This is a genomic window from Lysinibacillus xylanilyticus (assembly GCF_001708185.1).
Taxonomy (GTDB): domain Bacteria; phylum Bacillota; class Bacilli; order Bacillales_A; family Planococcaceae; genus Lysinibacillus; species Lysinibacillus xylanilyticus_A.
The window spans coordinates 57672-109442 of the sequence record NZ_MDDN01000014.1; the positions used below are offsets into that span (position 1 = coordinate 57672).

Here is a 51771-nt window from a genome sequence, read left to right on the forward strand (position 1 = left end):
GATAATGTGCCTCTATTGTTTTTTCATCTGTATCAGCAAAGAATTCCAACTGATCTAATAAATCATACCAAAGCAATTTTTGTGGTAAAAGATCAATGAATGCTTTTTGGCCTTGCCAAGTACATAAAACAATACAATACTTATTTCTAACAACAGACAATAATGCAGCATCATTATTTACAATAAATAAATTATTCTCATATTCCTTTATAGAAAATTCACCATTGAATGGTGCACAGAAGAAACATAGATATCCTTTTTTAGCAAATTCTCTTAAAAATTGCTGAGGTCGTTGCATCGGTTCCCAATGTACTGCCGTTGGATAAATAACTATTCCTTTAAATTTTCTATTTTTTAATATTCCTTTAATTTGTTTCGCGTACTCATCATTCGACTGATTTAAATAGTCTCTATAGTAAGCATACTGCTGCTCATACATAGAACCAAACCCGGAAACTACTTCTGCAGCGGGGGTTGTGGGCGATGTTATTAGATGTTTATTCTTTTGTTCAATCATCGTTATTAATTGATCTAATGGATGCTCGATTTTGTTTGTTGAAACATAATTTTCTCTAGATAGTTTCTTGTAAAACCATTTTATAAATTCTTTTTTCTCTTTAGTACTACCTTTTACTAAATGAAAATTTGTACGCTTTAGTAAATTTACTAATTTAAAATATTTTGATCCGTGTAACTCATATATTTTCTGTGATAAATTATTAAATAGTTGTTCATTTAACTGTATCTGTTCATTTAGTTGAAATATTTGATGATCTTTTAAACTTAAATTTTCATAAATCCCTTTAATTTCTTCTTCACTAGGATAATTTAATAATTTCTTTACTTCCTCTATAGAACTACTTTCTATCTTATCTAATAATTTATTATGTGTATCCATTAATAAATTTAATTTATTTTCTAATTCTTGCTTGTTTGAAGAAGAGTCATGTAGACTTTGTCTAGTCATTGCTAATTCAATAGACTGCGTTTGCTTTTCTTCTCTAACTCTACTTAACTCAGCAAGTAAAGACATTACTACTTTATCTTCTTTATTTACATTAAATAAATCTAAGAAGTATACAATATTTTGTGGTAATAAAATATTTTGGTCTAACAAATTGGTGCATATGTTTATGAAGTAATTAGACCATTTATTTTCTGATACTTCATTATTAATATTTTCATTACCTAAATAAGCATATTCTCTTTTTAATAATTGTGTACTTCTGTTTTCTAATGCCCACTGCTGTAAAAAATACTTGCCTGCACTTTTATCTAAAGCAACAATCTCTTGAAGAATGTTTTCATATGTAGCTGTATTAATGTTTCTTCCAGAGAAATTTGAATTAGCAAGATGCTCTACATTCCCTTGTGAAACAAAGCCTTTGATGCCATCATATCCTAGTAATAGAATAGGTCTATTTTGTGCCATTGATTCTAATACAACTCGCCCCATACCACAAACAAAGTAAGATTTTTCAATATAATCATTTACTTTCTCGCTATACCCAGCCATGCTTATATTAGTATCATTTTTGATAAACTCTTGTATATCTTCGTAAGATTCTCCATCCCCAACAATAATTAAAGATTTATTTTTGCCATTCTCAGTATTTATATATTCTCTATAAAACTTTATAAATTCATAAATCCCTTGAACTTTATCTTTATCCAATCTAGAAATCAAAGATATATTATTACTTTCATTATGGTGAGCATTTAATGTGTCACTTATTTCAATTACATTAGGTAAGATAGTTATCTTTAAGTTTTTATTAGCATGTTTCATTAATTGCTTAGTTTCTTCTGAAACAGAATAAATCTTGTTTGCAGATGGCAGTACTATATCAAACATGAAATTTCTATATATTTCTCCGTACCCCAAACTAAAATTTAATGGTCCATGTGCTGTATACGAATAAGGTATATTTAAATCATTTGCAATAGCAGCAGTTACAATAGCTGTTACATAAGGATGTATTTGAATATAGTTAATCTCATTTTTAATTATAAATTCTTTCAAGATATTATAATGATTTAATAAATCATTACCAATCGTACTAGAGAAGTTTTCTATTAGGAGACTTTTAGTTATATATTCATCAATTAAATTTGTACTTGAACTACTTGAAGTTGCTAAAAATATTTCACTACCTATTTCCTTTAAAACTTTACAATGTGATAATATATGAGTTTCAAGCCCCCCCAATGAAAAATTCTCTGTCACAATTAATATATTTTTCTTGGTCATTTTGCTTACACACTTCCTATAATTTGTTTAATGTTAAACTTAATTACAGCTATACTTCTTTTATTGTTATGCTACTATTTAAATTCGCAATCCCAGTTCCGCTAATTGGAAGTTCTTCCACTTTAAACAACAAGAAATCAGATAATTTATCGAAGTAGATCATATCATTTTTCCCATCCTCTTTAGCTATTGCTACAGATATATGGTATGTTCCAGATGTTAAACGTACCTTTTGATCAAATGAAATTGTATATTGTTTGTTTTTCTTAAAATCTATTTTTAATTTATGATATGACGTACTAGTGCCATAAACTTCTATACCTTGTGTAGTTTTAATTCTCAGACCAATTAATACATCTTGCACATTTATTGAAGAATGAACAGTTAAAACAATTTTACTTGGTTTACCTGTATTAAACACATATGCCTCTTCATCTACTTCATTTAACATCTTTACATTTTCAATAAATACATCTCTTTCAATTTTAGCAATATGCTCCTCTGTTGTATCCCCACCTTCACTAACTATATTTTTTTCAGCTTTTTCAACAGCATTTAAAGCTTGATAGTGTGCATTTTCTTGAGAATACAGAAGCATGTGGTATTTATCGATAATTTCCTTAGGCTCTCCCTCAGCTATCAAATTAGAGTTATCTAATAGATATGCATAATCACATAATTGTTCAACGACCCTCATAGAATGAGAAACAAAGAGAATAGTACAACCTTTTTCCTTTAAATTTTCTAAATAGTTATAGCATTTTCTTTGGAATTTCTCATCGCCAACTGACAATGCCTCATCAATTATCATGATATCTGGATCAACAAAGGCAGCTACTGAAAATGCTAGCCTTACAAACATACCACTTGAATATGTTTTAACAGGGCGATCTATAAATTCTCCAATTTCTGAAAACTCAAGTATAGAATCAAATTTTTCATCGATTTCTTTTCTACTTAATCCTAAAATAGCACCATTTAAATATACATTCTCGCGCCCTGTAAATTCTGGGTTAAATCCTGCCCCAAGCTCTAAAAGGGCAGAAATTCGCCCATTTATATTTACGTTTCCTAATGTAGGGTTTAGAGTACCAGTGATTATTTGTAACAGTGTACTTTTTCCAGATCCATTTCTTCCTACTATACCTACTGTCGTACCTTTTGGAATTTCTAAACTAATATTGTTTAGTGCCTTAAAATTACTTACTTTCTTTTCATAAAACTTCGGTGCTAAGTTAATTAAAATTTTATGAATAGGCTTTTGGTATATTTTATATTCTTTAGTGACATTTTCAACCTTTATCACGATATCTTTATTATTAAATGACATCTGCAAACCCTCGCTTTAGCTTACGGAATAACCAAATACTTAATAGCATAAAAATGTATCCAGATAATGTGAATACTAAAAATGAACCCCAATTAGGAAATTTACCAGCAAATACAGCATCCCTATAACCTTCTATCACATAAGTTAATGGATTTAAATTCATTATTGGATGCATAAACTCTGGAACAAGCGAAATAGGGTAAAAAATAGGTGTCACATAAAACAGAATATTTAATAGTACTCCTACTGTATAAGCCAAATCACGAATATATACACCAATAGATGCAACAATGTAAGCAAAACCTAAAGAGAATAAGCTTATTGGAAGTAAATAAATTAACGATATAAATAACCACATAAAGTTCCAGTCTGGAATAAAAATCGCAATCCCTACTGCTAATACCACTATATTAAAAAATGCATTGATTAACGAAGATAATAATGTAGTTAGTGGAAGAATATCTAATGGAAAAATCACTTTTTTTACATAATTCACATTAGAGAGAATAATTGTAGTTGATTTACTAACTGTTTCATTGAAAATATTATAAATTATTAGCCCTGAGAAAATAATCATCGCAAATTCAAATTTGTTATCACTTTGCTCAATTCCCCATCTAGCATTAAAGACTACAGAGAATATAAAAGTATATACCGCTAACATTATTAACGGCGTAATGAAAGACCAAATTCCTCCAAGGAATGATCCCTTATATTTAAGTTCTAAATCTCTCTTTGTTAACTGCTTAATTAAGTTTCGGTGTTCTCTAATTAAGTTCAACAATATATACTCTCCCTTTCATTACAATCAAAAATAATAGCTTTCGAATGTTTGTATGGGAGATTTCCTAATTACTAACCATTCTAGCTGTATTTTTAGATTCCACATTATTTAAAATTGTTTGAAGAAGCTGTTTAAGTTCTTCTTCACTATATGTCAAGTTATTCTGTAATTTATATCTAATATCACTGATATATTGTTCATTAGTAAAAGCATTAATTTTTGGATGTACTTTACTATACTTTTCTTCAAATTCATAAAATAATTCTTCGTGTAGTTTTTCTCCAACACGAATACCTGTATAAGTTATTTCAATTTCATCCTCGGAAAAACCAGATAAATTAATTAGTTGCTTCGCTAAATCAACAATTTTAACAGGTTGCCCCATATCTAGTACGAAGGTTTCTCCACCTTTTGAAAAACTTGCAGCTTGAATTACTAATTGGGCAGCTTCAGGAATTGTCATAAAGTAGCGTGACATATCAGGATGTGTTACTGTAACGGGACCACCTTTTTTGATTTGCTCTTTAAACAATGGAACAACACTTCCACTACTACCAAGTACATTTCCAAAACGTACAGATGAATATTTCGTAGAGCTATTATTGTTTTTTTCATTCACAATTAACTCAGCAATTCTCTTCGACATCCCCATAATATTTGACGGACTAACAGCTTTATCAGTTGAAATTAATACAAAACTGCTTACACTTACTTTATCTGCCGCATCTATTACATTTTTTGTACCTAGAATATTTGTTGATACAGCTGAATAAATATTTTCTTCCATTAAAGGTACATGCTTGTATGCTGCAGCATGGAAAATAATATTTGGTTGATGTTTTTCCATCATTAACTGCACTCGTTCACGATTTTCCACACTTAGAATCTCTACTTTAAATTGAGTACATCCTTTTATTTTTTCCAACTCACGTAAAATCTGATAAATGTTATACTCGCTATGATCTAACAAAACGAGTATACTAGGTTCGAATTTTATTATTTGCCTGCAAAGTTCAGAACCTATTGATCCACCAGCACCTGTAACTAGTATTTTTTTTCCTTTTATTTTTTTTGAAATAGAGTCATTATCTAAAACAACTGAATCTCTTCCAAGTAAGTCTTCAATAGATACATTTCTAAACTTACTATAACTTAATTTCCCAGTTGCGAACTCTCTATATTTCGGTATAATCTGGACATTTTTACATACTCTTTTAGACTTTTGAATAATTTTCTGTAGTTGCTCTCCTTTAAGGCTGGGTATTGCAATGATAATATGTTTAATATTATAATGCTCTACAACAGCTTCTAAATCATTTAAATTTCCAACTATAGGTATACCGTTTATTTCTAAATTTTTCAGTTTTGGATTATCATCTAAAAAAACGACTGGATTTAGAACACTGTCCGTTTTCTGTAATTCTGCTGAAATACTTCTGCCTGAAACCCCAGCTCCTAATATAAGTGTTGCTTTTCTTTTTATTGAACTCTCACGAATTACATCATCTCTTCTTAATTGTATATATCTCCAAAACAATCTAATTCCACATAAGAATACAAGATGTAAAATTAACGTTAAAAAAAGTCCTCTTTCATATAAATCATTAAAGAACATAAGTTGTGATGCTGCGGTTATTAATATCGATAAAATAACTACTTTACACAGACTTATTAATTCATCAATATTTGCATACTTCCAAATTCTTTGATATAGGTGAAAATAAAAGCATAATATATGATGACTTATTAATAATATGATAGAACTCAACACTAACATCAAATCGACAGTTCGATTAAACGGATTCAAGAAAAAATGTGCTAAAAAAATAGAAATTAAAACAATTATTGAATCGATGGTTAATAAAGAAATCAACCTAAATTTATAGTTCAATTTTTATCTTCACCTCGCCAAATGATGGCATTTGTTCAAATTAATTAACAGCCCTATTCTAGTGGGCTGTTAATTATTTCGCGTCTATTGTTGGGCTATGTTATTTTTATTTAATGTGGTAGCTAATAATATACCCGCCATAACCCACAAAGTTGCAGATGTTCCTGGCAAACTATCATTAAATAACGCTTGAACTAAATACGCTCCCCATGCTATTCCTAGTATCCAAATCATTGAATTATTAGATTTAATAGCAATTTTTAGTGGGCTACATAATGAAATAATTAATATGATGATTCCACATAAAAAACCTATTATTCCTGTTCCATATAGCCAACCAACATACATACTATGGGGTTTATCAATAATTGTATTTTCATCAAATATACTTGCACGTGCATCAATATTATAATGCGGGAAATTATACATAAAAGTATCCAACCCATACCCAAAGAATGGACGATCTTTCACTAATTCAAAGCCTTTCCCCCAAATATAAACACGCCCTGTCCCAGCACCAACAGCTCTCTCAGGCAGCACTGGCAATTCAAATTTTTCGGTAGCATAAGCCTTTGTCATCCAGTCAAATTTCACATCTGTATTTATACTTGTGGCAGATACAGGCTCTTCCTTTAAATAAGGATTAGATTTTATTACAAAGCCTACAGATTCAGTCCAAACACGTGCATCTTTACTTGCAAGCACATGAAACACTGGTGCACTTGCTACTAAAAACACTGCAATCATCGCAAAGCTTTGTGCTTTCTTTTCCGATTTAATTGCTACAAATAATACAACAATCATCATTATACAAACTGTTATAAAACCGCTTGTTGAAATAGACATTAACATTACAGCTATGGACATCACAGCTACAACTAAATGTCCGATAGCTCGGCCAATATTTTTTTCTAAAACTGTTGCTGTCAGAAACATTACGGTCATGATTGCAAACATTCCACTCATATAGTTCCATTGATTTAATGTCCCTACTAAAACGGAACCATCACTAAGCTCAGCACCCTCAGGTAAAAATAACATCACCAGCTTTTTAACTGCTACCTTTTGAAGTAAATCATTATCATAAAAGTTCATAGTAACTATAAATAGGTTAATAATCACAAATGGGTATAGAGAATATAAAATATAATTTAGTGCTTTTTTCGGATAGTCAATATTCATCGCAATAAAGAACAATGCTAAATAACACAACCAACTAATTGCACCATCTGAACGGTTATACAGACCATGCAATGCAATAGAAATGTTTGGTGAAAAGATTGTCGAAATAACAATCGCTACTGCAAATGCTCCTATTGCATAATTTATTTTTGTTTTGCGGATTTCGCCATTCATAAATAAAATCTTTGCTAACAACATTAGACCTGCTAATATAGTTATAATTATTACTATTAGAGATTTATAGTAAGTGAAAAGATCTCCCTTTTCTCCACTCTGAAGGATATCTACATTTGTAACGAGCGGTGATTGTACCTCAATAACTTTTGCCATAACAATTAATGGCACGAAGCCTATAACAATAAGAAGTAATCTAAAAATCCATTTATCTACGGATTTTTGAGATTTAACATCTTCTTCCACATCACGATAAGCTACTTTTTCGTAGAACTTACTCATCTATTATGTACCTTCCTTTATTGCAAATTTTCAATTTGAGCTAGTAATGTAGCAACATGGTCTTGATAATTTGGTATTTCTTCTGGTGCCCAGCCCGATTCTTGACAGCGAAGAAGAACAATTTTTGCTTCCTCATATTTTTCTGCAGCTACAAATATCTCTCCTAACTGAATCATAAAAGTCGCATCTTCTACCTTATAAGGATTAATATCTAATGTTTTCTGCATATAAATTGCTGCCTGTTTTACATCACCTCTGTTAACAGCTATAATTCCAGCTAAATAATTTGCTATTTCGGAGTTCGGCTCTGTCTTTAACACTTTAGAAACTGCATTCCATGCATCTTCATAATTACCCTCTGCTTGTAATTGAATTGCCTGGCTATAAAGAATATCATTCGATGAGAAATCCTCATCCTGTTTGCTTGCTAAAACATTCGCCACGATCAGACCAATAACAACACAGGCTACTATCCCTGACAATATATATTTTCGTACCGGTTCAGTAATTGTCATCAAACTCTACCTTTCTCGAATTATGTCTTTTTTTCACATATGGTTATTATACTATAAATTAGTATCTTCATGTTATATTTCCAAGGAAAACATGACCATTATTAACTATCAATATAAAACAAATCTATTTATCTAAAAAATTATTATTAATTATTTCTTCTATTTGCTATAACTATAGATACATATGAAACAGATTCAGTAGAGATTAGTTATTCCCATTAAAAAGAAAAGGCTTTGTGGAAAAATCCACAAAGCCTTTTACTTTTATATGCAAACATTTGAAAATAGAATATTACTTAACTACTTGAACGCCTGCTAAATTTACAGCTTTATCAGTTACAGAAGATTTAAGTACTTTCCATACACCATCTTCTTTAACTTCAAATTGAGTAATTGCATTGCCTACATTTAAAGTAGAAATTTCAACAACAACTTTGTTACCATTTACACTTGTTACTGTTGCTTCTGTACCATTAATGAAAACTTTTTCATCTACGCTTACATTAACAGATGATGTAAATGTAAATGTAACTTGTTGTTTAGATGATACAACTCCAGGCTTACCATTGTTAACGTAAACAGACGCAAGTGAATCTACTTGATAAGAGAATGCTTCGCCTTTTTCGTTCATTAATTTAATGCCTGCTGCATCAGCTGTTGCTGTAACACCATGAGTGCCTTTGTCAGCGTTGATTTTATTAACTAAATCAGTAACATTTTTATAATTAGTTGCATCTGTAACAGGTGCATTTGCATTATAAGTATAAGCTTTAGCACCGATAGTTAATTTTGGAGTTACATTAGTGTTTACAATAATTGTATCACTAGATGATGCAACTGCTGATGTTCCACCTGCTTCGCTTGTAATTACAGCTGAAGTTAATTTTGCATCAGCATTTACTTTAATTGCATCAGTACCTTTAACTTCGCGCACAATTCGTAAAGTGATTTTTCCATCTTTATCTTCAGTGCGTGTTACAACAACACCATCGTAAGATTCTAACTCTTTAATGAATTTGTCAGCGCCATAAATTTCAGCACCACTTAATGCATAGAATTTAGCATCTTTAATTGAAATTGGAGCTTTATCTTTGAACTCAATTTCATTTTTGTTGATTGCAACTACTTCACCAGTGTGTTCTTTAGTTACATCAGATTTTGAAGTGAATTCTGCATTTGCTTCTTTAGAAGTGAATGCGTAATCTTTACCGTCAGTATTAATAGCAACACCAGTTGCAGTAACTTTTACTGAAGTAGTTTTTTGATCAGCTGAAGTAACAATTAAATCAGTAGAACCTGGAAGTTCTTTAGTTACTGTCCAGCTACGATTTGGTGAAATAGTCTTGCCATCTACTACTACATCATTAGCACCAGTGTTAAAGATTGTGTAAGTTACTTTCTTAACACTTGTACCAGACATTTTCTTGTTACTTTGGTTTACTAATTCTGCACGGAACACTGCAGATTCGTTACCTTCAAATTTAGTTACAACTTTCTTACTATCATTTAGTTTGAAAGATTTAACTGCAGCACCATCAAGGTATGCATTTTGGAAGTAAGACATTTGACCAGCTACTTTTGGTTCACCTTCATCAAGGTTACCTTGTTTAGCATTTGAAGTATTGATATCAATCCAAGCTACTGGAGTTGCATAATCATTTTCTTTGTCAGAACCGATGATAAATGTTGCTTCACCTTTATCATTTGTTTTAACAGAGATTTGCTTCGCATTATTTTTACCGTCAGCAGCATTGTTTGCATAGTAAGATTGGTTGTCATCTTTGTCAACTTGGATGAATTTAGCTTCCGTATTAGTACTAATTACACGGTCTAAATCTTCGTTGAACGCTACGTTCACGATTTCGTTTTTAGCTAATTTACCTTCTTTATCTTTAACAACTACTTTATATTGACGACCATTGTCAGCATAACGAGCTGCTACTTCACCGCCATCACGAGTCATTTCGATCGTGTATTGAGATTGAACTGCACCGAATGTTACTTTAGAAGCTGTTGTTTGTAAAGCTGATGCTTTATAAAGTTCAGCTTTTTCACCAGTTGCAGTATTTGGAGCAAATACTACTGGAGTAACAGCTGTGTTTGCACCTGAAACAGTGAATGTAGCTTCACCTTTAGAGTCAGTAGTGATTTTAGCAGCAGCTAAAGCTGTATTGTTGCTTAATTGAAGAGCATTGATACCATTAACTGTTGCGTTTGATACTTTATCAGAAGTAACGTTCATGTTTTCAACAAAACCAATGTTGAATGTTTTGTTTGCTTCTGGTAAACCAGTTTTAGGGTTTTTGTAAGTAACTTTGTAAGTTTTGTCAGCGCCGTTGTTGATTGTAGCGCCAGTAGTTACTTCTTGAACTGATAGGATTGTGTCTACTCCCCAGAATACATAACCAAGTGAGAATTTAGAACGATCACCAGTTGCATAAGCAGTTACTTCATCAGTACCGTCTTTGTAACGAGTATAAGAGTAAGATGCTACACCGTTTTCATCAGTGATTGCTTCACCAGTTAATGTTGGTGTAACGCCATCTGTGTTGTTACCTGGTACGTAGAAAGTTACAGGGATACCAGCTTTAGATTGACCTTCAGCTACAGTAACTTTTGCTTTTACAGTTACTTGTTGACCAAGTTTACCTTGAGTAGCAGGAGTAGTTAGTTCAACTTTAGTTGGAATTACAGCTGATACACCTTTAAATTTACCAACTTCTTCAGCATTAAGAGATACAGTGTACTCTTTATCAGCTGTTTGTGGTGCAGTAGTTAAAACAACAACTTTTTTGTTAGTTTGTTTTACAGCTGCGTTTTTAACTTCTAGATCTTTGATTTCGAAGTTAAGAGCTTGTACGTTTTCAACTTCTTCGTCAAATGTTACTTCAACAGTTGTGTTGTTGATAGCTTTTACAGAAGCACTTGCTGGAGTTGAAACTTCCATGTTGATCGTACGGTATAAGAATGAAGCGAATTGACCGCGAGTGATAGAGTCAGCTGGTTTGAATGCTTTACCTGGTAGGTTAGCTGCATTTGTTAACTCAGCATATTCTAAAGCTGTGATTGCTTCACGTTGCTCAGCAGAGAAAGCTTTGTCTAAGTCAGAGATTTCGCTCGTGAATTTAGCTGCTTTGTATTCTTTTACTAAATCTAATTCATAGATTTCGTTGATAGCACGTACTAAAACAACTGCCATTTGTTGACGTTGCATAGTTTGTGTGAAGTTTAAGTTGCCGTTTGAACCAGCGAATACGCCTGCATCTTTAGCAAGTGCAGCATATTTTACTAATTCTTTTTCCGCTGTTAATGGAAGATCGTTGAAGCGTTGTTTTGTATCCCAGTCAGCTGGAACTTCAAAGCCTTCAGTTTCTAACCAACGGCCTAATAATTTAACTACTTGACCACGGTTAATAGTTTGGTTTGGTTTGAATGTGCCGTCAGCGTATCCATTGATGATACCTGCATCAGCAAGAGCGTTGATCGCTTCTTCATGAGAATTATTTGCTACGTCTGTGAATCCTGCAGCAGAAGCCACTGGTACGATCGCAGATGCTACTAATGTAGCTGTAGCAGCTGTTGCTACGAATTTTTTGTATTTCTTTGGTTGGTTAGCCATAGAAAAATTTCCTCCTCTAAGTTAAAAAAATTATGTTTCTACTACATAGAAATGCAGTAAATAAACAACTACACATAAAAGTATAGTTGTATCCCTAAAAGTTGTCAATCATATTTTGGGAAACTTTCTAATTCATTTCCGGAAAAATAAGGACATGCAACTCTCTTTTACCATTGTTATCTATTTAAGCTTATTTTTCAAGTGATATTACACAAATTTCTAACAAAATTCTGATATTCTATCAATAAATGTTCAAATTTCTTAAAATCATATAAATTCACGTGAATTTAAACAACGAAAAAAGCTCAAGCATATAAATGCTTGAGCTTTTTTCGCTTGGGCTACCAACCGTTGTTTCCTTGCAGGGAATTCTATTTATTTCATAGAGGAAATTCCTATACACATACAGTCTAACACTTTCAATTTAAAACGACAATACCAATTTTTAAAAATTATTGGCGTTTTTGTCTTGCTACTTCCAGTAAAAATAATGGAAGGGCAATTTGACGCTTGATACGCTTCGGTTCCTTCATTAATCGATAAAACCATTCAAGGCCAAATTTTTGGAAAATTTCAGGTGCACGTTTCACTGTACCTGCAAGCACATCGAATGATCCACCCACGCCTTGATAAATGGTTGGATGTAATTGCTCACGATTGGCATTGATCCAGTTTTCTTGCTTTGGACTGCCCATCGCTACAAAAAGTAAATCGGGCTGTGCTTCGTTAATGCGGTCAAGTACCTTCTGTTCATCCTTTTCATAGCCGTCCTGTGTGCCGACTATTTTAATAGAAGGAAATAATGATTCTAGCTTCGCTTTTGCTGCATCCGCTACACCTGGTTTCCCTCCGTAAAGGAAAATAGGCTTGCCACGTTTGGCCGCTTCCTCGCAAAGCTTCATCATCATATCGACGCCTGTAACACGTTCACGAATTTGCCCTTTTTGAATTTTTGAAGCAAGAATTACGCCAATGCCATCTGGAATTTGAAATTCCGCTTCGTTCAGAAGCTTCTTTAGAGCAGGGTCTTCTTTCGCCTTGATAATCTTTTCTGGATTGATGGCAACAACGAGCGCCTTTTGTTTTTTTTCAATGCGCTCAAATGCCATATCCATTAATTCATCGTAGCCTTCCGTATTGACATTGATGCCAAGTACTGTTTCTTTCATCGGTTTTTCGCATCTCCTAGTAGGTGGAACTGGAAGCCTGCTTCTTCCCAATTATCGCGTTTTAAGCAATTTTTCGTGTCGAAGACGATTTTTGATTTTGCTGTAATGTCTGCAGCGTTCATTGCTTTGAATTCATTGTGATCTGTTAACACTAAAATGATATCAGCATCTTTTGTTGCTTCTTCTATGCTTTGTGTTTGTGTAGCATGTTTATTTTCTTTAATGTGTGGATCATATGAAATCACGTCTAATCCAAGATTTTGTAACTCGTCAATAACGATTGTTGATGGACTTTCGCGCATATCATCAACGTTTCCTTTGAAAGCTAGTCCAAGAACAGCTACTTTGCCACCAGCAATTTTGTTTTGATTTAAGATGGCTTGTGTTTTTTGTGCTGTAAAGCTTGGCATACTATCATTCGTATTACGAGATAGGTGAATAATTTGTGCCGTTTCGCCACCTAGCTCAACTAGGAACCAAGGGTCAACTGCGATACAGTGGCCACCTACACCTGGGCCTGGGAAGTGAACATTTACACGTGGGTGATAGTTCGCAAATTTAATCGCTTCCCAAATGTTCACATCCAGCTTCTCTGCTAATTTCGCAAGCTCATTCGCAAACGCAATATTGACATCACGGTAAGTGTTTTCCATTACTTTTACTAACTCAGCTGTTGTTGCATCCGTAAGGTGAATTGTACCATTCACAAATGTTTGATAAAGCTCTTTTGTCATTTGTGCAGATGTGTCATCAATACCACCAACGATACGGTCGTTGTTCACTAACTCTTCAAAAATACGACCAGGAATAACACGCTCTGGTGAATGTGATACGAATAAATCTACACCAAATTCAAGATTTGCCTTGATCAGTTCAGGTAGCATAATGTGCTCCACTGTTTTCGGTGGTACTGTCGATTCAAGAATGACAAGGTTACCTTTTTTCAAGAATGGTACGATCGAAGCTGTAGCTTGACGTACATATTCTAAATTCGCTGTATTATCAGGATTGATTGGTGATGGTACAGCAACGATGAACACGTCCGCTTCCACTGGTGTCGTTGACGCCGTTAGGAATCCTTCATCTACTGCTTTGTTCAAGCGCTCCTGTAATCCGTTTTCTTCAATATGAAGTTTTTTCTCTTGAATACTTTTTACTGCTGCTGGGTTTACGTCCACCCCATGTACTTTCACGCCGTGGTTGGCAAACATTACAGCCGTTGGTAAACCGATATAGCCAAGTCCAACGACACAAATTGATTTCATCATTCTCTATTCTTCCTTCCGTTTTCAAAAACGAGTAGTTAAATTATATATTCTGTAAATGCTTAATGCATTTTTGTTCTGCATTATAGTATACAACTTTCAAGGGAAAGTGTGAACCAATTTGTTATTTTGAAGTTGTTTTCTGTGTCTGAATTGAAAAAGTTTTGTTGGTTGGTGGCGGAAATTTGCTTCGTTGGCGGCGCATTTCGCTTGGTTAGCGGCGCAATTTACACTTTTAGCGGCGGAACTTTCACTTTTGGCGGCGCAACTCGCTTAGTTAGCGGCGCATTTCTCACTTTTAGCGGCGGAACTCACTTCTTTTGCGCCGCATTCCAATATAAGGTGGACAGATCGTACTTCCTAATTCGATCCGGTCCAGTACTAGGTAAATTTAATTTTTGTAAAAGTCGTTTTGCTACATACTGACTCTCTATATTTAAAAACTCACGACACGCTCTATTCGATATGGTGCCCCCTACTAGCATGTAATAATCCAATAGCGCTCGTATATGTGCGTCGTTACATTGATATTGGCAACTTTGACAACACCAAGTCATGCGCAATTTCTTCATCCCAAACTGACCACAGTTTTCACAATGAACACCCCGTCGCAAAGCAGATGCATCAATTTGATAATATTGGCAAAGTGGAAATGGCGTTCTATCCCTTAAATGTGACAAAATAATGTGTTTGATTTCGTTCATTGTTGATGTCTCTTTGCTTTTCTCTATATGTTTATGCAGAAATAGCGGTAGCTCTTTTGCCATTAGAATCGGCAATCCACTGTCCTCTCGATGAATATTGACATTATTGAAGGGGAACACTACAGCTCCGAATAAAGGTATAGAAATATTTTGCGTATCTAAGAAGTGTTTCATTCCTTGAATATACTGTTCAAGTTGGATTTCGGGATGTGTAAAGACGTGAACCTCTCCAGATTCCGAGGTACGAATGAGCTGACGTGGGTCATTTTTTAAATGTACAGTTCCTCGAATATTTTTTACTTCTAATAGGATGATCGCGTTGGGGACAATGATGAGAATATCAATTTGCATGGGAAGAACAGAGGGAAGAATGACATTGTGGAAAATGTGGCAATCGTTTAGTAGTGCTGTTTGCCGCAGTTCCTTCATAACGTATTGCTCTCCAAAATCGCCAGCTTCTTTAATTTTTTGTTCCTGCTGAAGATTTTGATATTGGGGATGTGTGGGCTGTAACCGAGTCACAAGTGCTTGAAGTCCTATTGTCAACGGAGATGGTGCGAAGGGTTTTATGATCAATTAATTCTCTCCTTTTCTATTTTATATATTGTTAGATTTATCAGATAATTCAACACCCTTTCAGCGATTATAGCATGGCTGTCATCGGTTTTGGTATGTTAATCAGCGGTTTTTACTTTTTTATCAGTGATTGCTTCACTTTTATCAGCGATGTTCACTTCTTATCAGCGATTGCTTCACTTTTATCAGCGGTATTCTCTTTTTATCAGCGATTCTTTCACTTTTATCAGCGATGTTCACTTCTTTATCAGCGGTGTTGACTTTTTATCAGCGATTGGTTCACTTTTATCAGCGGTGTTCTCTTTTTATCAGCGATTCTTTCACTTTTATCAGCGATGTTAACTTTTTATCAGCGATTCTTTCACTTTTATCAGCGATATCAACTTGCTATCATCGATTATCCAAATTAAAAAGGAATCACCTTTAGTATCGGGGATTCCTTTTTGTTCCGCTTTCGAGTAGTTTTAGAATTGATTGTGCTTGCTGTAGGTGTATTGCTAGTACGTATTGACTTGCCTGCATTAGGATTTGTGCCTTTACCATGTTCATCATTTCTTTTGCGATATCTGCATCACGAATACGGGACTCGGCAGCTTGTAAGTTTTCTGCCGTGTTTACGTTTGCATTATACGCATGCTCTAGGCGATTTTGATAGGCACCTAGTCTTGAACGCTCGTTTGATACACGCTTTAAAGCCTCGTCCATAGTGGAAATGGCTTTATCGGCATTGTCACGTGTTGCAATGGATGTCGTATCATTCAAGCCAAGTGCTCCGGCTCCCATATCGTTAATAAATAGCTCGATGCTTTGACCTGAGTTGGCGCCCGCCTGAATTTTAATTCCGTTTGTAGTGTAATCCCCATTCAGTAATGTCTTGGTATTAAATTCAGTATCCTTCGAGATGCGCTGAATTTCCTTTTTTAATTCTTGAAATTCTAAGTCGAGTTTTTCTCGATCACTATCTGTCAATGTATCGTTGGCAGCTTCTACTGCTAACTCGCGCATGCGTTGGATCATTGCATGTGTTTCATTAAGTGCACCTTCAGCTGTTTGAACAAGTGAAATACCGTCCTGGATATTTTTCGCTGACATATTCAGCCCGCGAATTTGTGCACGCATTTTTTCGGAAATCGCGAGCCCAGCTGGATCATCTGCTGCACTATTGATTCGGTAACCTGAAGAAATCCGAAGCATTGACTTGCTCATTGCACCATAATGTCTATTCATATTATTTAAGATAGATAAACCCGTTGCTGACCATTTTCCAAGCATCATTTCACCACCTTTATTTTTATTTATATCGGTATGTACTCAACTCATTTTAGTTAATTTTGGTAATACATTCTAATTTAATAGGTTCTATATATTAATCGTATCTAATTCATTTTCAAGATTTCGACTTTAGACCTAGGTGAATTATCAACAATTTATAAAAGCACCCGCTTCTCACATGTGAAAAGTAGGTGCTTAATTGCCATACTGTGTATTCAAATTTCGAAGCCTCCGAGTTGATGGTTCTTTTGTTGTAGCAGTTCAAAAAAGAGTGCTTTATCGTTATCTAATAATGCCTGGTCGATTAAATAGTCAAAGTTTTTCTGCTCCAATTCTGTAACGAGCTGATCTACTTCGCCAACAGTCACTGAAGAAACAAGTGGTAGCTGTGGCTTTGGTGTAGCGTTTTCAAGAATCGGCGCTAGATGCTCATGAACATTTGTAATTAATAATAATTGATATAGTGGTAGTCGGATAAAACGATTCCCCTTTTGGAAAACGAATACCTCCGATAAATTTTCAATTTGCTGTGTATTCAAGTTGATAATCATCTCTTTACCTTCAATCGGAATGAAATGGAAAATCTCATTCTCTTTTAAAATAGAGAAATATTGATAAGCAAACACTAGACGTAATTTATCTCCAGTGATTTTTGTGTAAAACGGCTTCATATACTGAACTTGCATCATTCCTCATCCCTCCCGATTTGTCTGATTATTCAGATTTTAACATAAATCAATAATCTTGTTAACTATCTTCTCCTTGATTTTTCACTTTCAAATCATTCAGCTTATCATGTCCGTATTTTAGTCGTATAATGGAAGGACAGTCTTTTTTCCTTCATACTTAAATGTCCACTGAAAGGAGTGAGGTTATGGCATTGTCTATTGCCCAATTAGCTAAGGAACATCAAGAATTTGTCTTTAGGAAATTAAAGGAAGCTGAACAGGCATTACATCCTTCCTCTACTGAAGACGAGGAGCTAGTGCGTCGTGCTGTTTTTTCTGTGCGGAATAAATCAGTTGTCTTTGAACGTTTTAATGGAGCAAGTTCTATATTATATGCAAGCGTACAGGATGTCAGACCCGCTTCTGTAGAAATTGATTTTGCTAAAGAGGAGTTGCGCTGTAATTGTCCTCAGCTGAAATGGTGTAGACATCAGGTTGGCGCATTACTTGCCCTCTACCAGTATTTTGATTCTGTGCAAGATTGGTCAAGTGCGTGGCGTGCACAAAAATCAGTGCAATTAAAATCATTAGCAGATGAGCGGAGTCCAGAAAGCTGGCAATTGATGGTCAATGAAATAATGAAACGTTTATTGCCACCCGGGCGTATTTTAGAAGGCTATGGTCTTTCTGCTATACGGACTGATGCTTTGGAGAGACTTCAACGGCATATGCCCTTCGAGCGTGAGTGGCAGCCACTTTATAAGCTATTCATGGAACTATCCATCTTTAATACAATATGGCGTCATGTAAATGAAACACAAGGGCATTCAGTGGATTCTCCTTATATGAAATATTTTATTGATCAAAGTGTTCAATCATTCGAGAGTATCCTGACAGAGTTAACTGGTCGATCACGACTTTTTGCCACTGACCCATTTTATGATGCGCTTCAGGAACTAGTCAGAGAGTTTTTATTGGGACGACAAGGGTTGTTTGCTAATCGACTACAAATTTATATGCTGCTTTGGGCTGTGCTTTTTTATGAGAAGCCGCGACGAGAACAGGAATTAGCACTTATAAATGATCTGGAAAATCCTTCATCAGAGATTTCCTTAGAGTCATTAAAACTGCTATTTTATGTACTGCTACAAAAAGAGGAATTATTGCAGGAAAGCATTGCACAGATTGATGTACAGCGAATGCAGGACTTATTTGAGCTTGCTATTTTTGCAAAACGTGCTGGCGAGTCACATGCACAGTCAATCATTTTACGTGCGATGCTACCATTTGCCGAAGTCTTTTTACAGCAAACGGTGCCAGTTGTAAAACGAGCTCAATACGTACACCAATTTCAACTTTTGTACGAAGATATACCACTTACGGAGGAAGATGAAACTACATTATATAGTGCATTTGGTATTTACGGGCTTCAACCATTTTCGTTCTTCCTTATTAAAAAGGGACGTTATCGTGAATGGGTAGCCCTTCACCAGTTAAATCTCTCCTCCCTTTCTTATTTAGAAATGTGTGGATTAAAGGATGTGCTACAAGTTGCTCCTGCAACAGTATTGCCCTTATATCATCTATATGCCATGTCTGAAATTACGCAAAAATCACGTATGAACTATAAGCAGGCTGTACGAATTTGGAAGAGTATGCGCAGTGCAGCAAAACGTGCTGGCAAAACCGCTTATTTTGAAACATATATGCAAACAATTCGTGCAGAGTTTAAACGCCTGCGTGCATTACAGGAAGAAATTGAGAAAGGAAACTTAGTATGATGACTATTAATGCTCCTTCCCCGTTTTCAAAAAAATTACAGCTTCGTATTGAATCAATCCAGGAAGGATATTTTACGATACAAGGCTTTACGGCTAGCGGTGCAACAGTGGATGCAGACTCACTTATTTCTTCATTATTTTTAAACTATGAAGCGAATGTCTATGGTCTATTAAGCAATCGTACAGATCTTACTGTTGAAGTTTCAACCTCTGAGCTTCTAGATATTTTTTCACCGCGGTATCTACATCCTTTTATTGAATGGATCGGTGTGGACGCAGAAAGTCAGGTGTGGCTAGAAAAAGCGTCGGCTCTACAAGCATATTGGCAGGAGCCCTCGCTCTGGTCGTACGCTGCCATTGCTGATGATTTTTCGTCACTAGCATTCCCTATAGACGGTATAGATACGGCATTATTAGAAATGGCCGTGCAGCAAAAGCTCGCCCAAGCAGGTCTTGTACTGTCTGATTTACCAAAGCTATTGCCATTTTTCTTACGTGGTGGCTGGCCATTAGAGCAGGAACGACAAGCAGGTACAGTGACTGTCTCCCTACGCTTAAGTGAACCTGAGGAAGATTCAGATGTGTGGCTTCTAGAAACGGTACTGAGTACAGCTACGACGAAAAACTACTGGACGCCTGCTATGCGAAAGCAGTCATTACCAATTGTTGATGCTTTACCAGCAAAGTGGCAAATGTTTGCTGATGCTATCGAACAACAACAAGCACAAATTGTCGATCTTCTTTCTATTGAAGATATACGTAGCGATATTTTCATCCGTATTATGCTTGAGGATTTAGAAGTACGAACATTTTTACGTGAGGATTTAGCAAGATTACAGGCACTCGGCTTTGACGTTGTGCTACCGGCTTGGCTAAAGGATTTAAAACAATCAAAACTTCGTGTTCGTGTAAGTACTGGCAATGTAGCGACTAAGAAGGTTGCTGGACTAGATGATATTTTAACGTTCAAATGGCAGTTTTCTATGAATGGACAGTCCATCTCACCTGAGCAATTTAAAAAGCTTGTGGATGAGAAACGTGAATTCATTCGTATTGGGACAGAGTGGTTTCGTGTGGATGCGAACTGGATGCAGGAAATGCGCGCGTTGATGCAGCAAGCAGAAGATGAAAGCTGGACCGTTCGCGAATTGCTATTCCGTGAGCTACCAGAGGATTTATCCTTACCTCTTGAAGAAGAAGATGCCGATGATGCAATGCGTGATGATCCGATTTTTGCATTTGAACTGCAAAAATCGCTTAAATCCTATATGGAGCAGCTTTCTGAGAAAAAAGGACTTCCTACAGTTGCGGTTCCTACATCTTTGCAAGCTGATTTACGGCCCTATCAGCATGAGGGCTTTGAATGGCTTGTCTTCATGCGTGAACAAGGTTTCGGTGCGTGTCTAGCTGATGATATGGGTCTTGGTAAAACAGTTCAGCTCATTTCATATTTACTTCATCTTTATGAAACGACTGCGGATACTAAGCCATCCATCATCATTTGTCCTACGTCAGTACTAGGTAACTGGCAAAAGGAAATAGCTCGCTTTGCTCCTTCTTTAATTGTGCATACGCATTATCAGGCAAATCGTGCAAAAGAGGATGTTTTTAAACAGCTAGTAGCAAGCGAAAAACCACATGTAATTTTATCTACCTACGGCACAGTCTCACAGGATGCTGAGTTTTTGCAGGAAGTGGATTGGGCAGCAGTTGTCCTAGATGAAGCTCAAAATATTAAAAATATGCAAACACTACAGTCAAGGGCTATTCGTAAATTACATGGTACGCATCATATTGCCTTGACAGGTACACCGGTTGAAAACCGATTATCGGAGCTGTGGGCTATTTTTGACTTTATCCATAAGGGCTATTTAGGTAGCTTCGGTCGCTTTAACGAAGAATTTATTTTACCGATCGAACGTGATGAGTCGGAGTCACATAAACAGAAGCTTCGTGCAAAAATCCAACCATTTTTACTGCGTCGCACAAAGCGTGATCCAAACTTACAGCTTAACTTACCTGATAAACAAGAGTCTCATGAGTTTTGCCCATTAACAACTGAGCAAGCCTCTCTATATGAAGGTTATATATTAGAGACGCTCGATCAGCTGGAGCAATTAACAGGCTTTCAAAAAAAGGGACGCGTCTTAAAAATGCTTAGTAAATTAAAGCAATTATGTAATCATCCTGCCTTGTATTTAAAGGAACCTTTCGAGGATGCCGATACAATGTTAACTCGTTCTACAAAATTAGAACGTATCGTGCAAATGGCTGCTGAAATCGTGGACAATGGCGAGCAGTGCCTCATTTTCACACAATATATTGGGATGGGGCAATTACTACAGCATTGTTTTAGTGAACTATATAATGTTGATGCACCGTTCTTAACAGGTGCAATGCCTAAGCAGCAGCGTGACCGCTTAGTAGAGGCTTTTCAGGCAGGCAATTTCCCGATATTTATCCTCTCCTTAAAAGCAGGTGGAACAGGGTTAAATTTAACAGCTGCAAATCATGTATTACACGCAGATCGCTGGTGGAACCCTGCCGTTGAAAACCAAGCGACAGACCGTGCCTATCGGATTGGGCAAACACAATTTGTGCAAGTGCATAAGTTTGTTACAATTGGTACCATCGAAGAAAAAATCGATAAAATGCTGGCCCAGAAATCTGCATTATCAGAAGAACTCATTCAATCAAGCCAGTGGTTAACTGAGTTAGAAGATCATGAACTTCGTGATTTAATGATGCTTGATTATTAAAGATTTGTTTATGCGCCAAGAGCAAAAATGCTCTTGGCGCTCTTTTTAATTTCGCGAATTTCAGTGGATTAATGTTGTTACTTCTTCCCTACTTACTTTATATTAATATTTAGTTGTGTCGAAAATGGTCATTGCTGTGCGGTCTTCAGCAATGATCTACGTTAATGAATGGTATACATCATTCCTTTCTTGGTGTAAGTAATACAGGAGAATGGCGGATCAGACAACTAATCACTTGCTATACTACTGGTAATTGTACTTCTTCAGGTAGCACAAAATCCTTTAAGCCTTCCTGCCTGTCAGGTGGCTTTGGTGGCACAATAGCCTCATCACTTTCCCTTGGCTTAAGATGATAAAATCGGACATCTTCTACGACTACTTCTGTTATAAAAATCTTTGTGCTTGCTTCATTTACAAATGATCTTGATTGAATACGGCCATTTGTCCCAATCAATGAGCCTTTTCCGCAATATTTGACGATATGCTCTGCCAGCCTTCCCCAAACTGAACATAGAATAAAGTCAGCATCTACTTCCCCTCGACTGTTTTTGTAATTGCGATTAATGGCTAGCGTAAAATTTGTTTGCACGCGATTACCTGATAAGTGTCGCAACACAGGATCTTTTGTTAACCTTCCGACCAGTCCGACTTGGTTCATCGATTCACCTCCTTTGCTTTTGATTGCCCTCATCTTACAAGAAAGATTCTAGCATTGGCAAAAGTCGATATTTATCATTTCCTTCAGTTTTTAATCATAAATTAGTTATATTGAGGTTTTTATTTTTCAAGAATTTAATCATTTTTCAATTCGAATGCTTTTGGCTGTAATAGCAAATGCTAATTGTTGAAATATGCAATTTCGCTGTTTTTGTACAATGTGCGAACAGACTGCCAATCGTCAACAAGGGTGATTTGAATATGTTATACTAAAAAGGATGACCGACTTAGGAGGATATTACATAATGAAAACATTTAAAATGCTTTCCTTTGACCTTGTCACAAAAGATGGCATGCAACCGTTTCCTTTAGTCGATGGTATTATTATTAATCAGGAAAACAGCCATCAATCTTGGATTCTTGAACTGTTTTTGGACCGACAATATCGTTCAACTTTTGATGAACTTTTAGCGAGTGCTACTGTCTTTAATGTACGTGCAGTTATTTCATCTCCAGATAATGAGCCTGCTCCTTTCCAAGTTATCGTACATAACGTTCAAGAAATTGGTGAACACATCTCTGTACTTTTAAAAGGGACGTTAAAAATAAAACGTTCAAAATATGCAGAGCAATTACTAGCCGAGCTATTAGCTGAAGGAGTTTCTTTAGATGAGCTTTTGGAACGCTTCTCACACGATATGAAAGAACGACCAAAACTAAAAAATGATTGAGCTTGATTTAACGATGCAAATTACTGCATCGTTTTTTTATTGGACAGGTAGAGTAAATAGTAAAAAAGGTCGGGCTGAATTGCAAGAAGAAGTTCCGCAAGCAAATGCTGTATTAATGGTGCAGGCAATACCACTTCAGTTAAAGAAAATAGTGTACTGTAGATAATGATTAAAAAAGTAGTGATTTATTCAAATTATCAAAATCATGTGAAATGTTTTAATTTCCTATTATTGGTAGTTCTAAAGTTATTCAATCCTATATTAGATTTTTATCTTATTCAAATAAAACTGTTAATATTTCCCCAAATCTATTATTCTATTAAGTATAAATTAGGAGGAGTGTCTTTATTTAATGAGAAAAAAATATTTACTAATGGGATTAATTTATTTAATAGCACCCATATTAGGTGTATATCTAATTGAAGTGTCTACAAGAAATAGTTTTGAGTTAACTAATTTATGGATAAACGAAAATGTGCAAATTTTTATTGTTTCTTCTTTATTTTTTTTACTTATCCAGTCTCTAATAGTATCGATTACTAATAATATCTATATTTCAATCGTCTTAAGTTATACTCTATTTTACTTTTTGGTTCAAATTAATACTTATAAATTACAGATTTTAGATAACCCATTATTACCTTGGGATATTTTTTTTGTAAATCAAGTTCTTGATTTGGCACCTGTTATTTATAAAAAAATAAACATTTCATTTACTGTATTTATTATATTTTTAGTCATAGTAGTGTTATTTTTCTTGGTGAAATATACTAGATTCAGTCTAATGAATGTGACTCAACGTGTATTGTTGTTCTGTATATCAGCATTCTTAGTAGTATTAATAGTAAATTATCCGAATAACTATTTCCAAAAAATATTTGATGCAAGCGAAGCCAAATTAATGTCATGGGATCAAAAGGCGACACAAAATAAAAACGGGCTCATACTAGGAATTATTTTAAACATGCCTAGTGTTATAATTGATAAGCCTAATAATTATTCAAAAGCTAAAGTCGATAATTATGTTCAAAATATTCAAAAAGAAAATGGAAATATCGTTAGCGACATAAAACCTAATATTGTAATAGTTATGAGCGAGGCATTTTGGGAGTTGAATAATTTAGGAATTGGATACAATTCAACCACCCTTACTCCTACAGTTGATAAGTTTAAAAAAGGAGAACTCGTATCTCCTACTTTTGGTGGCGGGACAGCAAATACTGAATTCGAGGTTTTAACTGGTTTTTCAATGAACCAGTTACCGGGCGGGTCAATCCCCTATCAACAATATATATCAAAGGATATCCCATCTTTAGCAAGTATATTAGGTGAACAGGGCTATAATACTGCAGCTTTACATACCTATTTTAAATATTTTTGGAATAGAAATGAAGTTTATTCCCATTTAGGTTTTGATAAGTTTATTGGACTAGAAGATTTAAATGAACAGAAATATTTCGGTACTTATATAGATGATGCAGTTGTAAATGAATTAATAATAAATGAGGTAAGAGAGAATAAAGAACCTACCTTTATCTATGCAGTAACAATGCAAAATCATGGATTATACAGTGATACAAGATATGGTGAAAAAACTTTAAATATAACAAATTCTTATTCAAATGAAACCAACCAGATAATTAATACTTATGGTACAGGTACAAATTATTCAGATAATGAATTAAAGGTTTTAATGCAACAGTTAGAAGAATTAAAAGAACCTTCCTTAGTAGTTTTCTTTGGAGATCATTTACCTGCTTTAGGGGAAGTATATGACGAGCTTGGTTATATTAAGGATATGGATAACAAAACATTAGAAGAAGAATTAAAAATGAAACAAACACCTTTAGTAGTTTGGAATAACTATGGTAAACAAATAACAAATTTAAATTCTATTAGTTCATCTTTTCTTCCCTCAAAAATTATAGAATGGGCAGAGTTAAAATCACCTTTATATTTTAATTTCTTGAATGATTTTTACGATGAAATTCCTGGATATACTTCATTAGTGAAAGTTAAAAATGATGGAAGCCTTTCGTTAGAAACTCCAGAATCTAAAAAATCACTTGAAGAAGTTTATCAAACATTACAGTACGACATGATGTTCGGGGATAGGTATTCAGAGAATGTACTATTTAAAATAGATTAGTTGTTCCCTATTATTCAGTAACTATACGTAAATACAGATATCAAATATTAAAAAAGTGTCCTCTTTGGATGCTTTTTCTTTTTACCTGAAAGGATGTGAGCTAATGAAATACAGGTCAGTTGGTGTTCAGGAATGCTAATCGTTACAAGCGGAAACTAAACAGAACCACTTATACAATTTTATATTTCTAATGGAGCAAGAGGTAAATGGGTTGTTACAAATTTCATTTACCTCTTTAAACGTTCAAAATAATCCAGCGCATAGTCTTTTACTAAAAGAGTCTGTTATTGCAGTAAGAAACTACCATTATAGAGTTAAGCAGTTATAAGCAAAACGATTATCCAAAACAGTTACAGCAATATCTACTTTTTTTTATTTAAATGACAAGCAACAAAATAATATTTTTTGCGGTACACGTATATACATGCTTCTCCATTTGCAAATCTATTTATCATGAATTGGATCAGCTTCACGTTTACCAAATTTATTCTCATAAGCTGACGTATAATCCATTCGCGCCATAACCTTCGATATATATCTTTAATTTTGTTGTATTTACATTCTTTGATAATGATTTTGAAAGTTATAACCATAGCGATATTGAGTTAGTTGATCTTTATGCGCAGGGCCGCTCCCTTTTCGTAGATATTTATCCTTTGGCGCGGATCTCCACTTTCACGTTTAAGTATTCACCTTCATATCAGCGGTGTTCAGCTAATGCAAAAAAGAGTGTTCCATGTTGGAAGCACTCTTTTTTTATTTATCGCGTATTCATGTTGTTATTCTCACGAACGTCTACTTTTTCTTCAACGACTTTTTCTTTAATGACATTACCATTTCTATCTACGCCGTTAGCATTTGGAACGTTGTTGTAACCATTTGTACCATTTAAGTCAGTGTTTGTTCCTGGTGTTGTTGTTCCTGGTGTTGTTGTTCCTGGTGCTGTTGTTCTTGGTACAGTTGTTCCTGGTGTTGTAGCTTCAGGCATAACAGTACCATTCACGTCACGATTGTAAACGTCATGTTTTCTAGCTGGCTCTACAACGTCTTCGACTTTATCAACACCTCGTTGAACGTCGTTCTTTACATTCTCCGCTGGTCTCTCTTCAACTGCTTTATTTCCCCAGTTACATCCTCCAAGGAATACAGTAGCAAGAATGATGGCTAAAAATGACATTTTCCACATTAAAAAAACCTCCTTTCATGGGTGCTATGTCAGCAAATACAATAGGTGCATTTGTGATCCTACATAGATTGCCCAGGAAAAGAGGGAACTATCCGATTTTCGTAAAAACTATTTTTGTTTTTCTTTTAACAATTGTTCAATGTACGCTGCTTCAGCTTTACAGTTGTAGCTATAATTTGTACCTAGCTCTTTTTGCAAGGCCTCAATTGTTTCGATTTGCTTAGCCGTTGGTTCTTCATTTAAAATTTTTGCAATTACTTCATCGATTTTCTGCGCCATTTCTTCATGGAATTCAGTACTCATCAAAACATCTGCTGGGATTTTTTCGATCCATGCGGCATTTTCTTGAAAATAAGTTTGCCAGCTAGCAATGAAGTCTTCCATAGAAAAACGCTCTTCTTTCCAATCAATACTTGTTAAGTATGATTCAAAAGATGTTGAAATCGAACGCGTAATGCTAATTTTAACACCTGAAGACAATTCCTTATACATCTATATAATCCTCCTACGTTTTAAAAAAACCTAAAATTACATGTATTTCAAATTTCAATCGTTATATGCTATCGCATTTTAAGAACTTAATTAATCTATTAATTAACAGTAAGGTCATTATTCGACATAGTTATTTTATATCTTTTAACCTATAATTGCAAATTACGCCTGTTTTGGCTGCTCAGGTCCAATAGCAAATAGAATATCAGCTTCACATACTAGCTCTCCATCGACTGTTGCCACACCGTGACCTTTGCCCATTACTCCACGTAGTTTCACGAATTCTACTTCTAATCGAAGTTGATCTCCTGGTACTACTTGACGCTTGAAACGACAATTATCAATACCTGTCAAGAAAGCTAGACGACCTTTGAATTCATCTGCATTTAATAATGCTACTCCACCAACTTGTGCTAGCGCCTCTACAATTAAAACGCCTGGCATTACTGGGTAGCCTGGGAAATGCCCATTAAAAAAGTCCTCGTTCATAGAGACGTTTTTTAAACCGACTGCACGCTTACCTTCTTCTAATTCAACAATACGATCAACAAATAAAAATGGATATCGATGTGGTAAAATTGCTTGAATTTGCTCTGCTGTTAACATTTCTTTTCCCCCTAAATATCGATTTCGCCTTGGCGTTTTCACAGGATGAGTTCCTCTATTCAGTAGCTGCCTACTGGTAGAAGATCAATAAATATGTAAACATAAAGTATGGTAAAGAATAATATTATTCTTTACCATTCATAATATCAAATATATGCTGCCATGTTTCAGTTTTGAAAACATCCATGGCATTACCTGAACCAATAACACTATAGCCAACTATTGCACCTACAATTGCGGCTACAACGATTAAGATGAGAACAAGTACAACGCGTAGCCAAATCGGAATCAGCCGTATTTGCACCCATCGAATCCCTCGTTGCTCTCCATTTGAGCTTTGTTCCTTCTCTTCTGGTGGCGTATCGGTTTCTTGTGTCGGCACAGAACGTCGACGTGAATCGTTTGTCATAAATTGTACTCCTCTTCATTCCTTACTAAACAGTATGAACGGATTTACTATCGAATACCATTAATGAGCCCAAGCATTTGGTCTGCTAAAGTTACCGCTCTTGCATTGAATTGATAAGAACGCTGCGTTTGGATTAAATCCGTCATTTCTTTTGAAAGATTTACATTTGACATTTCTAACGCACCGTTTTGCATGCCAATTTGCTGACGATTTGCTCCTTGTAATTCAGTGACAACTTCAGCTTGTGTATATCCAAGCTGAGCGAGGTTATTCGGTAATGCAACATAAGAGCCAGAAATATGCTCCATTAGCTGTGGCTTTTGAAATTCTGTCACTGCTAAATCAGTACGAATAATATCCCCATTCGGCTCAGTTGCCTCTAAAACGCCGCCATTGCGTACAGCGATACTTTTCACATTACTTGGTAATGTAATAGCTTGTCCTGTTGAATCTGCCAATGGATATCCATCTGCATTTACAACCATTACTGTTCCATTATCTAATGGTGACAAATAAAAGTCACCTTGACGAGTATACACTGTTTTTGTGCCATTTTCACCATCTGGCATCAAAATATTGAAATATTGCTTCGGTTTTGTGAAAGCAAAATCAAGATCGCGATCTGTTGTTTGTAGGGAACCTTGCTTGTGATTTGATTGGATTTGTCCAAGCATGGCACCTGCACCATAACGGATGCCAAGTGGTGATTGTCGGTCAGCACGATCTTGTTTATCATTATTAAATTGCTGATAAAGCAGTTCATTGAATGTAGCTTCTTGTGTTTTGTAGCCAAGTGTATTGCTATTGGCAATGTTATTACTAATTGTATCTAGTTTATGTTGTAATTGCCCCATTGTATTTGTTGCAGTAATCATTGTACGTAGCATGATCAAACGCCTCCTGTTCGCCTATTATACTTTACCGATTTCGTTGACAGCCTTTTCCATGCTACGATCATAAGCCTGTAACACTTTTTGGTTAGCTTCGAAAGCACGATATGCTGTCATTAAATCTGTCATGGTGCGACTAGAATCTACGTTTGAGCCTTCTAGATAATTTTGACGCAATGTAAAGGATACGCCATTCGCTCCGTAAGCTGTCGGTAAGTCTTCACCGTTTGCTGTTCGAATTAAACCATTATCCTGTTTACGTAGCGTGTTCGGATTCGCCGCAAATGATACACCAACACGTGCTACTTGCTGATCATTAACATAAATTGCCCCGTTCTCATCTAGGCGGAAATCATCATTCGGTAGCTGAATGCGTTGACCTCTGTCTGATAGCACATACAACCCTTGTGGATTTACTAAATAGCCTTGACCATCTAAAGTAAAATTCCCGTTGCGTGTATATGCCTCGCCACCATCCGGATGTGCTAAACGGAAGAAAATAGATCCCGAGACGCCATCATCATTTTGTGGTAAGTTTCCATCAATCAAAGCCATATCTGTCGTGAAATCAGTGTTGTAAATTTGGCCTTGTATGTAGTTGGGCAATGTTTCTTGCATATAAATCCCTGTATTTAATGCTCCAACTTGACTCATATATTGAGAGCCAGCTTGTTGATTGGCAGGTGCATTCGTTTTTCCTACACTTGACATGAGCATATCAGGAAATGAGCGAATTGTTGATTGGTCTGCCTTAAACCCTGGTGTATTCGCATTTGATAAGTTATTAGTTAGTAGCTCTGTTCTTCTTTGTTGTGCAATCATTCCAGTTGCAACTGTATAAAATCCTTTAAACAAAGGAATCACCTCTTAAATTTTTATAAGGATGCGGGCACTCGATCAATATTTTCAAGCATAATGCCTGTTCCAATTGCTACACAATCCATAGGGTGCTCTGCAATGAACACAGGTACCTTTAACTCTTCTATTAATAGCTGGTCCATTCCATGTAGTAATGCTCCACCGCCAGTAATAATGACCCCACGATCAATTATATCAGCTGATAGTTCTGGTGGCGTTTTTTCTAAAACATTTTTTGCAGATTGGACAATCATAGCAACCGATTCATGTAATGCACGTTCAATCTCCTCAGAGTGAATTTCTATTGTACGTGGTAGACCTGTCACCATGTCACGACCACGAATATCCATTGAATCGTTTCTCGCGCCCTTAAAGACTGTACCAATTGTGATTTTTATTGCTTCTGCAGTACGTTCACCAATTAGCAATTTATATTCTTTTTTAATATATTGTAAAATATCATTATCAAAAACGTCTCCTGCAACCTTAATGGATTCGCTCGTTACAATATCACCCATTGATAGAACTGCTACATCTGTTGTTCCACCGCCAATATCGACTACCATATTACCACTAGGTTGGAATATATCCATGCCTGCACCAATTGCAGCAACTTTTGGTTCTTCTTCTAAGTAAACTTTTTTTCCACCTGATTTTTCTGCAGCTTCGCGAATAGCTTTTTGCTCAACACTAGTAATGTTTGTTGGACAGCAAATTAAAATACGTGGTTTCGCTAAAAATCCTTTTACATCTAATTTATTGATGAAATGTCTTAGCATAGCTTCTGTAACATCAAAATCCGCAATAACACCATCTCGTAATGGGCGAATTGCAGTTATATTTCCTGGCGTACGCCCTACCATTTGGCGAGCCTCTTCCCCTACCGCTAATACCTTATTAGTTTTTTTATCAATCGCCACTACTGATGGTTCATTTAAGACGATTCCTTTGCCTTTAACGTGTATTAATACGTTCGCAGTTCCTAAGTCAATGCCAATATCTTTCGAAAACATTTTATAATTTCTCCTTCCCGCCAGTTCCAACTACATAACGTTCATTTTATCTGTTTATCTAGAATATTTTATCATATTTCATTGGTAATTTCACCTAATTTTAGTGAACGGAACGGTTTTGTTTCAATTATATGAACAGTCATAGAAAAGAAGAAATCGTTTTAGCAATCTTTTATATGGTTTCTTATTTGTTTTGGCTCATCACAATAACGTGAGGTTGATTTCCGTTCCGGCTGGGCGCTTTGTCGCTGACGCTTCGCTTTCGCGCAGTTAAACATTTGTTGCTGTCGCCTCGCTTTCGCGCAGTTAAACATTTGTTGCTGTCGCCTCGCTTTCGCGCAGTTAAACATTTGTTGCTGTCGCCTCGCTTTCGCGCAGAGCAAAGCTTCCTGGGGGCGTCCTATGAGTCGCTTTTGTTGTTACTGTCGCTTCGCTTTCGCGCAGAAAACATCCGCTTCGCTGTAGGGTCTCGTGCCTACAGATGTTTTTTGCGCGAAAGCGTAGTGCTAACGTAGCGGCAGCAGCACCGATGTTGATCACGAAGGCGTTATCACAGGACGTGATGCTCTTAGCCTTCGTTCCTCTACCGCTGATTCCCAAGGAGTCGCTCAGCCCCCACTCCAATCAACTTATAAACATTGCATACGTTTTAAAAATATGTAGAAAATGAAAGTGGCTGGGACAAAACTGGTCAAAACTTTAAAAAGCAAGATAAATCAATTTAGAACGTTGATTTCTCGCGTTTTTTGGTGTTGAGTTTTTAAATTTTGCGTAAAAAAATATACTTATGTCATAAGAGACGTAAATGATCAGTGCGGTCAGAGAGTGTTGCATGAAGGTAGATGTCGATATTTTTCAAAAGTTGGTTGATAAATCGATAAAGTTGGTCGATAAAACAATCAAAAGTTCTCGACAAATCTCAAAACTGCAGCTCATTAAAGATTTTTGTCGCTGCTGTTGCGCTCCGCTCCACTTTCGCTGCAGAAAAATGAGGTTTTGTCTCAACCTCCCTGGGCAAACAAAAAAAGAACGAATCATTATTGACTCGCTCTTTCTTTCCACTTGTTTTTTGTTGCCTCTCCTCCACGAATATGACGTACGGCCTTATGATAGGCGAGAATTTCTTTCACTTGCTCAGCTAATCCTTCATGAATTGTTGGCAATCGCTCTGTTAAATCTTTGTGCACCGTACTTTTTGAATAACCTGTCATTTTCGCGAGGACACGCACAGTTTCACGCGTCTCAATCAATAATTCACCGAGGCGTATGCAGCGCTTCCGAATGTGCTCGTGCACGTTCTTCGTCCTTTCCACACAATTTCACAAAATGGCGTTGGCATCAGATGCACGTCTGCGCATTTCTTCACCTTATGTGAGGACAAAGCTATTCAGAACACATTTTACATTTTCACGATAAAATACTGATTTTTTATGCAATTTTTAGTATTTATTTTTCTCTTTTAAATACTGTATTAAGGATCTACTTATTTTCAAAGGCTAGTAATTGTTTCGGATTAATATATTTTCCGTTATCTAGTACTTCAAAATGCAAGTGAACGCCAGCTGCTTGGTTCCACTCATTGTCAGTCGCTTTTCCAAGCGCTTGACCTTGTGTTACCTCATCGCCTTCTTTTACAGCAATGTCCTTTACAGAGCTATAATGTGTTTGCTTACCATCTGCATGCTCAATAACAATTTTATTGCCCGTAAATGCATCTAGTTTTACTTCTAGTACTTTACCACTCATAGCAGCAAGTACTTCAAATTCTTCACCATTCATAGAAAGAGAAATACCAGAAGATGTCGTAAATGTTTGATTAAATACCATTAGTGCTTTTTCACGTGACTCTGCATTAGCCTCTACTTCATAAAACTCTTGTGAAACTTGGACTTTACTTAAATCTGCTTCCTTGAATGGGTACTTCATAGTTTCTGTACGTGCATTTGTTTCAACTACAGGACCTGAATCTACTTCTGCTACTTCTGATGACGGAGCCTCTTCTACTTTCGATACGAGACTATTGTAACCAAATAGCATTCCTGCTAGCATTAGAGCGCCACCTCCGTAAACTGCTGGCCAAAACCACGGTTTCTTCTGTACTTGAACTTTTTCATTTTGATCTTGAGAAGTTTTACTATTTTTATCCTCTCTCATTTTCATCACCTCTAGTTGCAGTGTGAACAACTAGAAGTTATTTTAAACATGCATCTATCGATTTTATTTCAATATCTTGATAATAATAGTGTAAAATTTCGGTAGCAGTTTTCCCATTACTGGCCATTGCCTCTGCTCCGTATTGACTCATTCCTACCCCATGCCCGTATCCTTTCGTGCTAACCTGTACATTTCCTGTAGCGGCATTATATGAAATTTTAAAATCCGTTGATGGTATTTGTAAAAGTGTTCGAACTTCTCGACCTGACCACACATTCTTGCCTAGCTGCATGCGCTCAACACGTCCGGAATCATTTAAAAATAACTGTAGACGGTTGAAATCACTTGCCTGCCATTTAACAGGCCACAGTGCATTCCATTCCTTTAATGTCCATTCCTTTATAGCTGAAAACTTTGGTGATGATTGATCAGTTACACTTGCAACACTTTGTAAATATGGCAGATCATTTCCACCATAACCGTAGGCACTCTCTGTTTTACCGTTGCTAGTAGAGTGAAACATTGCCGTAATTAATTCATTATTATATAGAAGAACTTGTCCTTTCGTTTCGTTAATGGCCTCGACAATTTTCTTTTCATTCCCCGGGAAATTGCTAGTCCAGTTCGCTTTTCTTTGCTCCTTATTGTAAAAAACTTGTCTAGCCACTGTAGGAGCGATGGCTATTTTACCGTAATTTGTCGATTTCAATGCGTATGTTCTCGCTGCAATTGCCTGCGCTTTTAAAGCTTCTTTTTTAAACGAAACGGGCATTTCTGCAGCAACTACACCAGTCACATACGTTTCTAAAGGGATTTTCTCCTGTTGTCCCTCCACTTCTATAAAGATTTCACAAGCCTTCTCTGTTGTTGTTATTGCAGGTAAATCCTCAACCGAATATCTTTCACCTAATGCCACAGGAAGCATATATAATGCTCCAATCAAACTAATTATGCCTATACTCATTATCCATTTTTTCATAAAGAATACTATGCTAGAAATCTTCAAAATATGAGGATGTTAGCGAAGTACGCTTCCATACGCATAGGAAAACATGATTAGAGCGGGCTATCTAAAAATGGCTTTTCACCGTAACGTGAGGTTGATTTCCGTTCCGACTAGGCGCTTTCCTGTGGGCGTCCAGCCGGAACGGTAATCAACTTATAACATGGCATACGTTTTAATACGTTAACTACAAAAGAAAAACCCTCTGCTCGAACTCAAGCAAAGGGTTTTGACATTTATTTAGTTTGTTGGTAATTCAACAGCTGATTCCTCATTGATGATTACATCTTCAACTGGTACACGTTCAATATTTGCGCCAAGAGCAGCCAGTTTGCCGTGGAAATCAACGTAACCACGATCTAAGTGATGAAGTTTTGTAACTCTAGTTACACCTTCAGATACAAGACCTGCTAAAATTAGTGCAGCCGCCGCTCGTAAATCTGTCGCCATCACTTCAGCACCCTGAAGACCTACAGGCCCTTCGATAAACACAGAACGTCCTTCTATTTTAGCACTGGCATTCATACGACGGAACTCTTCAACATGCATAAAACGATTTTCAAAAACCGTTTCCGTAATTATACTCGTACCTTCTGCAGTTAACATCAAGGCCATCATTTGGGATTGCATGTCTGTTGGGAATCCTGGATGTGGCATTGTTTTAATATCGACAGCTTTTAATGTATTAGGAACACGTACACGGATGCCCTCATCTAGTTCAATAACTTCTACACCCATTTCACGCATCTTTGCGATTAATGCTGTCATATGCTCAGGAACAGCATTTTCAATCGTTACATCGCCTTTTGTAATTGCTGCTGCAACCATAAATGTGCCAGCTTCAATACGGTCAGGAATAATATGATGTTCTGTTCCATACAATGTATCGACACCTTCGATACGAATCGTATTCGTACCTGCACCGATGACACGGCCACCCATATTATTAATAAAGTTTGCAAGATCTACAATTTCAGGCTCTTTCGCTGCGTTTTCAATTACAGTTGTCCCTTGTGCTAAAGCTGCAGCTGTCATAATATTTTCTGTTGCCCCAACGCTAGGGAAGTCCAAATACACATTGGCGCCTTTTAAACGTCCTTCTGCCTTCGCTTCTACATACCCATGACCAAAGGAGATTTTTGCTCCCATAGCCTCAAAGCCCTTTAAATGTAACTCAATTGGGCGAGAACCGATTGCACAGCCCCCTGGTAAAGCAACACGAGCATAGCCATTTCGAGCAAGTAAAGAACCCATCACTAAAATCGATGCACGCATTTTACTGACAAATTCAAACTGCGCTTCACTAGAAAGTTCTTTTGTTGTATCTATATATACTGTATTGTCTTCCGGTATATATGTAACCGCCGCGTTTAGACTTTTAAGTACTTCATTTATAGTAAAGACATCTGCTAAGTTAGGGACTTCTTTAATTACATTTTCTCCTTCAGAAGCAAGTAAAGCCGCCGCTAGGATTGGTAACACTGCATTTTTTGCGCCCTCTACACGTACTTTTCCCTGTAGCTTTTTGCCGCCAGTCACTATTATTTTTTCCACCTTATGTCCCTCCGAATTCAATCTATTAACCTATCATATTTTTATTTTAACAAGAAGTATAATGTCATAATCAGTAAACAAACAACTCTATAGTACAACTTTTCTTACGCTCGTTCAAGCATCCAAATCACTATTTTAAGACATTTATTGATATTTTGCTATTTATTTATTGTACGCATTATTTTTTTTTTTGTGAATGACCAATAACATGGAAGAAAAGCATTAATTTCTAATTACTTACCCAAAGATTTATGAACAAAAACAAAAATCTAATGGGTTTTTTAACACTTATATTTACATATTTCAAAGGACCACATAATAATATTATAAAGTCCTGTGAAATATGTAATTTCCATCAAAAGATAGGCATAAGGGGCTATCAAAATAAATACGGAAGTTTTCCTGACCAGTTTGAAATTTGGAGAAAGAAATTTGAAACAGCTGATCCTATCACAATACTTAATAAAATATAAATTAACTGAACTTGAAATACTCTATTCTTCTTGAAGAGCTTTTCTAGCATAAAAGCTTGTAGCGCGTAAAAAGTAATAGCGATAAAAAATATATGCGATAAAATTCCTATTAAGGCTTCTTGTCCTATGGCCTCATACATTTCCATGTCGGTTCCTCCATATTCATTTCTCTGGCAGCACTCTAAAAGGCTGCATTTGGGATAAAGTTAAAAAACGGACAGATATTGAATCTGCCCGTTAAAATTTGAATTAGATATTACCCTCATGAACGTTGATACGATTCAACGCACGTTTTAATGCTAGGTCAGCACGTTTGAAATCAATGTTGTCTTGTTTACTTTGAATACGTCCTTCAGCACGTTTAACGGCTTCTTTAGCACGTTTAACATCGATGCTTTCAGCAATTTCAGCAGACGGAGCTAAAATTGAGATTTTTTCAGGACGCACTTCAATGAAACCACCGCTTAAAGCAACAATTTCAGTCGAACCGTTTTCTTTTTTAAGCTTCACTGCACCAATTGCAAGTGGAGCGACCATAGGAATATGGCCTGCAAGAACACCGATTTCTCCTGAAGTTGTTTTAGCAATTACCATTGATACTTCAGAATCGTATACTGGGCCGTCGGGAGTGACAATATTGACTAGAACTGTCTTCATATTTTTTCCTCCTCGTCCCTAGTATTAAACCTCTACGCCCATGCTTTTCGCTTTTTCAACTACTTCATCAATTGAACCAACTAAACGGAAAGCATCTTCTGGTAGGTGATCCCATTTGCCATCAAGGATTTCCTTGAATGAGCGAACAGTTTCTTTAACAGGTACATAAGAACCTTTTTGACCAGTAAATTGTTCCGCAACGTGGAAGTTTTGAGATAAGAAGAATTGAATACGACGAGCACGTTCTACTGTTTGTTTATCTTCATCAGATAACTCATCCATACCTAAGATAGCAATGATATCTTGTAATTCACGGTAACGTTGGATTGTACGTTGTACACCAGTAGCGATTGCGTAGTGCTCAGCGCCTACGATTTCTGGTGATAACGCACGAGAAGTCGAAGCTAATGGGTCAACCGCAGGGTAGATACCCATTTCTGATAATTTACGCTCAAGGTTAGTAGTAGCATCTAAGTGGGCGAAAGTTGTAGCTGGCGCCGGGTCAGTATAGTCATCGGCTGGTACATAAATCGCTTGAATAGAAGTTACAGAACCTTTGTTAGTAGATGTGATACGTTCTTGTAATTTACCCATTTCAGTTGCAAGAGTTGGTTGGTAACCTACCGCAGAAGGCATACGACCTAATAGGGCAGAAACCTCAGAACCTGCTTGTGTGAAACGGAAGATATTGTCGATGAATAAAAGTACGTCAGCACCTTGTTCATCACGGAAGTATTCCGCCATTGTAAGACCAGTTAAAGCTACACGCATACGTGCACCAGGTGGTTCGTTCATTTGACCGAATACCATCGCTGTTTGCTTGATAACGCCTGAATCGCTCATCTCGAAGAATAAGTCGTTCCCTTCACGAGTACGCTCACCTACACCAGCGAATACAGAGATACCTGAGTGCTCTTGTGCAATGTTATTGATTAATTCTTGGATTAATACTGTTTTACCTACACCGGCACCACCGAATAGACCGATTTTACCACCTTTGATATATGGTGCTAATAAGTCTACTACTTTGATACCTGTTTCAAGAATTTCAACTGTAGTTGAAAGTTCATCGAAAGCTGGTGCTTCGCGGTGAATTGAATCACGACGAACGTCAGCTGGGATCTCTTCACCTAAGTCGATTACTTCTCCAAGTACGTTGAATACACGACCTAAAGTAACTTCACCAACTGGTACTGAGATAGCTTTTCCTGAGTCTGTTACTTCTGCTCCACGTTGTAAGCCATCAGTAGATGACATTGCAATTGTACGAACAGAATCATCACCTAAATGAAGAGCAACTTCTAATGCAAGAGTTGTTGGTTCTTCATTAGGACGTTCAATCTTAACTGTTAGTGAGTTATAGATTGCTGGTAATTGGCCATTGCTAAATTTTACGTCAACAACTGGACCCATTACTTGAATAACATGTCCTTTATTCATTACTGTGTACCCTCCTATCGTATTCTTATACGACATTGGGAAGCTGGGCCTATTCTAAGGCTGCAGCTCCACCAACGATTTCTGTAATTTCTTGTGTAATCGCCGCTTGACGCGCACGGTTATATTGCAATGAAAGGTCTGAAATAAGATCAGATGCATTATCAGTTGCATTTTTCATAGCCGTCATACGAGAAGCATGTTCACTTGCTTTTCCATCTAATAATGCGCCGTAAACTAAGCTTTCCGCGTATTGTGGAAGTAACACTTCAAGAATTGCTTCACCAGATGGCTCAAATTCGTAAGAAGCATTACTGCTAGCAGGTGCAAGATCCGTTAATGGAAGAAGTTTTTTCTCTGTCACTTCGCTAGCAATTGCGCTGACAAAGTGATTGTAGTACATATAAAGTTCATCATACGTACCATCAGTGAACATACCAACAGCTTTACGAGCGATTTCTTTAATATCAGCAAATGATGGTTGGTCCGGAAGACCGACAACATCGCTGATGACATTATGATCACGTTTCACAAAGTAGTCACGAACAACACGACCTACCGCTAAAATAACGTATTCGTCTTTTGATTTATGACGCTCGTCAATTGTACGTTGTACTTGGCGTAGGATACTTGAGTTGTAAGCACCTGCAAGACCACGGTCAGAACCAATGACTAAGTAAGCTGTTTTCTTAACAGGACGAGCAGTTAACATTGGATGTCCACTGTCTTTTGTTCCTGAAGCGATCGCGCCTACTACATCCTGAATTTTTTCCATGTAAGGAACGTACGCTTTAGCGTTTTGCTCTGCACGACGTAACTTTGAAGAAGAAACCATCTGCATCGCTTTTGTAATTTGTTTCGTACTCTTTGTAGAAGTAATACGACCTTTTATTTCGCGTAAGTTTACCACTGGTATTTCACCACCTTTTGTTTTTTAATCAAGTGACTAGCACGAACTTATTCTGATTTAGCGAAAGTTTTTTTGAACTCTGTTAAAGCTGCTACGTAATCCGCATCAGGAGCAAGTTCTTTTGTAGTACGAACATGATCTAAAACGTTTGTGTGGTTTGTATCTAACCAGCTTAAGAATTCACTTTCAAAGCGAACGATATCTTGTACTGGAATATCATCTAAGTGACCTTTAGTTAATGCATAAAGGATCGCAACTTGCTTTTCAACTTTAAGCGGTTTGTTTAGGTCTTGTTTAAGAACTTCAACCGTACGTTTACCACGTTCAAGTTTAGCAAGTGTGATTTTATCTAAATCTGAACCGAATTGAGCAAATGATTCAAGTTCACGGAATGCAGCTAAGTCAAGACGTAGTGTACCCGCAACTTTTTTCATCGCTTTAATTTGAGCAGATCCACCTACACGTGATACAGAAAGACCGGCGTTAATCGCTGGACGTACACCCGAGTTGAATAAGTCAGATTGTAAGAAAATTTGTCCATCAGTAATTGAGATTACGTTAGTTGGGATGTATGCAGAGATATCCCCAGCTTGTGTCTCAACGAATGGAAGAGCTGTAATTGAACCATTTTGATATGTTTCATTTAACTTCGCAGCACGTTCAAGTAAGCGGCTGTGTAAGTAGAATACGTCACCAGGGTAAGCTTCACGACCTGGAGGACGGCGAAGAAGAAGTGAAAGTTCACGGTAAGCTGATGCTTGTTTAGAAAGATCATCATACACGATTAAAACGTGTTTACCTTGTAACATGAATTCTTCAGCCATAGATACACCAGCTAATGGTGCTAAGAATAATAATGGAGCTGGTTGAGAAGCAGAAGCTGTCACAACGATTGTGTAATCTAAAGCGCCATTTTTACGAAGAGTTTCTACTACACCACGTACAGTAGACTCTTTTTGACCGATTGCAACGTAGATACAGATCATGTTTTGGTCATTTTGGTTAAGAATTGCATCGATTGCTACTGATGTTTTACCAGTTTGACGGTCACCGATGATTAACTCACGTTGACCACGACCGATTGGTACTAAAGCGTCAATCGCTTTGATACCAGTTTGTAGTGGTTCGTGTACTGATTTACGAGCCATTACACCGAAAGCTGGACTTTCGATTGGACGAGATTTTGTTGTGTTGATAGGACCTTGTCCATCCACTGGTTGACCAAGTGGGTTTACAACACGACCAATTAGTTCTTCACCAACTGGTACTTCCATGATACGACCTGTACGACGAACTTCATCGCCTTCTTTGATGTCAGTGTATGGACCTAGGATTACGATACCAACGTTACCTTCTTCTAGGTTTTGAGCCATACCCATAACACCGTTAGAGAACTCTAAAAGCTCTCCAGCCATGACGTTGTCGAGGCCATGAGCAAGAGCGATACCGTCACCAATACGGATAACTGTACCAACTTCGCTTACTTTAAGTTCAGATTCATAATTCTCAATCTGTTGTTTAATCAGACTGCTGATTTCTTCAGCCTTGATGCCCATGTATGTCACCTCTCACATTTCTAAATTATTAACCGATTAATTCACGTTTTAGACGCTCAAGCTTGTTCGCTACTGAGCTATCATAAATATGGTTACCGATTTGAACACGAATCCCACCAAGTAAAGATGGATCGATTTCGTTTGTAATGTTTAATGATTGTTTCCCAACAAGTTTCGAAAAAGCTGCCGAAATATTAGCGCTTTCTTCAGTAGAAAGTGCACGAGTTGAGAATACTGTAGCATCTGCAGAACCTTGTGCTTGTGCAGCAAGTTCAGCATATGCTGTTGCGATTAGCTTCACTTCGTTTACACGTTTTTTCTCAACAAGTAGTTGAACTGTGTGTAAAACTTCTGGAGTTGCACCAGCAAAGATTTCAGCTATTATTTGTTTCTTACGTTCGATAGAGAACTTAGGAGCATTTAAAAGTGTTAAAAAATCAGGAGATTCATTGATAACTTTTGTTAGCTCATTTAAGTCTGCCCCAACTTCTGCAAGAATGTTTTTTTGTTGCGCTAATTCAAAAAGCGCTTGAGCGTAACGTTTTGCTACAGTTGAATTACTCATCGAGCTTCCCCTGCCTTCGCAATCGTCTCTTCAATTAGAGCACGGTTGTCTGCCTCAGAAATCTCTTTGCTAAGGACTTTAGATGCTGCAAGTACAGATAATGAAACGACTTCATCACGTACTGCTGCAATAGCTTTTTCTTTTTCAGACTCAATTTCACGTAAAGCCGATTCTTTTAAGCGGTTTGCTTCATTGCGTGCTGCAGTAAGAATTTCTTCTTTTTGCACTTCGCCTTGCTTCTTAGCGCTTTCAACAATCGATTGTGCTTCCGTACGAGCTTCTTTAAGAAGGCTCTTTTGTTCTTCTAAAAATTGGTGCGAATCTTTGCGCGCTTTTTCAGCTGCTTCGATTTCACTTGCTACTAATTCTTCACGTTGTTGCATGATGCCCATAAGTGGACCCCAAGCGAACTTTTTAAGTAACACCATTAACAATAAGAAGATAACTAATGTTGAAACGATGTCCCCGCCATTAAAACCAGTGCCGGCACCTAGTACAAGATAATCTAAAAACACGATTGTTTCACTCCCTTCAAGAGCTATGACTTCAACATAATAATTTAAATACTTGAAAACTACCTATTTTAAAAAGCTATATTTACACATAGCTTTTATCAGTTCCAAAATGAAGGGCGAAGTTTCATCTGAGAATCCTGCTTCGCCACTAGTCAAATTCAGTGTACAACTGAATTATTTGTTCATTACGATGAATGCTACTACTACTGCGATGATCGGTAGGGCTTCAACTAATGCAACCCCGATGAACATTGTAGTTTGAAGAACGCCACGAGCTTCTGGTTGACGAGCGATACCTTCTACTGTTTTTGATACGATAAGACCGTTACCGATACCTGCACCAAGTGCACCTAAACCGATTGCGATTGCTGCTGCTAATAAACCTAATGAACCTGTCATTTGAAAATTTCCTCCTTGGAATTGTTTGTTTTTTTTGGTTCAAGCATAAAGTGTATGCTTTATATTAATGGTCATCGCTCACTTTATGAGCCATGTAAACCATTGTTAACATTGTGAAGATAAAGGCTTGGATAAAGCCGATAAAGATAGAGAAACCTTGCCATGCCATCGTAGGAATAATTGCCCCGATGAATCCCATAGCACCTGTTGACGCTAAACCTGCAAGTAAGCCTAGTAAAATCTCACCCGCATAAATGTTACCGTAAAGACGAAGACCTAATGTTAAAGTGTTTGCAAACTCTTCTACGATTTTTAATGGGAACATGAATGACATTGGTTTAAAGAATGTGCCAACATAATGACCTGTACCCTTCATTTTAATACCATAGTAATGAGTTAGAACTAAAATCATTGCTGCAAGCGTCATCGTAACAGTTGGGTCAGCTGTAGGTGATTTCCACCAAAGTGTGTGGTCATAGGCAATCGAGAATGGAAGACCTAATAAGTTAGATACAGCGATAAACATAATAAGTGTGATACCTAGAATGTGGAATCGCCCACCTGTTTTCCAGTCCATGTTGCTTTTGATGATGTTCTTTACGAAATCCATAATCCATTCCATAAAGTTTTGCATACCAGTAGGTTTTAACTTTAAGTTTCTAGTTGAGATAACCGCTATTAAGAAAACGATTACAGCAGCAACTAGTAACATCATAACAGTTGAGAGGTTGAATGTTAGTGAAAACAGACCAAAATCAACTGTTTTTAATGGAGCTTCATGAGTCATTGTTATTTTTCACCTCTCTTTCTAATTTAAAGCACATTAGCGGTTCCTTACTTGTGACACAATTCTCTCGACAAAGAGAAAAACGTACGGAATCATTAGCCCTATGACCGTGCTAATTAAGTGAAAATAGTTTGGCAACGAAATTGCTAGAGCGACTGCCGCTACACCTGATCCAAAGCGAAGTGCTGTACCAAGCGAGCCTATTTTCTTCCCTTCACTAATGGATCGATCAAACTTCTCCATACGGCGAACTAAAATCCAAAAATTATACGTACCAAATAATGCACCGATTGCGATGCCCGCAAAAACCGTCTGATAGGGCGTAAACCCCCAACCTAATGCACAGAGTGCGAGCAAAAAAAATAACGCTCTCTTCTGCACAGCAAAAATGTGATGCAAATCTAGCATTGGTTTGTAATCTCCTGAATCATTTTTTCGAGTAAAGAAAACGTTTGCTGACCACTACGTGAAATCAGAAAAGAGCAGTGAAAAACACTACTCACAGCGGAATAGTAACGGGAGAGTCATTTTGAAATTACAGGTGTAAATTCTAAAAAATGTCTTACACCCCGAAACGCACAAAACGTTGCAAATCGACAGTATTGTTTTAACTGTCAATTTAGTAGAAACTTGATATAACAAGTGTTTCAACGTCTATAAACGACTAGAAACCCTTATCATTATTACCCTTTGTAAGCATACAATAGGAGATATTTGAAGTCAATTAGTAAAGGAGAAAAACTTCACAGCCACTATATTCTTGTCAAATTGTTGACAAATTTGTGTATGAAATTTCATAGTTTCAAAATCAAACTTCACAGTTATGCAAAAAAAAGCTAATTTACGACGCGTTTATGCTCGTAAATTAGCTTACCCATCAAAATAGGTACATTAGACTCATTTTTCAGTTTCAAATATAGTACATTACTTGACTTTTTGTAAAAATTCTAGAAGAGCCTCTACAATACGCTCAGAAGCATGTCCATCTCCATAAGGATTTGATGCTTTCGCCATTGCTTCGTAGGCATTTGTATCTTCTATTAATTGTTTTGCTAAAGAATAGATTGTTTCTTCTTCCGTTCCGGCTAACTTTAATGTCCCTGCTGCGATACCTTCCGGACGCTCTGTTGTGTCTCTCAGTACTAGAACTGGTTTGCCTAATGAAGGAGCTTCTTCTTGGACGCCACCAGAGTCAGTTAAAATCATATATGAATTTGCCGCAAAGTTATGGAAATCAAAGACTTCAAGAGGTTCGATTAAATGTACACGCTTGTGATCTCCTAAAATTTCATTAGCAATTTCTCGTACAGCTGGGTTCATATGCACTGGATAAACAACTTGTACATCCTCATGCTCTGCTAATATTCTAGTAATTGCACGGAACATATGACGCATTGGTTCACCTAGGTTTTCACGGCGATGCGCTGTCAATAAAATCATACGATCTGAGCCTATTTTTTCTAGGACAGGATGTGAGTAATGTTCACTTACTGTAGTAGCTAATGCGTCGATAGCTGTATTACCCGTCACAAAAATAGTTTCAGGGTTTTTATTTTCATCTAAAAGATTTTTCTTTGACACTTCTGTCGGCGCGAAATGAAGGTCAGCCATGACACCTGTTAACTGACGGTTCATTTCCTCTGGGTATGGTGAATATTTATTCCATGTACGAAGACCCGCTTCTACATGTCCGATAGCAATTTGGTTATAAAATGCTGCTAAACTTGCAATGAAAGTTGTTGCTGTATCGCCATGTACTAAAACAATATCTGGCTTTGCTTCTTTCATGACTTTGTCTAAGCCTTGTAACGCATTCGTTGTCACGTCAATTAATGTTTGACGATCTTTCATAATATTTAAATCGTAGTCTGGTGTGATTTTAAATGTTTCTAATACTTGATCGAGCATTTGGCGATGTTGGGCTGTTACCGTAACAATCGATTCTATTTGCTCAGGATGCTTTTGTAATTCCAATACAAGCGGAGCCATTTTAATAGCTTCTGGTCTAGTACCGAAAATCGTCATTACTTTCCATTTTTTCATCAAAACGATTTGCACCGTCCTTTATTATATTATATGAAAAGTGCTTTACTTCTATTGAACTGCTCCAGATGAGGCAAGCATTAGACTTCAAGAGAAGTATCGCCTAAACATACTAGGAAACGTCCTTCAATATTGAAGGACGCTTTCAAAAGTTATAAGTTGCCTAAAAATTACATACACAGTATTATTTCGTACCGAATAGACGATCTCCTGCATCACCTAAACCAGGTACAATATAGCCGTGGTCATCTAATTTTTCATCAAGTGCAGCAATATAAATATCTACATCTGGATGTTCATCTTGAATAACTTTTACACCCTCTGGCGCAGCGATTAAGCACATGAATTTAATGCTTTTCGCACCACGTTTTTTCAGTGAGTTGATCGCTTCCACCGCTGATCCACCCGTTGCAAGCATTGGGTCTACAATGATGAAATCACGTTCTTCTACATCTGCAGGAAGTTTTGCATAGTACTCTACAGGTTTTAATGTTTCTGGATCACGATAAAGACCGATATGACCAACTTTTGCAGCTGGAATTAGCTTTAATACGCCATCTACCATGCCGATACCTGCACGTAAAATCGGTACAATCGCAAGTTTTTTACCAGACAGTACTTTTGTTTTAGCAACTGTAACAGGTGTTTCAACTTCAATTTCCTCTACTGGCATATCACGTGTAATTTCGAATGCCATTAATGTTGCGACTTCGTCTACTAGCTCACGGAATTCTTTTGTGCCTGTATTCTTATCTCGAATATAAGTTAACTTGTGTTGGATTAGTGGATGATCAAATACGTATACTTTGCTCAAAGGGACTCGCTCCTAACCGTTCGGATTTCATTTTTATCTAACCTAGTATAACAGAAAATAGGAGTCGTCTCAAAAATAAATTTGGGACAACTCCTTTTCAAGAATGTTTACTACATATAAGAGCAATTATTTATCAAGTACTGCATCTAACTGTTCTATTGTCATCGGTTTGTAATAGAAATATCCCTGTCCGACTGTACAGCCCAGTGTACGTAAAATCTCAACCTGTTCTTTATTTTCAATGCCTTCTGCAACTGAAGTCATTCCTAGATTTAACGCTAATTGAATAATAGATTGGACAATAGCGAGCGTCGCAGCATCACTAATAGCATTAATAAAGCTTCGATCTATTTTCAATTCCGAAAATGGTAGTTTTTGTAAATAACTTAAGGATGAAAAGCCCGTTCCAAAGTCGTCCACCGAAGTTTTAAAGCCGTAGCTCTTTAATTCCTGAATAATCGCAAAAGCTGTTTGAAAATCAACGAGACCAATACTTTCAGTTACTTCTAATATAATATATTGCGGATCGATATTATATTTCTGAACTAGCTGTACTGTATCCTGTACAAAATGTTCATAATAAAAATGATCCGGTGAAATATTCACTGCGACCTTTACTAGTTTTTTTCCTAAACTTTTGCGTTCAGCTAACCATGTAAGAACAAGCTCTAATATTTGAATATCGATTTCTCGAACCTTCCCTGCACTTTCCGCCACCGGAATGAAAATCGTCGGAGATACAAAGCCCAGTTTCGGTGATATCCAGCGAGCAAGCGCTTCTAGACTTTGAATGTCACCTGTCCGCAAATCTACTTTAGGCTGTAAGTTCACAGTGATTTCTTTATTTTTTAATGCTTCTGACAAATGATTCAACACCATCATTTGCTCCTCAAGCACATCATTTCTTTCTTGCGTGAATATTTCCATATGAGTGCCCGGTTTATTCCCTGCAAAGGATACCGCATTATCTGCAAAGCGTATCGCATCAGCAATTTGTATCTCATCATTATAAGAAGCAATTCCAGTCTTCAATGTAATATAAATTTGCTTTTCTCCTATTATAAAAGGCAGACGAATGATCTCTTTTATACGCCTTTCATAAGTTAAGAAATCCTCATTGGATGTCGCATTTGAAATGATTAAACTAGTGCTAGTAAATCTAGCAATATATTCGTGATGTTCATGCTTATGTTCTTCTAGACGTTTCGCAATTTGTCTTAAAAGCTCGTCTCCTGCTTCACGGCCATATAACTCGACAATTTGATGAAACTCACTCGGCTTTACTATTTTGATATTGCCATTTTGACCGTATTCTTTCTCTTTTTCTATCTTATTTAAAAAACTATGTCGATTAGGTAACCCCGTTGTAATATCGATATAAGCTAAATCCCATATCTTTTTCTGCGTTTTTGCATACGAGTATGCCAATGCAACAAGTGTCCCAATTTTTCGAAACATTTCTTCAAAAAACGCTTGGTCACTATGATGTTGCTTTAAAAATATCGCAAACAATCCAATTGCTTGCTGTTGTTGATTGTGTATGGGCATAAACCATCCAAATTGCTTTTTAGAAGAACAGGCAAACATTTTATGTTCTTTCGGAATATCAATTTCATCCAAGCTTTTAACTAGAATGGATGTCTTCCCTTTCATGACTTCCTTATAAAATCCATTGTTTTCACAACGCTCCAAAATACCGTTTGTATTATGATCCCCTTTAAAAATTTGCAATTGATTTGTTTCCGTTTTGACAAGAATCATACTTGATATATACGGCATAAAAAATTCATCTAAGCCTCTGCAAATAATGCTCATTTTTTTATCAAAGGAATTGTCCTTTTCAATCGCTTCATACATTGCTTTCTCAAGGCGCATTAAAAATTCCTTAGTGTGATAATATGTCACATCCTTCACAAGTACTAATACAAATAATGTTTCATTGTTATTGTTTTGAAACGGAAGTGCTTGTATTTCTGCTAAAAAAGAAGGTTTATCGAAGCAACTATGGTGCAATTTAGCCTGTACCATAACTCCGCTATGTATTTTTTGTTTAATCATTTCAATAGTTGTCATCTGTTCTTCGTTTGAGAGCAATGAAAAATAATCGGTATTTATTATTTGCGAACGTGTAGTATTTGTAAGCACACAAAAAGAGTCATTACATTCCAATACGCAATGATTATTTGTTGCATCAAAAATTACATACCTTTCCTTAGAATTATTACCTAATCTACGAATTGTATTTAATAGCACTTCATCTTCCATGACCTTCGTACTAGTTACCATCCAACCCCTCCTCCCACTATCACTTCAAACCTCTCTTACATTGTACATAAAAGATTCAATAAATTGTCACTTTCACGAAAATTTCTTCTTTATCAGGACACTAACTGTCCTCAATCCACTATAATATATCCTTTTCTACTAAGTTAATGTAAATTAATTTAAAAATAAGAGTAATTTATTTTTATGTTAGCAGAAAAGATGCTTTTTACAGTTTTAACTCCCTTTCCAAAATAAAAAGGCTGTGGTTAAGGTGATATATTACACTTTAACCACAGCCTTTTATATTAAATTATGCGTATAATGGATGTTTGTCCGTTAATGCTTTGACACGAGCTTTCGCTTCAGCTTTGACTGCTTCATCTTCTGGATTTTTAAGAACTGTTGCAATAATTGCACCAACTTCTTTCATGTCCTCTTCTTTGAAGCCACGAGATGTGACAGCTGGTGTACCAATGCGGATACCAGAAGTTACGAATGGAGATTCTGTATCGTAAGGAATTGTATTTTTATTTGTTGTAATACCTACTTCATCAAGTGCGTGTTCTGCCACTTTACCTGTTAAACCAAGAGATTTCACATTAAGAAGTAACAAGTGGTTATCCGTACCACCAGATACAATTTCAACACCTTCTGCAATTAATACGTCTGCTAAAGCTTTTGCATTCGCTTTAATTTGTTTTGCATATTCTTTGAATTCTGGTTGTAATGTTTCACCGAATGCTACAGCTTTGGCAGCGATCACGTGCATTAATGGTCCACCTTGGATACCTGGGAATACAGATTTATTAAGCTTTTGCTCCCATTCTTTCGAAGCAAGGATTAAACCACCACGTGGACCACGTAATGTTTTGTGTGTTGTAGAAGTGACAAAATCAGCGTATGGCACCGGTGATTGATGTTCTCCAGCAGCTACAAGACCTGCAATGTGCGCCATATCCACCATGAAATATGCACCTACTTCATCAGCGATTTCACGGAATTTAGCAAAATCGATTTCACGTGGGTATGCAGATGCACCTGCAACAATTAGTTTTGGTTTATGCTCTAATGCTTTTTGGCGTACATCTTCATAATCGATTACTTGTGTATCTTTCGTTACGCCATATTCAACGAAATTATAAAGAACACCTGAGAAGTTTACTGGAGATCCATGTGTTAAGTGACCGCCATGAGAAAGATTCATACCAAGAACTGTATCACCTGGTTCTAAAATTGTGTGATATACAGCCATGTTCGCTTGTGCACCAGAGTGTGGTTGAACGTTCGCGTATTCCGCTCCAAAGATTTCTTTTACACGATCACGTGCAATATCTTCCACAACATCTACGTGTTCACAACCGCCATAGTAGCGTTTACCTGGATAACCTTCAGCATATTTATTTGTCAAAACAGAACCTTGTGCTTCCATTACTGCTTCAGATACAAAGTTTTCTGATGCGATTAACTCGATATTTGCTTGTTGACGTTTTTTCTCCGCAAGAATTCCATCTAATACTGCTTTGTCTTGTACTGCTAATTTTTCGTATGCCATGTTTGAAAAAGCCTCCTAAGTATAATCATTATTTGTATACCACTGATTTCAGAGGTAATTTTATTTATATACTGCACGTTCTCCGCCAATCAGCTTTGGACGTGTTGTTGCAATCGTTACAACTGCCTCTCCTACCATTCGCACAGAAGTACGAACCGGAACAGCTACTGCTTTTAAATGCATACCTATAAGTGTTTGACCAATGTCAATACCTGCATTTGCTTGCACAGATTCCACAACAACTGGATTTGTAAATTGCGTAAACGCATAAGCAGACATCGAGCCACCTGCAGTACGAACTGGTACAACTGTTACTGGTTCGTAGCCAAATTGTTCTGCGGTTGTTGCTTCCATTGTAATAGCACGATTAATATGCTCACAGCCTTGGAACGCTAGATGCAGCTGATGTTTCTTTGCAAATGCCTGCAATGGCTCAAAAATCGCCTCTCCAATTTCAAGCGCGCCTGCTGTGCCAATTTTCTGACCAATCACTTCAGATGTCGAGCAGCCTACAACAAAAATAGTATTTGGTCGTAGGGTTACCTGCTCTTCAAATTCACTGAGTAACTGAGTCAAATGTGTTCGTATTTGTTGTACAACCACGATGCTCAGCCCCTTAATTTATTAATATTTATACCCTACATTTAAAAAGTCCACGGAACTTGTTAAATGTGTACTAGCTTTACTTGCTTTACTTATTGCTCAAGCTCAGCGATTTTTTCAATGCGTCGCGTATGACGACCACCTTCAAAATCTGTTTCAAGCCATACTTTAGCGATTTCACGTGCAAGGCCTGGCCCAATAACACGCTCACCCATTGCTAAAACATTTGAATCGTTGTGGCAACGCGTTGCTTTTGCACTAAATAAATCATGTACTAAAGCACAACGAATCCCCTTAATTTTATTTGCAGCAATGGACATACCAATGCCTGTGCCACAAATTAAAATACCTTTATCAAATTCCCCGCTAGCAACACCTTCAGTAACTGGTTTTGCATAATCAGGATAGTCTACTGAATCCGCAGATTGTGGACCAAAATCTTCGTAGCTAATATTTAGCTCATCTAACAGTTGCATAATCTCACGACGTAAATTATTGCCTCCGTGATCAGAAGAAATTGCTATTCTCACTGGGTTCCCTCATTTCGAAATTATAGTCAACACTAGTGTACCACTTCTCCCTCAAGAATAACATGATTTTTCTTGCATTTTTATGCTGATTTCTCCTAAAAGACGAACATTTCTTGTATTTCGATATAAAATCATTCACTTTTATGTCCATTTATCTGTGGATACTGTGAATATCATGTTGATAAATTCGGATAACAGTATTTTGTTGTAATATTCCATCTTCTGAAGTTTTTTTAGCTTTTCAATTACAGTGGACATACTATATCAATATTTTTTCTAGGTATTACCAGTGGTTGGTGATAAAAGGCGGCTTTACATCCAATGTTGGGTACGGCACAATATAAATCTTCGTCGATTGGATGGTGCAATTCGCCGCTTTGTAGCTATCCGTCGTTCGGGCTCTTCTTTCCGTCGCTTCGTTGGCTATCCGTCGCTCGGCTTCTTCTTTCCGTCGCTTCCTTGGTTCTATCCGTCGTTTGGACTCTTCTTTCCATCGCTTCGTTGGCTATCCGTCGTTTGGACTCTTCTTTCCGTCACTTTGACTGTCCTATCCGTCGTTCGGACTCTTCTTTCCGTCACTTCCTTGGCTATCCGTCGTTTGGCTTCTTCTTTCCGTCGCTTCGTCGGTTCTATCCGTTGTTTGGACTCTTCTTTCCGTCACTTCGTTGGCTATCCGTCGTTTGGACTCTTCTTTCCGTCACTTTGACTGTCCTATCCGTCGTTCGGACTCTTCTTTCCGTC

48 protein-coding genes (1 of these 48 cut by a window edge) are annotated in these 51771 nt (G+C 36.7%); 7 read left to right on the forward strand and 41 right to left on the reverse strand.

Annotation, left to right across the window (positions count from 1 at the left end; all coding sequences use genetic code 11):
* The 12 genes from BFJ97_RS18890 to BFJ97_RS18945 all read right to left on the reverse strand — a co-directional run.
* Positions 1–2251, reverse strand: partial view of a glycosyltransferase gene (locus BFJ97_RS18890; protein WP_068986196.1) — the 5' portion only. Its footprint begins 2111 nt before the window's first position; only the first 2251 of its 4362 coding nucleotides appear in the window; its start codon is at positions 2249–2251; the stop codon falls past the left edge of the window.
* 49 nt (positions 2252–2300) lie between these two features.
* Positions 2301–3581 (reverse strand): ABC transporter ATP-binding protein, encoded by a 1281-nt coding sequence (locus tag BFJ97_RS18895; RefSeq protein ID WP_068986197.1) that lies wholly within the window; start codon positions 3579–3581, stop codon positions 2301–2303.
* Positions 3571–4365, reverse strand: a complete 795-nt coding sequence (locus tag BFJ97_RS18900; RefSeq protein WP_175401810.1) for an ABC transporter permease — start codon at positions 4363–4365, stop codon at positions 3571–3573. The genes BFJ97_RS18895 and BFJ97_RS18900 overlap by 11 nt, the downstream gene beginning before the upstream one ends.
* A gap of 64 nt (positions 4366–4429) precedes the next feature.
* A complete protein-coding gene (locus tag BFJ97_RS18905) occupies positions 4430–6256 on the reverse strand; it encodes a polysaccharide biosynthesis protein (RefSeq protein ID WP_068986199.1) in 1827 nt (608 codons plus the stop codon).
* Between the two features lie 84 nt (positions 6257–6340).
* Positions 6341–7894, reverse strand: a complete 1554-nt coding sequence (locus tag BFJ97_RS18910) for an O-antigen ligase family protein (RefSeq protein ID WP_068986200.1) — start codon at positions 7892–7894, stop codon at positions 6341–6343.
* Between the two features lie 17 nt (positions 7895–7911).
* A complete protein-coding gene (locus BFJ97_RS18915; protein ID WP_068986201.1) occupies positions 7912–8409 on the reverse strand; it encodes a tetratricopeptide repeat protein in 498 nt (165 codons plus the stop codon).
* Positions 8410–8701: 292 nt separating this feature from the next.
* Positions 8702–12028 carry an S-layer homology domain-containing protein gene (locus tag BFJ97_RS18920; RefSeq protein WP_068986202.1) on the reverse strand — a complete coding sequence of 1109 codons (3327 nt, stop codon included), beginning with the start codon at positions 12026–12028 and terminating at the stop codon, positions 8702–8704.
* Positions 12029–12480: 452 nt separating this feature from the next.
* Positions 12481–13197 (reverse strand): WecB/TagA/CpsF family glycosyltransferase, encoded by a 717-nt coding sequence (locus BFJ97_RS18925; protein ID WP_068986203.1) that lies wholly within the window; start codon positions 13195–13197, stop codon positions 12481–12483.
* Positions 13194–14465, reverse strand: coding sequence for a nucleotide sugar dehydrogenase (locus tag BFJ97_RS18930; protein ID WP_068986204.1), 1272 nt, complete (start codon positions 14463–14465; stop codon positions 13194–13196). Before BFJ97_RS18930 ends, BFJ97_RS18925 begins: the two co-directional genes overlap by 4 nt.
* Positions 14466–14773: 308 nt before the next feature.
* On the reverse strand, positions 14774–15742 hold the full coding sequence (locus tag BFJ97_RS18935; protein ID WP_068986205.1) for a nuclease-related domain-containing protein: 969 nt from the start codon (positions 15740–15742) through the stop codon (positions 14774–14776).
* 423 nt (positions 15743–16165) lie between these two features.
* Complete coding sequence (locus BFJ97_RS18940) at positions 16166–17014, reverse strand: flagellin N-terminal helical domain-containing protein (protein WP_068986206.1); 849 nt, start codon at positions 17012–17014, stop codon at positions 16166–16168.
* A 215-nt stretch (positions 17015–17229) separates the two neighbouring features.
* Positions 17230–17703, reverse strand: coding sequence for a transcriptional regulator (locus BFJ97_RS18945; RefSeq protein WP_068986207.1), 474 nt, complete (start codon positions 17701–17703; stop codon positions 17230–17232).
* 185 nt (positions 17704–17888) lie between these two features.
* Between BFJ97_RS18945 and BFJ97_RS18950 the strand changes: the two genes are divergently transcribed.
* Positions 17889–19463, forward strand: a complete 1575-nt coding sequence (locus BFJ97_RS18950; protein WP_068986208.1) for a hypothetical protein — start codon at positions 17889–17891, stop codon at positions 19461–19463.
* Positions 19460–22222: a DEAD/DEAH box helicase gene (locus BFJ97_RS18955; RefSeq protein WP_083227101.1), complete on the forward strand. Its 2763-nt coding sequence runs from the start codon at positions 19460–19462 to the stop codon at positions 22220–22222. The genes BFJ97_RS18950 and BFJ97_RS18955 overlap by 4 nt, the downstream gene beginning before the upstream one ends.
* A 238-nt stretch (positions 22223–22460) precedes the next feature.
* On the opposite strand, the gene BFJ97_RS18960 is transcribed toward BFJ97_RS18955, so the two are convergent.
* Positions 22461–22880: a single-stranded DNA-binding protein gene (locus BFJ97_RS18960; protein ID WP_068986209.1), complete on the reverse strand. Its 420-nt coding sequence runs from the start codon at positions 22878–22880 to the stop codon at positions 22461–22463.
* 304 nt (positions 22881–23184) lie between these two features.
* Between BFJ97_RS18960 and BFJ97_RS18965 the strand changes: the two genes are divergently transcribed.
* From BFJ97_RS18965 to BFJ97_RS25730, 4 genes are all read left to right on the forward strand, one after another.
* Positions 23185–23610, forward strand: coding sequence for a YwpF family protein (locus BFJ97_RS18965; protein WP_068986210.1), 426 nt, complete (start codon positions 23185–23187; stop codon positions 23608–23610).
* Positions 23603–23776 (forward strand): hypothetical protein, encoded by a 174-nt coding sequence (locus BFJ97_RS24880; RefSeq protein WP_175401811.1) that lies wholly within the window; start codon positions 23603–23605, stop codon positions 23774–23776. The genes BFJ97_RS18965 and BFJ97_RS24880 overlap by 8 nt, the downstream gene beginning before the upstream one ends.
* A 186-nt stretch (positions 23777–23962) precedes the next feature.
* A complete protein-coding gene (locus BFJ97_RS18970; protein ID WP_068986211.1) occupies positions 23963–25759 on the forward strand; it encodes an LTA synthase family protein in 1797 nt (598 codons plus the stop codon).
* A 190-nt stretch (positions 25760–25949) separates the two neighbouring features.
* The gene (locus BFJ97_RS25730) at positions 25950–26087 is read left to right on the forward strand and encodes a hypothetical protein (protein WP_368072754.1); all 138 of its coding nucleotides are present in this window, start codon (positions 25950–25952) and stop codon (positions 26085–26087) included.
* Between the two features lie 432 nt (positions 26088–26519).
* On the opposite strand, the gene BFJ97_RS18975 is transcribed toward BFJ97_RS25730, so the two are convergent.
* The 28 genes from BFJ97_RS18975 to rpiB all read right to left on the reverse strand — a co-directional run bounded on the left by BFJ97_RS18975 (position 26520) and on the right by rpiB (position 51030).
* Positions 26520–26945 carry a hypothetical protein gene (locus BFJ97_RS18975; RefSeq protein ID WP_068986212.1) on the reverse strand — a complete coding sequence of 142 codons (426 nt, stop codon included), beginning with the start codon at positions 26943–26945 and terminating at the stop codon, positions 26520–26522.
* 108 nt (positions 26946–27053) lie between these two features.
* Positions 27054–27437, reverse strand: coding sequence for a hypothetical protein (locus BFJ97_RS18980; protein ID WP_068986213.1), 384 nt, complete (start codon positions 27435–27437; stop codon positions 27054–27056).
* A 162-nt stretch (positions 27438–27599) separates the two neighbouring features.
* On the reverse strand, positions 27600–28043 hold the full coding sequence (gene fabZ, locus BFJ97_RS18985) for a 3-hydroxyacyl-ACP dehydratase FabZ (RefSeq protein ID WP_053484429.1): 444 nt from the start codon (positions 28041–28043) through the stop codon (positions 27600–27602).
* Positions 28044–28167: 124 nt separating this feature from the next.
* Positions 28168–28452, reverse strand: coding sequence for a DNA-directed RNA polymerase subunit beta (locus BFJ97_RS18990; RefSeq protein WP_068986214.1), 285 nt, complete (start codon positions 28450–28452; stop codon positions 28168–28170).
* 47 nt (positions 28453–28499) lie between these two features.
* Positions 28500–29339, reverse strand: coding sequence for a flagellar hook-basal body protein (locus tag BFJ97_RS18995; RefSeq protein WP_068986215.1), 840 nt, complete (start codon positions 29337–29339; stop codon positions 28500–28502).
* Positions 29340–29363: 24 nt separating this feature from the next.
* Positions 29364–30197, reverse strand: coding sequence for a flagellar hook-basal body protein (locus BFJ97_RS19000; protein WP_068986216.1), 834 nt, complete (start codon positions 30195–30197; stop codon positions 29364–29366).
* Positions 30198–30217: 20 nt separating this feature from the next.
* Positions 30218–31213 (reverse strand): rod shape-determining protein, encoded by a 996-nt coding sequence (locus BFJ97_RS19005; RefSeq protein WP_068986217.1) that lies wholly within the window; start codon positions 31211–31213, stop codon positions 30218–30220.
* Between the two features lie 342 nt (positions 31214–31555).
* The gene (locus BFJ97_RS19010) at positions 31556–31813 is read right to left on the reverse strand and encodes a hypothetical protein (protein WP_068986218.1); all 258 of its coding nucleotides are present in this window, start codon (positions 31811–31813) and stop codon (positions 31556–31558) included.
* A gap of 437 nt (positions 31814–32250) precedes the next feature.
* Positions 32251–32508 (reverse strand): sporulation transcriptional regulator SpoIIID, encoded by a 258-nt coding sequence (locus BFJ97_RS19015; RefSeq protein ID WP_068986219.1) that lies wholly within the window; start codon positions 32506–32508, stop codon positions 32251–32253.
* A 184-nt stretch (positions 32509–32692) separates the two neighbouring features.
* Positions 32693–33367 (reverse strand): M23 family metallopeptidase, encoded by a 675-nt coding sequence (locus tag BFJ97_RS19020; protein ID WP_068986220.1) that lies wholly within the window; start codon positions 33365–33367, stop codon positions 32693–32695.
* A 37-nt stretch (positions 33368–33404) separates the two neighbouring features.
* Positions 33405–34292, reverse strand: coding sequence for a stage II sporulation protein D (gene spoIID, locus BFJ97_RS19025; RefSeq protein ID WP_254660207.1), 888 nt, complete (start codon positions 34290–34292; stop codon positions 33405–33407).
* Between the two features lie 318 nt (positions 34293–34610).
* Positions 34611–35924 (reverse strand): UDP-N-acetylglucosamine 1-carboxyvinyltransferase, encoded by a 1314-nt coding sequence (gene murA, locus BFJ97_RS19030; protein WP_068986222.1) that lies wholly within the window; start codon positions 35922–35924, stop codon positions 34611–34613.
* 379 nt (positions 35925–36303) lie between these two features.
* On the reverse strand, positions 36304–36543 hold the full coding sequence (locus tag BFJ97_RS19035) for a DUF1146 family protein (protein ID WP_068986223.1): 240 nt from the start codon (positions 36541–36543) through the stop codon (positions 36304–36306).
* Between the two features lie 103 nt (positions 36544–36646).
* Positions 36647–37054, reverse strand: coding sequence for a F0F1 ATP synthase subunit epsilon (locus tag BFJ97_RS19040; RefSeq protein WP_068986224.1), 408 nt, complete (start codon positions 37052–37054; stop codon positions 36647–36649).
* Positions 37055–37078: 24 nt separating this feature from the next.
* Positions 37079–38494, reverse strand: a complete 1416-nt coding sequence (gene atpD / locus BFJ97_RS19045) for a F0F1 ATP synthase subunit beta (protein ID WP_068986225.1) — start codon at positions 38492–38494, stop codon at positions 37079–37081.
* Positions 38495–38543: 49 nt separating this feature from the next.
* The gene (atpG, locus tag BFJ97_RS19050; RefSeq protein WP_068986226.1) at positions 38544–39401 is read right to left on the reverse strand and encodes an ATP synthase F1 subunit gamma; all 858 of its coding nucleotides are present in this window, start codon (positions 39399–39401) and stop codon (positions 38544–38546) included.
* 47 nt (positions 39402–39448) lie between these two features.
* Positions 39449–40957, reverse strand: a complete 1509-nt coding sequence (atpA, locus tag BFJ97_RS19055) for a F0F1 ATP synthase subunit alpha (RefSeq protein ID WP_068986227.1) — start codon at positions 40955–40957, stop codon at positions 39449–39451.
* Between the two features lie 28 nt (positions 40958–40985).
* The gene (locus BFJ97_RS19060; protein ID WP_068986228.1) at positions 40986–41522 is read right to left on the reverse strand and encodes a F0F1 ATP synthase subunit delta; all 537 of its coding nucleotides are present in this window, start codon (positions 41520–41522) and stop codon (positions 40986–40988) included.
* On the reverse strand, positions 41519–42037 hold the full coding sequence (atpF, locus tag BFJ97_RS19065; protein ID WP_068986229.1) for a F0F1 ATP synthase subunit B: 519 nt from the start codon (positions 42035–42037) through the stop codon (positions 41519–41521). Before atpF ends, BFJ97_RS19060 begins: the two co-directional genes overlap by 4 nt.
* Positions 42038–42211: 174 nt before the next feature.
* Entirely contained in the window at positions 42212–42436 is a 225-nt protein-coding gene (gene atpE / locus BFJ97_RS19070; protein ID WP_004269474.1) for a F0F1 ATP synthase subunit C, read from the reverse strand.
* 64 nt (positions 42437–42500) lie between these two features.
* Positions 42501–43223, reverse strand: coding sequence for a F0F1 ATP synthase subunit A (gene atpB / locus BFJ97_RS19075; protein ID WP_068986230.1), 723 nt, complete (start codon positions 43221–43223; stop codon positions 42501–42503).
* Positions 43224–43259: 36 nt separating this feature from the next.
* Positions 43260–43631, reverse strand: coding sequence for an ATP synthase subunit I (locus BFJ97_RS19080; RefSeq protein ID WP_068986231.1), 372 nt, complete (start codon positions 43629–43631; stop codon positions 43260–43262).
* A 516-nt stretch (positions 43632–44147) separates the two neighbouring features.
* Positions 44148–45269 (reverse strand): non-hydrolyzing UDP-N-acetylglucosamine 2-epimerase, encoded by a 1122-nt coding sequence (gene wecB, locus BFJ97_RS19085; protein WP_068986232.1) that lies wholly within the window; start codon positions 45267–45269, stop codon positions 44148–44150.
* Between the two features lie 181 nt (positions 45270–45450).
* On the reverse strand, positions 45451–46080 hold the full coding sequence (upp, locus tag BFJ97_RS19090) for a uracil phosphoribosyltransferase (protein WP_068986233.1): 630 nt from the start codon (positions 46078–46080) through the stop codon (positions 45451–45453).
* A 126-nt stretch (positions 46081–46206) separates the two neighbouring features.
* Positions 46207–48366 (reverse strand): EAL domain-containing protein, encoded by a 2160-nt coding sequence (locus tag BFJ97_RS19095; RefSeq protein WP_068986234.1) that lies wholly within the window; start codon positions 48364–48366, stop codon positions 46207–46209.
* A gap of 289 nt (positions 48367–48655) precedes the next feature.
* On the reverse strand, positions 48656–49897 hold the full coding sequence (gene glyA / locus BFJ97_RS19100) for a serine hydroxymethyltransferase (protein ID WP_068986235.1): 1242 nt from the start codon (positions 49895–49897) through the stop codon (positions 48656–48658).
* 60 nt (positions 49898–49957) lie between these two features.
* Entirely contained in the window at positions 49958–50500 is a 543-nt protein-coding gene (locus BFJ97_RS19105) for a TIGR01440 family protein (RefSeq protein ID WP_068986236.1), read from the reverse strand.
* A 92-nt stretch (positions 50501–50592) separates the two neighbouring features.
* Entirely contained in the window at positions 50593–51030 is a 438-nt protein-coding gene (rpiB, locus tag BFJ97_RS19110; RefSeq protein WP_068986237.1) for a ribose 5-phosphate isomerase B, read from the reverse strand.
* A 321-nt stretch (positions 51031–51351) separates the two neighbouring features.
* Here rpiB and BFJ97_RS24355 point away from each other — a divergent pair.
* A partial coding sequence (locus BFJ97_RS24355; RefSeq protein ID WP_217492401.1) for a hypothetical protein occupies positions 51352–51771 on the forward strand: 420 nt, incomplete at its 3' end.

Excerpts from the sequence above, each read along its gene's own strand:
- BFJ97_RS18895 (WP_068986197.1), bottom strand. The coding sequence starts at position 3,581 with ATGTCATTTAATAATAAAGATATCGTGATAAAGGTTGAAAATGTCACT.
- BFJ97_RS18910 (WP_068986200.1), bottom strand. The coding sequence starts at position 7,894 with ATGAGTAAGTTCTACGAAAAAGTAGCTTATCGTGATGTGGAAGAAGAT.
- BFJ97_RS18915 (WP_068986201.1), bottom strand. The coding sequence starts at position 8,409 with ATGACAATTACTGAACCGGTACGAAAATATATATTGTCAGGGATAGTA.
- BFJ97_RS18920 (WP_068986202.1), bottom strand. The coding sequence starts at position 12,028 with ATGGCTAACCAACCAAAGAAATACAAAAAATTCGTAGCAACAGCTGCT.
- BFJ97_RS18925 (WP_068986203.1), bottom strand. The coding sequence starts at position 13,197 with ATGAAAGAAACAGTACTTGGCATCAATGTCAATACGGAAGGCTACGAT.
- BFJ97_RS18930 (WP_068986204.1), bottom strand. The coding sequence starts at position 14,465 with ATGATGAAATCAATTTGTGTCGTTGGACTTGGCTATATCGGTTTACCA.
- BFJ97_RS18940 (WP_068986206.1), bottom strand. The coding sequence starts at position 17,014 with ATGCTTGGAAAATGGTCAGCAACGGGTTTATCTATCTTAAATAATATG.
- BFJ97_RS18945 (WP_068986207.1), bottom strand. The coding sequence starts at position 17,703 with ATGATGCAAGTTCAGTATATGAAGCCGTTTTACACAAAAATCACTGGA.
- BFJ97_RS18950 (WP_068986208.1), top strand. The coding sequence starts at position 17,889 with ATGGCATTGTCTATTGCCCAATTAGCTAAGGAACATCAAGAATTTGTC.
- BFJ97_RS18955 (WP_083227101.1), top strand. The coding sequence starts at position 19,460 with ATGATGACTATTAATGCTCCTTCCCCGTTTTCAAAAAAATTACAGCTT.
- BFJ97_RS18960 (WP_068986209.1), bottom strand. The coding sequence starts at position 22,880 with ATGAACCAAGTCGGACTGGTCGGAAGGTTAACAAAAGATCCTGTGTTG.
- BFJ97_RS18965 (WP_068986210.1), top strand. The coding sequence starts at position 23,185 with ATGAAAACATTTAAAATGCTTTCCTTTGACCTTGTCACAAAAGATGGC.
- BFJ97_RS24880 (WP_175401811.1), top strand. The coding sequence starts at position 23,603 with ATGATTGAGCTTGATTTAACGATGCAAATTACTGCATCGTTTTTTTAT.
- BFJ97_RS18970 (WP_068986211.1), top strand. The coding sequence starts at position 23,963 with ATGAGAAAAAAATATTTACTAATGGGATTAATTTATTTAATAGCACCC.
- BFJ97_RS25730 (WP_368072754.1), top strand. The coding sequence starts at position 25,950 with ATGGAGCAAGAGGTAAATGGGTTGTTACAAATTTCATTTACCTCTTTA.
- BFJ97_RS18975 (WP_068986212.1), bottom strand. The coding sequence starts at position 26,945 with ATGTGGAAAATGTCATTTTTAGCCATCATTCTTGCTACTGTATTCCTT.
- BFJ97_RS18980 (WP_068986213.1), bottom strand. The coding sequence starts at position 27,437 with ATGTATAAGGAATTGTCTTCAGGTGTTAAAATTAGCATTACGCGTTCG.
- fabZ (WP_053484429.1), bottom strand. The coding sequence starts at position 28,043 with ATGTTAACAGCAGAGCAAATTCAAGCAATTTTACCACATCGATATCCA.
- BFJ97_RS18990 (WP_068986214.1), bottom strand. The coding sequence starts at position 28,452 with ATGACAAACGATTCACGTCGACGTTCTGTGCCGACACAAGAAACCGAT.
- BFJ97_RS18995 (WP_068986215.1), bottom strand. The coding sequence starts at position 29,339 with ATGCTACGTACAATGATTACTGCAACAAATACAATGGGGCAATTACAA.
- BFJ97_RS19005 (WP_068986217.1), bottom strand. The coding sequence starts at position 31,213 with ATGTTTTCGAAAGATATTGGCATTGACTTAGGAACTGCGAACGTATTA.
- BFJ97_RS19020 (WP_068986220.1), bottom strand. The coding sequence starts at position 33,367 with ATGAGAGAGGATAAAAATAGTAAAACTTCTCAAGATCAAAATGAAAAA.
- spoIID (WP_254660207.1), bottom strand. The coding sequence starts at position 34,292 with ATGCTTCCTGTGGCATTAGGTGAAAGATATTCGGTTGAGGATTTACCT.
- BFJ97_RS19035 (WP_068986223.1), bottom strand. The coding sequence starts at position 36,543 with ATGGAAATGTATGAGGCCATAGGACAAGAAGCCTTAATAGGAATTTTA.
- BFJ97_RS19040 (WP_068986224.1), bottom strand. The coding sequence starts at position 37,054 with ATGAAGACAGTTCTAGTCAATATTGTCACTCCCGACGGCCCAGTATAC.
- atpD (WP_068986225.1), bottom strand. The coding sequence starts at position 38,494 with ATGAATAAAGGACATGTTATTCAAGTAATGGGTCCAGTTGTTGACGTA.
- atpA (WP_068986227.1), bottom strand. The coding sequence starts at position 40,957 with ATGGGCATCAAGGCTGAAGAAATCAGCAGTCTGATTAAACAACAGATT.
- BFJ97_RS19060 (WP_068986228.1), bottom strand. The coding sequence starts at position 41,522 with ATGAGTAATTCAACTGTAGCAAAACGTTACGCTCAAGCGCTTTTTGAA.
- atpE (WP_004269474.1), bottom strand. The coding sequence starts at position 42,436 with ATGACAGGTTCATTAGGTTTATTAGCAGCAGCAATCGCAATCGGTTTA.
- atpB (WP_068986230.1), bottom strand. The coding sequence starts at position 43,223 with ATGACTCATGAAGCTCCATTAAAAACAGTTGATTTTGGTCTGTTTTCA.
- BFJ97_RS19080 (WP_068986231.1), bottom strand. The coding sequence starts at position 43,631 with ATGCTAGATTTGCATCACATTTTTGCTGTGCAGAAGAGAGCGTTATTT.
- BFJ97_RS19095 (WP_068986234.1), bottom strand. The coding sequence starts at position 48,366 with ATGGTAACTAGTACGAAGGTCATGGAAGATGAAGTGCTATTAAATACA.
- glyA (WP_068986235.1), bottom strand. The coding sequence starts at position 49,897 with ATGGCATACGAAAAATTAGCAGTACAAGACAAAGCAGTATTAGATGGA.